Source organism: Actinomadura sp. NPDC048021, assembly GCF_040653135.1.
GTDB classification, from domain to species: Bacteria; Actinomycetota; Actinomycetes; order Streptosporangiales; family Streptosporangiaceae; genus Spirillospora; species Spirillospora verrucosospora.
Map to the genome: position 1 here is coordinate 1 of NZ_JBEZJQ010000031.1, position 55,601 is coordinate 55,601.

Here is a 55,601-nt window from a genome sequence, read left to right on the forward strand (position 1 = left end):
CTTGCTCTGCGTCGCGGGGACCGGGAGCTGGTACAGGTCCTCCTCGCGGACGGCTCCGGCAGTTCGGCGGCCTGGACGTCCAGCGGCAGCCCGAGCAGCACCGTGCGGCGCTCGGCGACCGCCGTCCGGCACGCGCGCGCCACGTCGGCCAGGGCGCTCTGCGGGGAGTGGACCCGCTCGGGGACGGCGCCCACCGCCGCGGCGATCGCCGCCTGGTCGACGCGGAAGTTGGAGCGGACCGCGGCGGCGGCGACCTCGCCCGCGACCACCAGCAGCGGCGTGCGGCTCTTGGCGGCCTCCGCCATGCCCGTGGCCGCGTTGGTGAGGCCGGGCCCCTGGTGGACGGTCGCGACGCCGAGGCCGCGGCTCACCCGCGCGTACGCGTCTGCCATCGTCACGGCGCCGCCCTCGTGGCGCGCGGCCACGAACCGGGCGCCGTTCGCCGCGAGCGCGTTCGTGACGTGGAAGTTGCCGCTGCCGACGACCCCGAACACGGTGCCCGCGCCGAACCGCGCGAGGGCCTCCCCCACGGCCTCGGCGACGATCATCGCTCGGTCAGCGCGAGCACGCGGGCGGGGCTGCCCGAGCCGCCGACGATCGGCAGCGGGGAGGCGAGCAGCACGGCGCCGCGGGCCGGGAGCCGGTCGAGGTTCCGCAGCTGGGTGAGGCCGTACTTGCCGGCGCCGAGGAAGTAGGAGTGGCACGGGAAGGGCGGGTCGAAGCCGTGGGCGGCGCCCGCGTCGGTGCCGACGGTCTCCACGCCGAGGCCGAGCAGCGGCGTCTCCTCGGCCAGCCACCGGGCGCACTCGGCGGAGATCCCCGGGGTGTGCGGGCCGGTCTCGTCGGCGTTGAGGAAGGCCTCCTGGTCGCCCGCGCGGGCGTCCCAGCCCGTCCGGTAGAGGAGCCAGCCGCCGTCCGGGAGCGGGCCGTGCGCCCGCTCCCAGTCGCGGACGTGGTCGATCTCCAGCAGGAAGTCGGGATCGGCGGCCGCGCGCCCCGAGGCGTCCAGCACCACGGCGGGGGCGACCAGGCGGGCGGGCGGGACCTGCGCGACGTCCTCGCCGTCGCGGCCGGTGGCCCAGTGCACCGGGGCGTCGAAATGGGTGCCGACGTGCTCGCCGGTCTCGATGTCGTTCCAGTACCAGGCGGGTCCGCGGTCGTCGTAGCGGCTGATCTCTTTCAGCCGGAACGGGACGGTGTTGGCGAACGGCTCCGGCAGCCGCAGGATCGGCGTCCGCTCCGACAGCGGGGCGGTCAGGTCGACGATCTCCACGGAGCCGTCGGCGACGGCGGCGAGCAGCTGGGCGAGCACGGACATCGTTCCTCCGGCGGCGCGGGCGGCTGAGCGGGACGCGGGCCCGTCGAACGTACCTCAGACGGTCCTGGCCGCAGGGCCGTCTGACGAGGTCCGCGGCGACTTTCGTGCCGCGACGCCACGTCCGCCGCCGGATTTCGTCGCCCCGCGCCATGGACGCGGCGCCGCCGGTCGATCACCATCGGTGAGAACCCCGGCCGATCCCGCCCCCCACGGAGGTCCGATGCGCCGCAGGCCCTGGACGCTCGCACTCGCCGCAGCCGCCGTCACCACCGCCCTCGCCGCTCCCCCCGCGGACGCCGCTCCCCCGGCGCCCTCGCCCCCGTCCCCGCCGTCCGTCCGCGTCACCGAGGCCGCGCGCGGCTTCGACCCCCTGCCGCCCTCGTCCGACCCCGTCGCCCTGCGCGAGGCGTATCGGCCGCTCGCGGTCACCTACACCTACGAAGGCCGGAAGCACACGCTCGACGACTACCTCGCTCGAACCGGGACGCAGGGGTTCGTGGTCCTGGACCGCGGCGACATCGTTTTCGAGCGGTACGTCGCCGCCGATCGCGACACCCTGTTCCAGTCGTGGTCGATGGCGAAGTCCTTCACCTCGGCGGCGATCGGCATCGCGCTCGGCGAGGGCCGCATCGACTCGATCGACGACCCGGTCACCCGGTACGTCCCGGAGCTGAAGGGCTCGGGATACGACGGCGTCTCGCTGCGGGACCTGCTGCGGATGTCCTCGGGCGTCCAGTGGACGGAGACCTACGACGTGCCGTTCGCGCACGTCGCCGCGAGCCTCGGGTATCCGCTGACCGAACTGGCCAGGCAGCGCAAGCGCGGGTGGGAGCCGGGGACGAGGTTCGAGTACACGAGCATGAACTCGTTCGTCCTCTCCTGGGTCGTGGCCAAGGCGACCGGGGTCCCGTACCACGCCTACGTCCAGAAGAAGATCTGGGAGCCGGCCGGGATGGCCTCCAAGGCGTACCTCGGCAACGACTCCAACGGCAACAGCATGGGGTACTGCTGCTACTACGCGACCGACCGCGACTTCGCACGGTTCGGCCTGCTGTACCTGAACGGCGGCAGGGCGAACGGGCGCCAGGTCGTCCCCGCCTCCTGGGTGACGGAGTCGACGCGGCCGTCCGCCGCGTTCAACCGGGGGTACGGCCTGCACTGGTGGCTGGGCGAGAACGGCGACTTCTCGGCCAACGGCCTCGGCGGCCAGCTCATCTGGGTCTCGCCCCGGCACGGCGTCGTCATCGTGAAGTCGACGCTGGCGACCGTCCTCGCCGAGGAGGAGACCGACGCCGCCTTCGAGGCGATCGCCGCCGAGGTCGCGCGGACCCGCACGGCCCGCCCGGCCTCGGCTCGCTGAACGCCGCGCCCCGCCGGGGAACATTCCGGATCCGGTTGAGGTTAGGGTTCCCTAAGCACTGTGATCTGGATCATCGGAGGGGACCGTATGGCGACGGAACCGGCACGCAAGGGACGCAGGCTCCACCGGGGAACGGTGCTGCGCACCGAGCGCGTCACACCGCACATGGTCCGTGTGGTCCTCGGCGGTGACGGGCTCTCGGACTTCGGCGCGGGCGAGTTCACCGACCACTACGTGAAGCTGCTGTTCCCGCGGCCGGGCGTCTCCTACCCCGAGCCGTTCGACATGGAGCGGGTGCGCGCCGAACTGCCGCGCGAGCAGTGGCCGAGCACCCGCACCTACACCGTCCGCGCGTGGGACGCCGGGACGGGCGAGCTGACGATCGACTTCGTCCACCACGGCGACAAGGGCCTGGCCGGCCCGTGGGCGGCGGGCGTCCGGCCGGGCGAGGAGATCTACTTCAACGGCCCGGGCGGCGGCTACGCGCCGCGCGCCGGCGCCGGCTGGCACCTGCTCGCCGGGGACGAGAGCGCCCTGCCCGCGATCGCCGCCTCCCTGGAGCGCCTCCCGGACGGCGCCCCCGCCCGCGTGTTCGTCGAGGTCGAAGGGCCCGAGGAGGAGCAGGAGCTGCGCACTCCCGGCGACGCGGAGATCGTGTGGCTGCACCGGGGCGGCGGCCAGGTCGGCGACCTGCTGGTCGAGGCCGTCCAGAAGCTCGACTTCCCCGACGGGGAGGTGCACGCCTTCGTGCACGGCGAGGCCAACTTCGTCAGGGCGCTCCGCCGCCACCTGCGCGTCGAGCGCGGCCTTCCCCTGGAGCAGCTGTCGATCTCCGGCTACTGGCGGCGCGGCCGCGACGAGGACGGCTGGCAGTCCGGAAAGCGCGAATGGAACCAGCAGGTGGAGCAGGAGGAGGCGCGGGCCCTGGCCTGACCGCCGGGCAGGCTCAGGCGGTGACCTGGGCCTGGTCGTCGAGGTCGGGGTCGGTGCCGGTGGAGAAGCCGGGGAGCCAGCGCTCGGCTTCGGCGCGGTACTCGCCCTCGGCCTCCAGCTGGCACAGGACGCCGCCGCAGCCGGAGAGGGCGCGGCTGACGGCGAGGTACTGCGGCGGCAGGCGGAACGCGCGGGCGAGCGCGCCCGGACGCAGGTCGGAGGCGAGGCCGAGCCCGCGTGCCGTCTGCTCGCGCAGCCATTCGCGGGAGTAGCGGAAGCGCTCCACGGCGAACGGGGCCGCGTGCGGGGCGACGAGCGCGGCGACCTCGTCGGGGTCCACCTCCGCGTCCCCGAGCAGGAAGCCCTCCTCGAACAGCGCGTCCACGATGTCGTCGGGGTCGCCCAGGGTGCCGATGCGCAGCAGCCGCCCGATCGACCACTGGAGCTCGGCGGGGACGCGGGCGGCGCCGCCGAAGTCCATGACGCCGAGGCGGCCGTCGTCCAGCAGCCGGAAGTTGCCCGGGTGCGGGTCGATGTGGATCATCTCGCAGCGGGCCAGGCCGGACAGCAGGAACCGGAACAGCAGCAGCCCGGCCCGGTCGCGGGCCTCCTGGTCGCCCTCGGCGATGACCCTGGCGAGCGGGGTGCCCTCCAGCCACTCGGTGACGAGCACGTTGCCCGACTGGGCGACGACGGCGGGGACGGCGAAGTCGGGGTCGCCGTCGTAGGCGTCGTGGAAGGCGGTCTGGGCGCGGGCCTCGTCGACGTAGTCGAGCTCCTTCTCCAGGCGCCGCTTGAGGTCGGCGATGACCGGCTTGACCTCCACGCCGGGGAACAGGGGCGTCACGAGGCGGCTGAGGCGGGAGATCTGGTTGAAGTCGCTCATGAGGGCCCGGGCGGCGCCGGGGTACTGGACCTTGACCGCGACCGTGCGGCCGTCGTGCCAGACGGCCTTGTGGACCTGGCCGATGGACGCGGCGGCGGCCGGGCGGTCGTCGAACTCGGCGAACATCGCGGGCCAGTCCTCGCCGAGGCCCTCGGCGAGGACGCGGTGCGTCGTCGCGGCGGGCATGGGCGGGGCCGCCTCCTGCAGGCGGGTCAGGCTGGCGCGGAACGGGCCGGCGACCTCCTCGGGCAGCCCGGCCTCGAAGATCGACAGCAGCTGGCCGACCTTCATGGCGCCGCCCTTCAGCTCGCCGAGCACGGCGAACAGCTGCTCGGCGGTGCGGCGCTGGACCTCCAGCGCGACGGCCTCGGCGGGACGGCCGATGGACCTCTTGCCGAGACCGAGCGCGGTGCGACCGGCGAACCCGAGCGGGAGGCTCGCCAGCTTGGCGGTTCGCGTCACCGCGCGGCGGGGGATGTCGCTCACGGCCCCTCTTTCGACGATGCGTCCAATGACTTCAGCCTCTCACGGGGAGCAAAGCCGCGAAACGGTCACGCCCCGGTAAGGTTCAGCGTCCGGCCGCGCCCGGTGATTCCCCGCCGCCCGGGCAGGGGCGCAGCAGCAGCTCGACGACCTCCAGCGCCTGGTCGATCTCCGGCCGCTTCCCGCCCAGGTAATGGGCGTACATGAAGGAGTCGGCGACCCGGACGATGGCCTGCGCGAGCGTCCGGGTGGGCAGCCGGGTGCGCAGCGCGCCGCGGTCGATCTCCGCCTGGAGCTCGCGGGCGAGCAGCTCGGTGGCGCGGTCCTCGATGGTGCCGGGCATGGTGGCCAGCCTGATGAACAGCCGGGGCTCGCGCTCGGTGAACGCCTTCAGCGGCTCGGCGCCCACCACCGCGCGCATGAACCGTTCCAGGAGGGCGAGGATCCGCTCAGCGCCGGCGCCGCCGACTCCTCGCGCCGCGACGCGGTAGGTGCGCTCGGTCATCTCCCCGAGCAGAGCGGCCAGGAGCTGCTCGCGGCTGCCGACCCACCGGTAGAGGGTGGCGCGCCCGACGCCGAGCTCGGCGGCGAGCGCGGACATGTCGATCGGCTCGCCCCGCAGGTAGTGGGCGGACGCGGCGGCCAGGGCGGCGGCGGGCCCGCCGTGCCGCGGGGACGGGAGCGGGGACGAGCGGGCCGCGCCGGACGGCGGCCGGACGGCGTCGTCGGCGGGAACGGGGCCGCTCATCAGCACAGCATGGCACAGCCCGGCACACGCCCATCCCATGACTTGTCGCGTTCGCGCGACTACAGGCGGTTATCGGGGGTAGCTAGCACATGTGAACCACAAACATGGGGGCGCCGGACGCAAGGGCCGGCTGCTGATCATCGGTGGCGCGGAGAACCGCACCTGCGGCTCCGGCCCGCTGGAGACGTTCGTCGAGCTCGCGGGCGACGAGGACGCGCGGATCGTCGTCATCACCACGGCGACGGAGGTGCCCGAGGAGGTCGCCGACGAGTACACCGCCGTGTTCGGACGGCTCGGCGTCTCCTCGGTGCGCGAACTGCGGCTGCTCGGCCGGGCGGCGGCCGACGACCCGGCGACGCTGCGGGCGCTGGAGACCGCGACGGGGGTGCTGTTCAGCGGCGGCGACCAGTCGCGGATCCGCACCCTGGTCGGTTCGAGGACCAACGAGCTGCTCAAGCGCCGGCTCGACCAGGACGGCCTGGTGATCGCCGGGACGAGCGCGGGCGCCACCGCCATGGGCCACTGGATGATCCTCGGCGGCCGCGGCCACGAGGTCGCCGCCTCCACCGTGAAGGTCGGCCCCGGCCTCGCCCTGCTCGACAACGTGCTGATCGACATGCACTTCAACGAGCGGGGGCGGCTGCCGAGGCTGATGAGCGGGATAGCGCTCGACACCCGGCTGCTCGGCGTCGGGATCGACGAGGACACGGCGATCGTGGTCGGCGACGGGCGCTTCGAGGTCGTCGGGACGGGCGTGGTCACGGTGGTGGACGCCGGGCAGGCGACGGTCGCCTACGCCGCGTCCGACGACGAGCCGATGGCCATGCTCGACGTGTCGCTGCACCTGCTGCCGGCCGGCTGCGCGTTCCAGATGAACGACCGGCTCCCGGCGATCGGCAACATGCGCGGCCCGGAGGAGGGATAGCGGTGCGACTCGACCATGTGCGCCGTCTCGGCGGCCCGAACGTCTACCTGACCCGGCCGGTCGCGATCGCGCGGCTGGACCTGCAGGGCCTGACCGGCCACGAGACCACCGACCACCCCGGCTTCGCCGAGCGGCTCGTCGACGCGCTGCCCGGACTGGCCGACCACCACTGCTCGGCGGGCCGCCCGGGCGGTCTGCTGGAGGCGATGGCGCGCGGCACCTACTTCGGCCACGTCACCGAGCACGTCACGCTGGAGCTGTCCGGGCTGATCGGCCGCGAGGTGTTCTTCGGCCGCACGGTGCGCGCGGGCGGGCCCGCCGAGTACGACGTGATCCTGGAGTGCCCGCCCGACGAGCCGTCCGCGAGCCCGGTGGTGGAGCGGCTGATCACCCTGGCGGTGCGGATCGTGAACGGGGCGCTCGCCGGGCTCGTCCCCGACACCTCGGCCGACCTGGCCCGCGTCGCCGCCGTCCACGAGCAGGAGCGGCTCGGGGTGAGCACGGCGGCGCTGGCGCGGGCGGCCCGCGAGCGGGGCGTGCCGGTCCGCCGGGTCGGCGGGCTCAACCTGCTGCGCCTCGGGTACGGGCGGTACCGCCGGACGGTGTGGGCGGCGATGACCGACGCCACCTCGGCGATCGGGATGGAGGTCGCGGGCGACAAGCGGCTCGCGCACCGCCTGCTCGCCGACGCCGGCCTGCCCGTGCCGGAGGGGCGGGTCGCGGCGTCCCCGGGCGAGGCGCTGGAGGCGCTGCGCGCCATCGGCGGCCCGGTGGTCGTCAAACCGCTCGCCGGGCACCAGGGCGAGGGCGTGCACATCGAGCTGACCACTCCGCCGGAGGTGGTGGCCGCGTTCGCGTCGGCGGCCGGCGACGGCGGCGAGGTCCTCGTCGAGAGCTACATCCCGGGCAAGGACTACCGGGTGCTGGTGGTCGGCGGCCGGGTCGCGGCGGCGGCCGAGCTGACCGCCGCGTGCGTGACCGGCGACGGGACGGCCGCGGTCGCGGCGCTGGTGGAGCGGGTCAACGCCGACCCGGCGCGCGGCGAGGGCCACGACCGGCCGCTGACCCGGCTCGTCCTCGGCCCCACCGAGCTGGCGCTGCTGGAGCGGCAGGGGCACGGCCCGGGGTCGGTGCCCGCCGACGGGGAGCGGGTGTGGCTGCGCCGCAACGCGAACCTGTCCACCGGCGGCACCAGCCGGGACGTGACCGCGGACGTCCACCCGGAGGTCGCCGCGATGTGCGTGCGGGCCGCCGCGGCCGTCGGCATGGACGTGTGCGGCATCGACCTGCGGCTGCCCGACGCCGCCTCACCGCCGCCCGCCGAGCGCGGCGCCGCCGGGATCCTGGAGGTCAACGCCGCGCCTGGCCTGCGGATGCACCTGGCGCCGCACCAGGGCGCGGGGCGCGACGTCGCCGGCGACATCATCGGGCTGATGTACCCGGAGGGGACGCCGTCGCGGGTGCCGGTCGTGTCGGTCACCGGCACCAACGGCAAGACCACGACCGTCCGGATGATCGCGCACATGCTGGAGCTGGACGGGCGCCGCACCGGCATGACCAGCACCGAGGGCGTGTACGTCGGCGGGCGCCTGGTCCACCGGTCCGACGCGTCCGGGCCGCGCTCGGCGGAGATGGTGCTCGGCGACCGGTCGGTGGAGGCGGCCGTGCTGGAGACCGCGCGGGGCGGCATCGTGCGGCGCGGCCTCGGCTACGACCGCGCCGACGTCGCGGTCGTCACCAACATCACCCGCGACCACCTCGGCGTCGACGACACCGAGTCCGTCGACGACCTGGTCGACATCAAGTCCCTGGTCGCCGAGGAGATCCGCCGCGGCGGCCACGTGGTCCTCAACGCCGAGGACGAGGCGTCGGCGGGCATCGCCGGGCGGCCGGGGGTCCGCGAGCGCGACCCGGTGCTGCGCTACTTCGCCCTGTCCCCCGACGCGCCCGTCCTCGCCCGCCACCTGGGCGGCGGCGGCGCCGGGTACAGCGTCAGGGACGGGTGGCTGACCGAGGCGCGCGGCGACCGCCGGACCCCGATCCTGCCGGCCGCCGAGGTGGCGGGCTCGTTCGGCGGGCACGCCCGCCACGTGATCGCCAACGCGCTCGCCGCGGCGGCCGCCGCCCGCGCCCTCGGGGTGCCGGTGGAGGTGGTGGCGCGGGCGCTGCGCTCGTTCGACCCGCACACGCGCAACCCCGGACGGGGCTGCGTGTACCAGGTCGGCGCCAACCCCGTCCTCGTCGACTACGCCCACAACCCGGCGGCGGTCGGGGCGATGGGCGCGTTCGTCGCGCGGCGCTGGGGCGGCGCCGGGGTCGCGGCGGTGACGCTGCCGGGCGACCGCTCCGACGAGCTGGTGAGCGAGACCGCCCGGGCGCTGGCGGCCTCGTTCGGCCGCGTCGTCGTCTACGAGGACGAGGACCTGCGGGGGCGCCGCTCGGGCGAGATGACCCGGCTGATCGTCCAGGGGCTCCGGGACGCCCGGCCCGACGTGCGCCACCATCCGGCCGGCGACCTGAAGGGCGCGCTGACCTCGGCGCTGGACATGGCGGAGCCGGGCGAGCCCGTCCTGCTGCTGTACGAGAAGCTGCAGCCGGTGACCGAGCTGCTGGAGACGCTGGGCGCGGAGCCCGCCGGCTAGCCGGCGGGCCCGTCCGCCGGCGGCGGGCGCAGCAGCAGGACGGTGACCGACAGCAGCGCCAGCACCACGATCCCGTCCAGCCAGTAGTGGTTGGCGGTGCCGACGACGACCGCGATCGTCGCGATCGGGTGCAGGAGCCACATCCACCGCCACCGCGTCCGGGAGGTGACGACCAGCCCGAGCGCGATGACCGCCGCCCAGCCGATGTGCAGGGACGGCATGGCCGCGTACTGGTTGGCGATCGTGTCGGTCTGCGGCGCCCCGTACACGGAGGGCCCGTACCGGGCGGCGGTGTCGACGAGCCCCGCCGCGGGCAGCATGCGGGGCGGCGCCAGCGGCACGAGCAGGTGCAGGACGAGCGCGGCCGCGGTCAGCGCCACGAGCACCCGGCGCACCCACCGGTAGTGGGCGGGCCGCCGCAGGTAGATCCAGAGCAGGAACAGCACCGCCGCCGGGAAGTGCACGTAGGCGTAGTAGGAGTTGGCCGCGTGCACGAGGAGCTCGCTGTGCAGCAGGCCGTGCTGGACGCCCGCCTCGCCCGGCAGCCCGAGGAGGCGCTCCAGGCGCAGGACGCGGTGGGCGTTGTCGAACGCCTCGCTCACCCGCCCGTCCGCCAGCAGCCGCCCGAGCTTGTAGGCGGCGAACAGCACGATGATCAGCAGGAGCTCGCGGACGGGCCGCGGCCGGCCGCCGGGGCGGGCCGCGGCCACACCGGCGCGGCCCGGCCTGCGCAGTCGTGATAATGCGGCGGCCTGGCGGGGCGGCCGGTCGAGGAGGCTCACTGCGCTGTCCTTCGCATCGGGTTCTGCGCCGGTCAGGGCCGGGCGGGGGCGGCTCGCGGCCGCCGCCGGGCCGGGCGGCGACGTCGAGCAGATGCCGAAGCCTTTCACCTTCCGCGTCCGCGTGGGGCGCGGCGCGCGCCGGAGGCCGGGGGGCCGCGGCGGTGCCACGGGTCTCACCGTAGACCGAACTTGCCTAGGTGGCAAAATTTCAGGGTCTGCCAATTTTGGTGACGTGCATCTCACCCGGCCGCCGCGGAGCCCCGGCCCCGGCTAGACGAGCGGAAGGCCGGTGTAGTTCTCGGCCAGGGACGTCTGGGCCGCCTCCGAGGAGGCCACGTAGTCGAGATGTGAGCGCTGGAGCCGCCGCTCGAAGCCGGTCGCGGACGGGTCGGTGTGCAGCAGCGTGGTCATCCAGTACGAGAAGTGCTCGGCCCGCCACACCCGCCGCAGGCACGCGTCGGAGTAGCCGTCCAGCAGCGCGTGCGACCCGGAGGCGTACCGCTCGGCGAACGCCCGCGCCAGGACCGTCACGTCGGACACCGCCAGGTTGAGGCCCTTCGCCCCGGTCGGCGGGACGATGTGCCCCGCGTCCCCGGCGAGGAACAGCCGGTCGTGCCGGAGCGGCTCGGCCACGAAGCTGCGCATCGGCGTGATCGACCTGTCGGTGATCGGCCCCTCGCGCAGCTCCCACCCGTCGTCGGTCGCGAACCGCGCCGCGAGCTCGTCCCAGATCCGGGCGTCGGGCCACGCGGCGAGGTCCTCGTCCGGCGGCACCTGGAGGTAGAGGCGGCTCACCCGCGGGGAGCGCAGGCTGTGCAGCGCGAACCCGCGGTCGTGGTGGGCGTAGATCAGCTCGTCGGTGGAGGGCGGGACGTCGGCGAGGATCCCGAGCCAGGCGAACGGGTACTCGCGCTCGAACGTCCGCAGCCCCGGCACCGCCGGGCGGCTGACGCCGTGGAACCCGTCGCAGCCGGCGACGTAGTCGCAGTCCAGGGTGCGGGTCCGGCCGCCCTCGACGAAGGTCACGCTCGGCGCGGAGGCGTCCAGCGCGACGACCTCCGCCTCGAACCGCACGTCGCCGCCGTCGGCCAGCCGCCGGGCGACGAGGTCCTTGACGATCTCGGTCTGCGCGTAGACGGTCACGGTCCGGCCGGTGAGGCCGGTCAGCGAGACCCGGTGCCCGGCGCCGCCGAACCGCAGTTCGAGACCCCGGTGGACCAGGCCCTCCCGGTCCAGCCGCCCGCCCGCGCCGCTCTCGCGCAGGACGTCGGTCGTGCCCTGCTCCAGCATCCCCGCCCGCTGCCGGTGCTCCACGTAGTCGCGGTCGCGGCTCTCCAGGACCACCGAGTCGATCCCCTGGAGATGGAGCAGATGCGACAGCAGCAGGCCCGCCGGCCCGCCGCCGATGATCGCGACCTGGGTGCGCATCGTTCCTCCTCGTTCGGCCCCGCCGCCGATGTTCGCGCGCGTCGCCGCAGGTTCAGGCGCCGGTGTTCCGCTCAGCGGAAAACATCTCGGGGCCTCCCCGCCAGTGCGCCGCCACGTCCCGGGACAGGGCGCGCACCGCGGTCGTCAGCGGCGGCAGCAGCCGCCGCAGGTCGGCGCCGCGGGTGCTCGACACCAGCGACATCGCCGCGACCACGTCGCCCGCGCCGTCGCGCACGGGGGCGCCGACGGACGACGCGCCGAGCGTCATCTCGTCGCGGGTCACCGCGTAGCCGGAGCGGACGACCTGCTCGACGCAGCGCCGCAGCTCGCCGGGGTCGGTGATGGAGCGCGCCGCGTGCCGGGGCAGCTCGCCGGCCAGGACCTCCTCCCGCACCCGCGGCGGCGCGAACGCCAGCAGCACCTTCCCGACGCCGGTGGTGTGCAGCGGCAGCGTCGCGCCGACCTGGGTCACCACCGGCACCGACCGCGTCCCGCGCAGCCGCTCCACGATCAGCACCCGGTCGTCGCGGAGCACGCCGAGCTGGACGTTGTCGTGGGTGGCCTCGTACAGGTCCTCCATGTGCGGGAGGGCCAGCTCCCGCAGCCCGGTGACCGCCGGGGCCTGGCTGCCGATGCGCCACAGCCGGGTGCCGATGCGGTACGTCCCGTCCGGCACCCGCTCCAGGAACCCGCCGCCGACCAGCTCTCCGACGAGCCGGTGGCCGGTCGCGAGCGGCAGGCCGGCGCGGCGGCAGATCTCGCTCAGGTTGAGGCGGACATCGCCCTGCGCGAAGGCGTTCAGGATGGCCATGACCTTGCCCGCCACGCTGACCGGCCGCGCGCGCTCCGTCCCGTCCCCTCCCACGTGGCTCCTCCACCCGGGCCCGCGCCCGTCACTCCCGTTCGTTCAGTACCCGCTGGGCGACGGCGAACGCCGAGTTCGCGGCGGGCACTCCACAATAGATCGCCGTCTGCAGGAGCACCTCCCCGATCTCGTCGGGGGTCAGCCCGTTGCGGAGCGCCGCGCGGACGTGCATGGCGAGCTCGTCCAGGTGGCCGCCCGCGACCATCGCGGTCAGCGTGACGCAGCTGCGGGTCCTGCGGTCCAAGCCCGGGCGGCTCCAGACGTCGCCCCACGCGTAGCGGGTGATGAGGTCCTGGAAGTCGGCGGTGAAGCCGTCCTTGCGGGCCTCGGCGCGGTCGACGTGGGCGTCGCCGAGCACCTCCCGCCGCGTCCTCATGCCCTGCGCGTGCCGTTCCCCGTCGGACATGCGCTCGCTCATCGGCGGGCTCCCTTCCAGGTGCGGTCCAGGTGCGCGGTGATCGCCTCGGTGACCTCGGCGGGGCGTTCGGCGTTCGCCAGGTGCCCGGCGCCCTCGACCACCGTGAGGCGGGCGCCCGGGATGCCGGCGGCGAGCCGGTCGGCGTGGCCGCGCGGCGGGGTCGGGCCGTCCTGCGCCCCGGCGACCACCAGGGCCGGCGCGCGGACCTCGGCCAGGCGCGCGGTCGCGTCGAACGCGGCCAGGGCCTCGCAGCAACGGGCGTAGCCCTCGGCGTCGGTGGCCCGGAGCATCGCCACGTAGGGCTCCGCGCCGGTGAAGGACGGCGTGAACCAGCGTTCCGCGGCGCCGTCGGCGACGGGGCCGACCCCCTCGCGGCGGACCAGCGCGGCGCGTTCGCGCCAGGCCCTCGGGTCGCCGAAGCGCGGGGACGTGCAGCACAGGACCAGGCTGGCGACGCGCTCCGGGGCGCGCAGCGCGAGGGCCGTCCCGACCGCGCCTCCGAGCGACACCCCGGCGTAGGCGGCCCGCTCGACGCCGAGGCCGTCCAGCAGGGCGACGACCCCGCCGGCGAGGTCGTCGACGGTGAACGGGCCGGCGGGCGCCGGCGCGCCGCCGTGGCCGGGCAGGTCGTAGCGCAGCACGCGCCAGGCGCGCGTGAGCGCGGGAAGCTGCGGGAGCCACAGGTCCATGGAGGTGCCGAGGGACGGGCCGAGGACGACGACGGGCGCGCCGTCCGGCCCGTCCAGGCGGTGCCGCGGCGCGGCGATCACGCGCGGCTCCCGCGGTAGGCGTCGAGGGCCCGGCCCACGAGGTCGGCGGCGGCCCCGGTCCCGGGGTCGTCGCCGAGGACGTCCAGGAGGTCGTCGAGGTCGGCGCGCATCAGCTCGGTGGACACCTCCAGGCCGTCCAGCAGCTCGGCGGCCGTCTCGGCGGCGCCGCCGGTCAGCCGCAGGCACTCGCGCAGCGGCTGCCACTCGGCGTGCCACTCCCCCGCCGGCCGCTCGTGCGGCGCGGCCTGCGCGGCGAGGACCACCTGGACCTGCGCCGGGACCTGCAGGGCGGCGGACCGGACCAGCGCGGACAGCGCCGGGTTGCGCTTGTGCGGCATCGACGACGAGCCGCCCCGGCCCGCGCCCGCGGCCTCCGCGACCTCGCCGACCTCGCTCTGCGCCAGCAGCCACACGTCAGTGGCGATCTTGCCGAGGGCGCCCGCGGCCACCGCCAGCGCCGCCGCGAGCCGGGCGACGGGCGTGCGGCGGGTGTGCCACGGCAGGACGGGCCGCGCCAGCCCGGTCTCCTCCGCGTAGGCCTCGACGAGGTCGAAGGCCCGGTCGCCGAAGGCGTCCAGCGTCCCGGCGGGGCCGCCGAGCTGGACGGGCAGCGACACGGCGGCGAGGCCCTCGCGCGCCTCCAGGCAGCCCATGAGCCAGCCCGCGGCCTTGGCGCCGAACGTCGTCGGCAGCGCCTGCCGGCCGAGGGTGCGGGCCGGCATCGGAGTGTCGCGGTACCGCGCCGCGAGCCCGGCCAGCGCGTCCAGTGCCCGGTCGAGGTGGGCGAGGACGACGCGCCTGGCGCGGGCCGCGACGAGCATGGCGCCGGTGTCGGCGATGTCCTGGCTGGTGGCGCCCTTGTGGACGTGCTCGCCCGCGGCGCCGGCGAGCGCGCGCAGATCGGCGACCAGCGGCACGACGGGGTTGCCGGAGCCGCGCGCCCGGCGGGCGATGCCGGGCAGGTCGAACCGGTCCGCGTCCGCGGCGGCGGTGATCGCCTCGGCGGCGGCGGCGGGGACGAGGCCGAGCCGGGCCTGCGCGCGGGCGAGCGCCGCCTCCGCGTCGAGCATGGCGGTCAGGTAGGCCCGGTCGCTGGTGGCGGCCTCGGCCTCCGTCCCCGCCCGGACGGGCGACAGCAGTCCCGCGTCCGGCGCCGGGCCGGGCTCCTGCGCGGGCCCGGGCCCGCCGGCCGGCGGCGGGCGCTCGTCAGAAGGCAAGGAACACCGTCTCCCCGTCCCCCTGGAGGCGGACGTCGAACCGGTACTCCCGCTCCCCTTCGCGTTCGGCGACCAGGGTCGCGCGCCGCTCCGGCGGGACGGCCCCGAGCAGCGGATCCGACGCGTGGGCGGCCGCGTCCTCGGGGAAGTAGAGCCGGGTGAACACCGGCTTGAGCAGGCCGCGGGCGAACACCAGCACGGCGATGTAGGGAGCGCTCTCCCCGATCGCGCCGGGCTTGAGGGTGCTGAACCAGAAGCCGCCGTCGGCGTCGGTGCCGCACCGGCCGAAGCCGGAGAAGCCGTGCCCGGCGCGCACGATGCCGCCGGGGCGCCGCGGGACCTCGCCGTCGGCGTCGGCCTGCCAGATCTCCAGGAGCGCGTCCGGCACCGGCTCCCCCGCGCCGTCCAGGACGCGCCCGCGCACCCGGATCGCGTCGGGCCGCCACGGCGGGACCACCTGCGGACCGGCCTCGTACGGCAGCGCGTGGCCGAAGAAGGGGCCGACCGTCTGCGACGGCGTCATGGCCGAGGGCGTGGGAGAGGGCGTGCTCATCAGGCCTCCGCCGGGGTGTCGCCGAGGACGATGTCCCACTGGTAGCCGAGCGCCCACTCCGGTGTGGTGGCGTCCAGGTCGAAGCGGGAGACCAGCTTCTCCCGGTCCCGCTCGTCGGGGATCGACTGGAAGATCGGGTCGTAGGCGAACAGCGGGTCGCCGGGGAAGTACATCTGGGTGACGAGCCGCTGGGTGAAGGCGGTGCCGAACACCGAGAAGTGGATGTGGGCGGGCCGCCAGGCGTTGTGGTGGTTGCCCCACGGATAGGCGCCCGGCTTGATCGTGACGAACCGGTAGCGGCCGTCGCCGTCGGTCAGGCAGCGCCCGGCGCCGGTGAAGTTCGGGTCGAGCGGCGCAGGGTGGACGTCGCCGAGGTGGTGGTACCGGCCGGCGGCGTTGGCCTGCCAGACCTCCACGAGCGCCCCGCGCACCGGGCGGCCCGCGCCGTCGAGCACGCGGCCGGTCACGACGATCCGCTCGCCGAGCGGCTCGCCGGCGTGCTGGACGGTGAGGTCGTGGTCCCTCCGCCCCAGCTCCTGGTGCCCGAAGACCGGGGAGGTCAGCTCGACGCTGTCGGGGCCCGTCTTCGGCATGACCAGGTCGTGGGACGGGGCGCGGAGCACGGTGCTCCTGTAGCCCGGGTACAGGTACGGCGGGTGCGTCATGGCCTCGTCCCCTCCTGCTCGCCTTCCACCGGGACGCGTTCGTTCGGCCGCGGCCCGGCCACCAGCCTCGCAGCCGGCGCGGCGGGCGCCGGAGCCCGGCTTCCGCCCAGCGGAAGACGAGGGGCGCGATCAGAGCCTCTCGGCCAGTCCGAACACCGGGAACAGGCTCGTGTCGAAGAAGACCGAGACGTGCGCGACGCCGTCGCCGGTGACGCTCAGCACCTGGATCTGGTACGCGCGGTGCACCCCCTCGTCGTCGCGCATGTAGAGCCCGAAGGCCGGCTGCCCGTTCGCGGCGGCCGGGACCATCCGGATGTCGCCGGGGGTGGGGCCGCACTGGGCCTTGATGAGCCGGACGACGTGGTCGGCGCCGACGAACCACTGCGGGAAGGGCGGCATCTCCCAGACGACGTCCTGCTTGAACAGCTCGATCAGGCTCGCGATGTCGGCGGTCTCGAACGCCTTCGCGTAGCGCTCAAGGAGGTCGCGCTGGCCGGGGTCGGTCGGCTCGACCAGCTCGTCGCGGAGGGGCGCGTTCTCGTCGAGCTGCGCGCGGGCCCGCTGCAGCGCGCTGTTGACCGCGGCGGTGGAGGTGTCGAGGAGCTCGGCCACCTCGGCGGCCCGCCACTTCAGCACGTCCCGCAGGATCAGCACGACGCGCTGCTTGGCGGGCAGGTGCTGCAGGGCCGCCACGAACGCCAGCCGGGTGCTCTCGCGCGCAGTGACGATGGTCGCCGGGTCGGCGGCGTCGGCGCCGAGCACGGCGTCGGGGGCGGGCTCCAGCCACGGCACCTCGTCCGAGGCCACCACGGGCCGCTCGGGCTCGTCGCTCGGCGCCCCGAGGCCGGACGGCATGGGCCGGTTGCCGCGCTGGTCGATGGCGGTCAGGCACACGTTCGTCGCGATGCGGTACAGCCAGGTGCGCAGCGAGGAGCGGCCCTCGAAGCCGCCGTAGGAGCGCCACGCCCGCAGGTAGGTCTCCTGCACCAGGTCTTCGGCGTCGTGGATGGAGCCGAGCATCCGGTAGCAGTGCGCCAGCAGCTCCCGCCGGTACGGGTCGGCCAGCGACTGGAAGTCACGGTCTGTCTCGACGGTGTTCGGCATGGTGTCGGGCATGGTGGTCGTCACCTCTGCTGGGCGGCATCGCCAGGGCGGCGAGGGCGGCGGGCGCCGTCGCCTCCGACCGTAGACGAGCCCACTGACAGAACACGGGCATCACCTCGGATCCTACGCCCGCGCCCCGGGGTCGCGCCCGGCGCCGTCGCCGGGCGGCCGCCGGCGCTGAGGTTCGATCACCGTGATCCCGGCGCCCGACATCGCGGCGAGGGCGGCCGGGGCGTCGTCCAGGGCCAGGACGCGGCCGACCAGCAGGTCGGGGCGCAGCGCCCCGGCGCGGACCAGCTCCATCATCGGGCCGTAGGCGTGGGCGGCCATCCCGTGGCTGCCGACGATCTCCAGCTCCCATCCGATCACCCGCTCCATCGGCAGGTCGGCGCCCGCGCCGGGCGGCAGCAGCCCGACCTGGACGTGCCGGCCGCGGCGGCGCAGCGACTCGACCGAAGCGCGGGCGGTGGCCGGGCTGCCGAGCGCGTCCAGCGAGACGTGGGCGCCGCCGTGGGCCGCATCGCGCACGGCCTCGGCCACGTCGTCGTGGGCCGCGGCGTCGACGACGGCGGACGCGCCGCAGCGGCGCGCCAGCTCCAGCGCCTGCGGCGACACGTCGACCGCCACGACCCGCGCGCCGGCCGCCGCGGCGATCATCACGGCGGACAGCCCCACGCCGCCGCAGCCGTGCACCGCCGTCCACTCGCCGGCCCGCACCCGCCCCTGCGCGAGGACGGCGCGGAACGCGGTGGCGAACCGGCAGCCGAGCGCGGCCGCGGTCGTGGAGGCCATCTCGTCGGGCAGGCGGACCAGGTTCACCTCGGCGGCGTCGATCGCGACGTAGTGGGCGAACGAGCCCCAGTGCGTGAAGCCGGGCTGGGTCTGGGCCTCGCAGACCTGCTGGTCGCCCGCCCGGCAGGACGGGCAGCGGCCGCAGGCGCACACGAACGGGACGGTCACGCGGTCGCCGGGGCGCAGTCCGGTGACGCCGGCGCCGGTCTCCTCGACCGTGCCCGCCAGCTCGTGCCCCGGGACGTGCGGAAAGGCGCGGATGTCGGGATCGTGGCCCTGCCAGCCGTGCCAGTCGCTGCGGCACACGCCCGTGGCCTCGACCCGGATCACCGCGCCGCCGGGCGGCGCCGCCGGGTCGGGCAGCTCCCGGATCTCCAGCGGCCCGGCGAAGGCGTCGTAGGCGACCGCCAGCACTAGAACTCGAAGCCGCCGGGGCGGCCGTTGCGGTCGGCGATCAGGCCGGCGAGGGTCGCGACGGCGATCTCGGCGGGGGTCCGGGAGCCGATGTTGAGGCCGATCGGGCGGTGCACGCGGGCGATGTCGGCCGCGGGGACGCCGAGTTCGGTGAGGGCCGGGATGTGCGGCGCGGGGTGCCGCGGGTTGCCCATGACGCCGACCCACCGGACCGGCTGCGTCAGCACGTCGCGCAGGACCGGCCCGAGCTCGGGCCGGTGGTGGTCGGTGACGACGACGTCGGCGGTGGCGTCCAGGGGCGGCAGGTCGGCCGTGCCGCCGCGGTCCTTGTCGGGGTCGACGAGGAACGTGCGGTAGCCGAGGTCGGCGCCGTAGCGCAGCAGGTGGTCGGCGACGGGGCCGGCGAACACCGCGACCAGCGTCCGCTCCCCCGTCTCGTGCGGAGCGTCGCCGTGCGCGACGGCGCAGGAGGAGTCGTGCTCGTGCGGTGCGGCCATACCGGAAGTCTGCCCCGCTCGGCGCCTGATGGTCCAGCTGCCACGCCCTCCCCCTGACGCGCCGCGGACCCGGTGTCCCGCGAACCCGTGCCGCCGGAACCTGGAACTCTCGCGTGGGAACGGGTATGCCTTCTGTCTAGACTGCTGTCACCCGGCGGCCACAGGAGGGACCGTGATCGCGAGACCGGAGGGCGGGCCCCGCGTCGTGGTGGGGGTGGACGACTCCGCGGGTGCGCGCTGCGCGCTCTCCTGGGCGATCGGCGAGGCGCGGCTGCGCCGGCTGCCGCTGCTGGTCGCGCACGCCGCGCCGCTGCCCCCGCACGTGTCGGCGGCGGGCCAGCTCGGCTGCGGGATCACCGAGGCGCTGCGCGGCTCCGGCGCCGAGCTCATCGCCCGGCTCCTGGCGGAGGTGTGCGGCGGCCCGCCCGAGGGCGTGGAGATGACCGCGCTGGCGCTCGTCGGGGAGCCGGGCGCGACGCTGGTGCGCCTGGCGGGGGACGACGACATCCTGGTCGTCGGGCACGGCGCCCGGGGCCCGTTCTCGCGGCTGCTGCGCCCGTCGGTGCGGCTGCACTGCGCCCGCAGGGCCCGCGCGACGCTGGTGTGCGTCCGCCCGCCCGCGTTCGACACGCTGCTGGAGAGCCTGACGGTGCGGGACGAGTCACCCGAGAGCGCGCCCGACTCCCGCTTCCGGAGGCTGGGCCGCCGCCTGCGCCTCCCGCTCTGACCGGGGCGGCGCGCATAGGCTCTCCCCCATGCGCAAGTACGTCATCATCGGCGCTGTCGGCAGCGGCAAGGGCACGCAGGCCGGGCTCCTCGCGCGCGATCTGGACATCGTGCACATCAGCGTCGGAGACATCTTCCGCTGGCACGTCAAGAACCACACCAAGCTCGGGGCCCAGGTGCGGCGCGTCATGGCGTCCGGCGAGCTGGTCGGGGACGATCTCGCCGAGAGCGTCGTGCGGGACCGGCTCGCCCAGCACGACTGGAACTACGGGTTCGTCGTCGACGGGTTCCCGCGCAGCCGGAGGCAGACGGAGTTCTTCCTGGAGAGCTACGACATCGACGGCGTGATCCATCTGGACCTGCCGGACGAGGAGGTCCGCCGCCGGGTGCTGGCCCGCCGGCTGTGCAACAGGTGCGGGATGGACTACAACCTGATCGAGGACCGTCCGACGCAGGAGGGGCGCTGCGACGTGTGCGGGGGCGAGCTGGTGTCCCGCGAGGACGACACGGAGGAGGCGCTCGCCGAGCGGCTGCGCGACTACCACGAGAGGACCGAACCGATCCTGGAGCTGTTCGGCCGCAAGGAGTACGTGGTCACCGTCGACGCGCGGCCGGGCATCGACGAGGTGCAGCGGACGCTGCGCGAGAAGCTCGGCCTGCCGCTGCCATGACTCCTTCCTCCGGGACGGCCTCGCCGGTGGTGGAGCTGGCGGACGAGCGGGCGGCGCGCCGGGGGCTGCGGCTCTTCCTGAAGCGCGACGACCTGGTCCACCCGGAGCTGCCGGGCAACAAGTGGCGCAAGCTCCGCCACAACATCGGGCCGGCGCGCGAGCACGGGACGCTCCTGACCTTCGGCGGCGCCTACTCCAACCACATCCGGGCCGTCGCGGCGGCGGGCGCGATGTACGGCTTCGCGACCATCGGCGTGATCCGCGGCGAGGAGCACCTGCCGCTGAACGCCACGCTCGCGCACGCCCGGCGCATGGGCATGCGCCTCGCCTACATGGACCGCGCCACCTACCGGCGCAAGCACGAACCCGACGTCGTCGCGGCCCTGCGCGAGCGGTGGGGCGACTTCTACCTCCTGCCGGAAGGGGGGAGCAACGCGCCGGCCGTCCGGGGCTGCGCCGAGCTGGGCGCGGAGGTGCCGGGCTTCGACGTGGTGTGCTGCCCCTGCGGGACGGGCGGGACGCTGGCCGGGCTCGCCGCCGGGCTGGCCCCGCGGCAGCGCGCCGTCGGGTTCTCCGTGCTGAAGGGCGGCTTCATGGCGGGCGAGGTGGAGCGCCTCCAGCGCGAGACCTACGGCGGGCGGCGCGGCGACTGGAGCGTCCAGGACGACTTCCACTTCGGTGGCTACGCGAGGACCACCCCCGAGCTGGAGGCGTTCGCCGCCGACTTCGCCGGCCGGCACGGGATCGTCCTCGACCGGATCTACACCGCGAAGATGATGTTCGGCGTCCTCGCGCTGGCCGGGCGCGGCGCCTTCCCTGAGGGCGCCCGGGTTCTGGCGGTCATCACCGGCTAGCCGGACGGCCCCGCACCTTCCGGGCGGGGCCGCCCGTGCGCCGTCAGGCGCCGCCGGTGGCGCGCCGCCGTCAGGCCGGGGGCAGGTCCACCAGCGCGGCGAGGGCCGCGCGGTGCCGGTCGGGCGTGCCCAGGGCGATGGAGTCGGCCTTGGCGCGCTTCAGGAAGAGGTGCGCCGGGTGTTCCCAGGTGAAGCCGATGCCGCCGTGCATCTGCACGCACTCCTCGGCCGCCTTCAGGGCGACCGCCGAGCAGTGCGCCTGCGCGACGGCGACCGCGATCGGCGTGTCCTCGTCGCCCGCGGCCGCGCAGGACGCGGCGTGCCGGGCGACGGCGCGGGCCTGGGTGACCGAGGTCCACAGGTCGGCGAGCCGGTGCTTGAGGCCCTGGTAGGAGCCGATCGGACGGCCGAACTGGTAGCGCGTCTTCACGTAGGCGACGGTGTCGTCCAGGCAGCGCTCGGCGAGCCCGAGCTGCTCGGAGGCCAGCATCGCGGCGCCGGTGCGCAGCGCGGCCCGCACGGCGCCGTCGCCCTCGGCGACGCGCCGGGCCGGGGCGGCGGAGAAGGCGAGGTCGGCGAGCCGGCGGGTCATGTCGAGCGAGGTCACGGCGGTGCGGCGGGCGTCGGCGGCGTCCACCGCGTACAGGCCGTCCCCCGCCGGGACGAGGAGCACGTCGGCGGCCATGCCGTCGGCGACGCCGGTGACCTCGCCGGTCAGCGCGCCGCCGGCCGCCTCGACCGTCACCGGGACGGCGTCCGGGGCGGTGCTGAACGGGACCGCGAGGACCGCGATGCGCTCACCCGCGGCGAGCCGCGGGAGGAGCTCCCGCTCACCGGCGGCCAGCAGCGCCGCCGTGGCGATCACGGCGCTGCCGAGGAACGGGACGGGCGCCGCGGACCGGCCCAGCTCCTCCATCACCACGGCGGTCTCGCGCCAGGTGGCGCCGGCGCCGCCGAGCTCCTCGGGGACGGGCAGGCCGGCGCAGCCGAGCTGGACGGCGATCGCCCGCCACAGCGCCGCGTCGTAGGGCTCGTCCTTCTCGGTGCCCGCGAGGACCGAGGCCCAGGGCGCCAGGTCGCCCAGCACCTCGCGGACGCTCGCCCGGAGGTCGTTCTCGATCTCGCCGTACAGCAGGTCGCTCATCGGGGCAGGTCCTTCCACGCCACGTCCTTGTCGACGCGGATCTCGCCGGGCAGGCCGAGGACGCGCTCGGCGATGATGTTGCGCAGGATCTCCGAGGTGCCGCCCTCGATGGAGTTGCCCTTGGCGCGCAGGTAGCGGTAGCCGGGCGAGCGGCGGGTGAAGTCGACCTCGGTGGGGCGGCGCATCGTCCAGTCGTCGTAGCGCAGGCCCTCCTCGCCGAGCAGTTCCAGCTCCAGGCCGGACACCTCCTGGTTGAGCCTGGCGAAGGCCAGCTTGGCGCCCGACCCCTCGGGGCCGGGCTGCCCGGCGGTGAGCTGCTGGCGCAGCCGCGCCCCGGTGAGCCGGGCCGCCTCGGTCTCCACCCACGCGCGCAGCAGGGCGTCGTGCAGGCCGGGGGTGCGCAGCTCGGGGCGGTTCCGCCAGAGCGCGGCGACGACGCCGATCATGCCGCTCTCGCGCGGCGCGGCGCCGCCGCCGATGGCGACCCGCTCGTTCATCAGCGTCGTGGTGGAGACCCGCCAGCCCTGCCCGACCTCGCCGAGCCGGTGCTCGTCGGGGATCCGGACGTCGGTGAGGAACACCTCGTTGAACTCGGCCTCGCCGGTGATCTGCCGCAGCGGGCGGACCTCGACGCCCGGCGCGGTCATGTCGCAGACGAAGTAGGTCATGCCGCGGTGCTTGGGGACGTCCGGGTCGGTGCGGGTGACGAGGATCGCCCAGCGCGCCTCGTGCGCCATGGACGTCCACACCTTCTGCCCGTTGACCGTCCAGGCGTCGCCGTCGCGGACGGCGCGGGTGGCGAGCGCGGCCAGGTCGGAGCCGGCGCCGGGCTCGCTGAACAGCTGGCACCACAGCTCCTCGCCGGTCCACAGCGGGCGCAGGAAGCGGCGCTTCTGCTCCTCGGTGCCGAAGGCGAGGATCGTCGGGGCCGCCATGCCGAGCCCGATGCCGTTGCGCTCGGGATGGTTGGTCGGGGCGCCCGCCTCGGCGAACCGGCGGTCGACGGCGGGCTGCAGGTGCCGCGGGGCGCCGAGCCCGCCGAGTCCCTCGGGGTAGTGCACCCAGGCGAGCCCGGCGTCGAACCGGGCCCGCAGGAACTCCGGGGGCGCGGTCGCCGCGGGGTCGTGGGCGGCGAGGAACTCGCCGACCCGCCTGCTCAGCTCGTCGGCGTCGGGCGGTGCTGTGCTCACGGGGCCTCCGCGCGGGGCGTGGGTGGCGGCGGCCACCCGGAACGGGGCATACCAACCGGTCGGTATGCCGACGCGTCCACCCTAGGAACGGCCGGGACGGCCAGTCAACCGCCGCGCCGCGCGAGCACCCCGCCCGGGGACGCGGCGCCCGGGGGCGTCACGCCATCGCCTCGTCGAACGCGCGGTGGTGGGCGTAGTCGCGGGACTCCACGATGTGCCCGTCGCGCACCCGCAGGACGAAGATGTTGGGCACGACGAACTCCCGCCCGTTCTCGGTGTGGCGGCCCGCGTACTCGAACTCCGTGATGATCACCTCGGGATCGGCGGTCTCGTGCACGACGACGTTGCGCGCCTTCAGCTCCACGGGCAGCGTCTCCAGCTGCTCGAAGTGCCGGCGCAGCGCCTCCCGGCCCTCCAGCCGCGACGCCGGCTGGGCGAACGGGTGCACGACCACGGCGTCCTCCGCGTACAGCTGCGGCAGGCCCTCCGGCCGCAGCCCGGTGATCCCGTCGATCAGCCGCTGGAAGACGGCCCGGGGGCTGGCGAACTCTGACATGCGGTCTCCCCTAGAATCGGAGTACGGGCTCCGCATGAGAAAATACGGAGCCAAGACTCCACTTGTCAACGGAAGGCAGCGATGACGTCACCCGCCCCCGGCAGGCCGCTGCGCGCCGACGCCCTGCGCAACCGCGCCAAGGTCCTCGCCGCGGCCGAGGAGGTCTTCGCCGTCCAGGGGACCTCCGCCTCCACCGAGGAGGTCGCGCGCAAGGCGGGGGTGGGCATCGGGACGGTGTTCCGGCACTTCCCCACCAAGGAGTCGCTGCTGGAGGCCGTGCTCGTCGCCCTGCTGGAGCGGCTGGCGGCCGAGGCGCGGGACCTGCGGGCCTCGGCCGACCCGGGCGCGGCGTTCTTCGGCTTCTTCACCCGGGTGGTCTCGCAGGCGGCCGCCAAGCAGGCCGTCACCGAGGCGCTGGCCGAGGCCGGCGTCGACGCCCGGGAGGCCACCGGGCGCGCCGGACCCGATCTGAAGGCCGCCCTCGGGGTCCTCCTCGGCCGGGCGCAGGAGACCGGCGCCGTCCGCGCCGACGTCGGCCCGGGCGAGGTCATGGCGCTGCTGGCCGGCATGTCCTACGCGGCGGGACGCGCCGGAGCCCGCGAGGACGTCCTGCGGATCGTCTTCGAGGGGCTGCGCCCGCGGGAGCGCCCGGGCCGGCCGGGCGGGTAGGGCGCCCGGCTACGGCGCCGCCAGCTCGGCGGGCAGGTCGTCCTCGTGCAGCACGGTCAGCGTGGTGACGGCGCGGGTCAGCACGACGTACAGGCGGGCGAGGCCGCGGACCTCGGCGGCGGCGATGGCGGCGGGCTCGGCGACGATCACGTGGTCGTACTCCAGGCCCTTGGCGAGGGACGCCGGGATGACGAGCAGCCGTCCGGCGCCGGCCGACTCCGGCCCGAGGACCTCGTGCTCCAGCCCGGCGGCCTCCAGCGCCGCCGCGTGCGCGCCCGCCCGCGCGTCCGGGACGATCAGGCCGACCGAACCGGAGCGGGCGAGGGCGTCGCGGGCGGCCTCGACCGTCGCGGCGGCCAGGTCGGCGACGCGCCGCACGGTGAGCGCCCCGGCGCCGGCGCGCAGCGAGCGCGGCCGCTCCAGCCCGGGCGCGACGTGCGGGAGCAGGCGGGCGGCGAAGTCGAGGACGGTGCCCGGAACGCGGAACCCGAGGGTCAGCTCGGTGACCTCCCCGTCCTGCCCGAGATGGGTGAGGACCTCTTTCCACGTGCGGGCCGACCACGCGGTCGTGCCCTGCGCGAGGTCGCCGAGGACGGTCGCCGAGCCCGTCGCGCAGCGGCGCCCCAGCGCCCGCAGCTGCATCGCGGACAGGTCCTGCGCCTCGTCCACCACCAGGTGGCCGAGCGAGGTCGTGCGCTCGATGAGGTCGTTCAGCTCGTCGAGCAGGGCCCGGTCGGCGGCGGTCCACTTGGCGGAGCGGTGCGAGCGGGCGGGCCTCGCCGTCAGCAGGACGGCCTGCTCGTCCTCGTCGAGCACGCCCTTCGCGGCCGCGCGCAGCAGGTCCGCGTCCGACAGCAGCCGGTGCAGGACCTGCTCGGCGTTCACCTTCGGCCACACCGCGTCGAGGACCTGCCTGACCGGCCGGCTCCGCGCGACCTGGTCCTGGACGCGGTCGTCGGGGGCCTCGCCGCGCCGTTCCATCCGCACGAGGATCTGGTGCGCGAGCCGCTGCGCGAACGCGGCGCGCCCGCTGCCGTACCGGGTGGTGCCGCGCAGCGCGGCGGCGATCTCGCGGATCTCGTGGTCGGCGAGCCGGTAGCGCGCCGCGCCCCGCGTGACGACGAGCCCCTCCTCCGGCTTGCGGACGTGCAGCCACAGCGCCCGGCGCAGCACGTCGGCCATCCGGGCGTCGCCCTTGAGGGCGGCCGCGGCCGCGGGCTCGTCGCCGAGCGGCGGGCCGAGCAGGTCGTCGATCGTGGCCTGCTCCACCCGGACCTCGCCGAGCGCGGGCAGCACCGCCGAGATGTAGGCGAGGAAGGCGCGGTTCGGCCCGACGATCAGCACGCCGGACCGCGACAGCCGCTCCCGGTGCGTGAACAGCAGGTAGGCGGCGCGGTGCAGGCCGACGGCCGTCTTGCCGGTGCCGGGCGCGCCCTGGACGCAGACGCTCAGCGGCAGGTCGGCGCGGACGATCTCGTCCTGCTCGGGCTGGATCGTGGCGACGATGTCGCGCATCGGGCCGGTCCGGGGGCGCTCGATCTCCTCGGTCAGGATCCTGGACGGGCCCGCCCCCGGCCGCGGGTCGCCGCCGTCGAGGGGCTCGTCCTCGAACGCGGTCAGCTCGCCGGCCCGGAACCCGAAGCGCCGCCGCAGCCGCCAGCCCATCGGGTCCGCGGGCCCGGCCTGGTAGAAGGCCCGGGAGACGGGGGCGCGCCAGTCCAGCACGAGGGGGCGTCCCTCCTCGCCGTCGTGGACGTGCCGCCGTCCCACGTACATGACGGCGGGCAGGTCGGGGCCGGCCGCGCCGTCGCGGTCCATGCGGCCGAAGAACAGCGGGGTGTCGGGGTGGTCGGCGAGCGCCTCGACCCGCTGGTCGAGCAGCGACTCCAGGAACTGCCTGGAGACCCAGTCGGCGGCGACGTCGGCGGAGAGGCTCGCGGCGTGCTCGCGCATCCGGCGCAGGGCGGCGCGGGACTCGGCGAGGTGGGCGCGTTCGGCCGCCAGGACCGCGGGTTCGGATGGGTCGGCGGACTCGGCGGGCATGCGGACAGACCTCCGGCTGCGAGAGTGGCGAGGGGGGCGAAACCCACTACCTTACCGACACGGCACGGGCGCCGCCGGACATTCCGGCGCACCGCCCTCGGGGGGCGTCGGCGCTGCGCCTTGCCGGTGGGGGCGGGCTGTGTGACGTTGGTCCGCATGGCGACTCTCACCGGACGGTCCGCTTTGGTCACGGGAGCCTCGTCGGGCATCGGCGCCGTGGTGGCGGAGGCGCTCGCCGCCGCCGGCGCGCGCGTCGGCCTGGTGGCGCGGCGCAAGGACAGGCTCTCGGAGGTGCTCTCCCGGTGCCGCGAGCACGCCCCTGACTCGGCGATGTGGGCGGCCGACCTCGCCGACCCCGACGCGGTCGCCGACCTCGCCGCCGAGGCCGAGCGCGAGCTCGGCGGCGTCGACGTGCTGGTCAACAACGCGGGGATGCCGAAGCGGCGCCGCGTCCAGGACCTGTCCCCCGCCGAGGCCGACGAGGTGATGCGCCTCAACTACCTGTCCCCCGTGCGGCTCACGCTGGCGCTGCTGCCCGGCATGGTCGCGCGCGGGCGCGGGCACCTGGTGGCGGTGGGCTCGGTCGCGGCGCGGCTCGGCCCGCCGCACGAGGCCGCCTACTCCGCGTCCAAGGCGGCGCTCACGGCGTTCTGGGAGAGCATGGCGGTCGACCTGGACGGCACGGGCGTGCTGGCCCACGTGATCCAGCCCGCGCTCATCGCCGGGACCGAGCTGTTCGCCCTTCCCGGCAACGAGCCGCCGCTCAGCGACCTGTCGGAGGCGCTGCCCCCGCAGGAGGTGGCCGCGGCCGTCCTGGAGGTCCTGGAGAGCGGGCGGTTCGAGCGGTACGTGCCGGACTGGTTCGGCGAGATGGCCTCCGGCAAGGCCGCCGACGTCGAGGCGTTCGTCGCCGGGGTGAAGGAGTGGACGCGCGACCGGCTCGGTCCCCCGGCGACCTGACCGCCGCCGGCCTCCCACCGGTCCGTTGCCGCCGCCCGCGCTCCTCAGTAGGGTGTGGATCCGCCAGTGATCCACATCACACGAGGCGCGGAGGGCGGAGGCCATGGCCGCTGCGGAGGGCCTGCGGGTGCGGGACGTGACGGTCCGTTTCGGCGCGCTGACGGCGGTCGACGGGGCGGGACTGACCGCTCCGCCCGGAACGGTCACCGGCCTGGTCGGCCCGAGCGGCGCCGGGAAGACGACGCTGTGCGACGTGATCACGGGGCTGCGGCGCCCGGCGGCGGGCGCGGTCCTGCTGGACGACGCCGACCTGACGCGCAGCGCGGCCCGTGAGCGGGCCCGGCGCGGCATCGCCCGCACGTTCCAGCGGGCGGGCGCGGCGGGGCCGGCGACCGTCCGGGAGGCCGTCCGGGCCGCCGCGGCCCGGCACGCGATGACCCGCGAGCAGCCGGGCCGCACGGCGCGGGAGCGGTGGCGGCGCCGTCTCGAGGCGCGCCGCGACGCGGGCGCCGTCGCCGACGCCCTGCTCGCCCGGGTCGGCATCCAGGCCCACGCCGGGAGGGCGGTCCGGGACGCGCCGCCCGGCGTCGCAGGGTTGACGGACCTGGCGCGAGCCCTGGCCGCCGAACCCGCCGTGCTCGTGCTGGACGAGCCGTGGGCGGGCCTTCCGGTGCGGCACGCGCGGGCGCTGGAGGTCCTGCTGCGCGACCTGGCCGGAGAGGGGCTGGCGGTGCTGGTCGTCGAGGACGAGATCGAGCCCGTGCTCGGCGTCTGCGACGTCCTGCACGTCCTGGACGACGGCAAGGTGATCGCCGCCGGGCCCCCGGCGGAGGTGCGGGCCGATCCCCGCGTGCGGGACGCCTACCGCGCCGGGCCGCGCCTCACCACGTGTCGATCCAGGGGCGGGGACGGTCGCCGGGCGGCGGGGCGGCGGCCAGCGTCGCGGTGATCCAGCGCCGCGTGTCGGCCGGGTCGATCACGTCGTCCAGCTCGAACACGGTGGCCGCGTGGAGCGCCCTGCCGTGCTCGTAGGCCGCGGCGACCATCTCCTCGAACATCGCGCGCGGGTCCTCGGCGGCCTCCAGCTCCTTGCGGAACCCGAGCCGGACGGCGCCCTCCAGCCCCATGCCGCCGATCTCGCCGGTGGGCCAGGCGAGGGTCGCGAGCGGCGCCCTGAACCCGCCGCCCGCCATGGCCTGCGCCCCGAGCCCGTACCCCTTGCGCAGCACGATCGTGACGATCGGGACGCGCAGGTTGGCGCCGATGACGAACAGGCGGCTGAAGTGCCGGACGGTGGCGGTCCGCTCGGCGTCCGGGCCGACCATGAAGCCGGGGGTGTCGCACAGCGACACCACCGGCAGGCCGTGCGCGTCGCACAGCTGCAGGAACCGGGCGGCCTTGTCCGCGGCGTCGCGGTCGATGGCGCCGCCGAGGTGCGCGGGGTTGCTGGCGATCAGGCCCGTCGGGCGGCCCTCGATCCGGACCAGCGCGGTGATGATCCCGACCCCGAACGCGCGGCGCAGCTCCAGCACCGACCCGGTGTCGGCGAGGTGCGCGACGACCCGGCGGACGTCGTAGGCGCGCAGCCGGTTCTCCGGGACGAGGTGCCGCAGGACGCGCTGGTCGTCGCAGGCCCAGCCGTCCGACGGGCCCCGGAAGTAGGACAGGTAGCGGCGGGCCGCCCGGACCGCCTCGGCCTCGTCGTCCACCACGAGGTCGATGACGCCGTTCGGTTCCTGGTCGCCGACCGGGCCGATCTCCTCGGGCGTGAAGACGCCGAGGCCGCCGCCCTCGATCATGGCGGGGCCGCCCATGCCGATGTTGGCGTCCCGGGTGGCGATGATGACGTCGCAGCAGCCGAGCAGGGCCGCGTTCCCGGCGAAGCAGCGCCCGCTCGCGACGCCGACGGACGGGACGGCGCCGCTGAGCCGCCCCATGGCGTGGAACGTTGTGACGTCGAGGCCGGAGACGGTCGTGGTGTCGGTGTCGCCGGGGCGTCCCCCGCCGCCCTCGGCGAACAGCACCAGCGGCAGGCGGCGGCGGTGGGCGATGTCGAGCATGCGGTCGGTCTTGCGGTGGTTCAGGTGGCCCTGCGTCCCGGCGAGGACCGTGTAGTCGTAGGACAGGACGACGGCCTGCGCGCCGTCGACGTCCCCGATGCCGCAGACCATGCCGTCGGCGGGGGTGCGCTCGATGAGGTCGTCGAGGGAGCGGCGCCGCCGCTGCGCGGCGATGACGAGGGCGCCGTACTCGATGAACGTCCCGGCGTCGCACAGGTCGTCGATGTTCTCCCGCGCGGTGCGGCGGCCGCGCGCGTGCCGCCGGGCCACCGCCTCGGGGCGGGCCGCGTCGAGCCCGCTCTCGTGCCGGCGCAGCGTCTCGGCGAGGTCGGCGCGGATCAGGTCGAGATCGGCCGCCTCGTCCTCGGCGGCGTGCTCGCCGCCCCCCTCGGCGGGCTCGGTGAACAGCAGCGGCGCGCCCTCGGCGACGGTGTCGCCGGGCGCGGCGGCCAGGGCCCGCACGACGCCCGCCTCTCCGGCGCGGACGACGTGCTCCATCTTCATCGCTTCGAGGACCAGCAGCGGAGCCCCGGCCCCGACGAGGTCGCCCTCGGCCACCTCGACGCTCACGACCGTCCCCTGCGTGGGCGCGGGGACGGCGACCGTGCCGGGCGGCGCGTCCGGGCCGGCCGCGGGCCCCGGCCCGGCGGTGCGCGGGGCCGTCTCGACGTAGTACCGGCGGTGCTCGCTCGCCAGCAGCTCGGGCAGGTGGTCGTCGATGAAGGACGTGCGCGCGCCGCCGGCCGTGAAGCCGGGATGGCGCAGCACGCCCTGCAGCAGCGGGATGCTCGTCGCCACTCCCGCGATCTCGAACTCGCCGAGGGCGCCGTGCGCGCGGGCGGCGGCGGACGGCAGGTCCTCCGCGCGGGCGACGACCTTGGCCAGCAGCGGGTCGTAGCGCGGGCTCGCGCGGTGGCCGGCGTACCCGTGGGTGTCGACGCGGACCCCGGGACCGGACGGCGGCGCGAACGCGGTGAGCGTCCCGGCGCTCGGGCGCGGCACGCCGTCCGCGCCGATCGTCTCGGCGTTGACCCGCACCTGGACGGCGCAGCCGGACGCCCGCGGCGGCGCGGCCAGGCCGACTCCGGCGAGGTCCTCCCCCAGCGCCAGCCTGATCTGCGCCTTCACCAGGTCGACGCCGGTGATCTCCTCGGTCACGGTGTGCTCGACCTGGAGCCGGGGGTTGGCCTCCAGGAACCAGAACTCCTCGCCGTCGACGAGGAACTCGAAGGTGCCGAGGCTCTCGTAGCGGACCGAGGCGGCCATGCGGAGGGCGGCGTCCAGCAGCGCGTCCCTGACGCCCGCGGGCAGCGCGGGCGCGGGGGCGATCTCGATCAGCTTCTGGTGGCGGCGCTGGACGCTGCAGTCGCGCTCCCACAGGTGGGTCACGGCGCCGGAGCCGTCGCCCGCGACCTGGACCTCGATGTGGCGGGCCCGCGGGACGTACTTCTCGGCGTACAGCTCGCCGCCGCCGAAGGAGGCGAGCGCCTCCGACCGGCACCGCTCGTAGGCGTCCGCGACGGCGGCGGGCCCGGTGACGACGCGCATGCCGCGCCCGCCGCCGCCCGGGAGGGCCTTGATCACGACGGTGCCGTGCTCGCGGGCGAACGCCTCGGCGCCGGCGAGGCTCGTCGCGCCGGGCGTGCCGGGCGTCACGGGCACGCCCGCCTCACGCGCCAGGGCGCGCGACCTGGCCTTGTCGCCGAACAGCTCCAGCAGCTCCGGGCGCGGGCCGACGAAGGCCAGCCCGGCGGCGGCGCAGCCGGCGGCGAAGCCCGCGTTCTCGCTCAGGAAGCCGTAGCCGGGGTGGACGGCCGCGGCGCCGGCGTCCTTCGCGGCGGCGACCAGCGCGCCGGCGTCGAGGTAGCCGGCGGCGCCGTCGCCGGGCAGGGCGCGCGTCTCGTCGGCGCGCCGCGTGTGCGGCGAGGCGGCGTCGTCGCGGGTGTGCACGGCGACCGTCCGCAGGCCCAGCTCTGACGCGGCCCGGACGATCCGCAGCGCGATCTCTCCCCGGTTGGCCACAAGGATCCCGCCCACCCGGCCTCCTCACCTCGCCTGAGCCGGTCGGCCCTCACTCTAGAGAGCGGGACGCCAGGGGCCGCGCCCGGAGGTCCCGGTGCGCGCGGATGATCTCGGCGTAGCGGCGCCCGCTGTCCTTGACGCGGCGTTCCTGGGTCGCGAAGTCGACGTGCACGAGCCCGAACCGCTGCGCGTACCCGTAGGCCCACTCGAAGTTGTCCAGCAGCGACCACGCGAAGTAGCCGTCCAGGGGGACCCCCGCGCGGATCGCCGCCGCGCACGCCGACAGGTGGGCCTCCAGGTAGGCGGTGCGCTCGGCGTCGTGGACGGCTCCGCCGGGCGTCACGGTGTCGGCGTAGGCGGCGCCGTTCTCGGTGACCATGACGCTGCGCGGCGCGTAGTCCTCGGTGACGCGGACGAGGACCTTCGCCAGCCGGTCCGGGTGGATCTCCCAGTCCATGCCGGTGCGCGGCGTCCCCGGCGGGGTGATCTGCCGGGTGCGCGGCGGCGGGCCGCCGGGGTCGTCGACGGTGACGGACCGGCGGTAGTAGTTGACGCCGAGCCAGTCGAGCGGGGCGGCGATCGCCTCCAGGTCGCCGGACCGCACCGGCGGCTCCACCCCGTACTCCTCGATCATGTCGGCGGGCAGCCCGCGGCCGTGGATCGGGTCGAGCCACCAGCGGTTGTGGTGGCCGTCCTCGCGCCGCGCCGCCGCCGCGTCCCGCTCGCCTTCGCCGCCCGGCTCGCAGTCGGTGAGCAGGTTGACGACGCCGACGCGGGCGCCGGGGGCGGCGGCGCGCACGGCCTGCACGCCGAGGCCGTGCGCCAGCAGCAGGTGGTAGGCCGCGGGCACGGCCGCGCGGATGTCGGCGACGCCGGGCGCCATCGCCCCCTCCAGGTGCCCGATCCAGGCCGCGCACACCGGCTCGTTCAGCGTCGCCCACGAGGTGACGCGGTCCCCCAGCGCCGCGGCGACGACGGAGGCGTACTCGGCGAAACGCCCGGCGGTGTCGCGGGACGGCCAGCCGCCGCGGTCCTGGAGCTCCTGCGGCAGGTCCCAGTGGTACAGGGTCGGGTGGGGCTCGATCCCGGCCGCGAGCAGGGCGTCCACGAGCCGGTCGTAGAACGCGAGCCCGGCCGCGTTGACCGGGCCGCCACCGGCGGGCAGCACGCGCGGCCAGGCGATCGAGAACCGGTAGGCGCGCAGGCCCAGCTCCGCCATGAGCGCGAGGTCCGCGGGCCAGCGGTGGTAGTGGTCGCAGGCGACGTCGCCGGTGTCGCCCCCGGCGATCGCGCCCGGGACGCGGCAGAAGGCGTCCCAGATGGAGGGGGCGCGGCCGTCCTCCGCGACGGCCCCCTCGACCTGGTAGGCGGAGGTGGCCGCCCCCCAGGCGAAGTCGGGGCCGAACGCGGTCAGGTCGTCGATGGGCACGGGTCTCCCTCGGGGTCGTCGAGACGGGTCACTTGACGGAGCCGGCGGTCAGCCCGGCCACCAGGAAGCGCTGGAGCAGCAGGAACCCGGCGACGACGGGGACGCTCACCACGAGGGAGGCGGCCATCACCTGGTTCCAGTAGACCTCGTGCTGCGTGGAGTAACCCTGCAGTCCGATCGCGAGCGTGCGGGTCCGGTCGCTGGTCATGACCGAGGCGAACAGGACCTCGCCCCAGGCGGTCATGAACGCGTACACGGTCACCGCGACGACGCCGGGCAGCGACGCCGGGAGGATCACCCGCAGCAGCGCGCCGACCGGCCCGCAGCCGTCGACCCGGGCCGCCTCGTCCAGCTCTCGAGGGATCGACTCGAAGTACCCGGCGAGCATCCAGATCGAGAACGGAAGCGAGAACGTCAGGTAGGTCAGGACGAGCGCGCCGCGGCTGCCGTAGAGGGCGACGCCGGTCGCGTTCCCCGCGTTCACGAAGATCAGGAACAGCGGGAGCAGGAACAGGATCCCCGGGAACATCTGCGTCGACAGCACCGTCACCGTGAACGCCCGGCGGCCGGTGAACCGGTACCGGCTGACGGCGTACGCCGCGCCGATCGCGATCGCCACGGACGCCAGCGTCGCGCCGCCCGCCACGATCACGCTGTTGGCGAAGTAGCGGGCCAGCGGGACGGTCGACCACATGTCGACGTAGGGGCGGACCGTCGGCCGCGACGGGATCCAGCGGAACCGGCGCTGCACGTCCTCCAGCGGCTTCAGCGACGAGCTGGCCATCGCGTAGACCGGCAGGAGGGTGAACGCGGTCAGCAGGGTCAGCACGATCCGCCGCGTCCAGACGAAGGAGGCGGGCGGGCCGGTCGGCGCGCGGCCTTTGCGGGCGGGACGCGTGTCAGCCATGCGCGGGCCTCCTCCTCGACGTGGCGAGCAGGTACGCCGCCGTGGCCACCAGCAGGAACAGCAGGAGCAGCACCGACATCGCCGAGCCCGTCCCGAAGTTCCAGGTGACGAACGAGGCGTGGTAGATGTGCACCGAGACGAGGTCGCCGCCGTCCGGGGCGGCCTTGCCGAACAGGACGAACGGCGTGTTGAAGTCGTTGAACGTCCACAGGAACAGCACCAGGACGAGCACCTGGTTGACGGGCCGCAGCGCCGGGAGCGTGATGTGCCGGATCCGCCGCCACATGCCCGCGCCGTCCAGCGCCGCGGCCTCGTACAGGTCGCGGGAGACGCTCTGCATCCCGGCGGTCAGGACCAGGAAGGCGAACGGCCACGACCGCCACACCACGACGGTGACGAGCGCCCAGAAGCTGTTGCCGCCGATCAGCCAGAACGGCCGGCCGCCGCCGGTCAGGTGCAGCTGGTCGGCCAGCACGTGGTTCACCAGCCCGTTGTCGCGCTGGAACATGAACGCCCAGGTCATCACGGCGGCGTAGACGGGCAGCGCGTACGGGACGAGGAAGAGCGCGCGCAGCGGCCCGCGCCCCCGGAAGCGGTCCTGCGTGAGGATCGCCGCGGCGGCGCCGAACAGCCACGACAGGGCGACCGCCAGGAGCGTGACGGCGAGCGTGACCAGGAACGAGCGCAGCAGGTCCGCGCCGATCGCGCCGTCGAGGTCCACCGCGACGCGGTAGTTGCCGAGGCCCCTGCCGGGCGCCCTCGACCAGTCGCGGATGTAGAAGAGGGTGAGCTCCTTGAAGCTCATCCAGATCCCGACGGCGATCGGCACGACGTGGACGATCAGTTCGGCGACGGCGGCGGGCGCGAGCAGCGCGTACGGCAGCGCGCCCGGAGGCAGCCGCGGCCGCCGCCTCCCCCGCCGCGGCCCGGCGGGCCCGGTCTCCCCCGGCCGCGCCGCCCCCTCCCCGTCGGGGAGGGCGGCGGCCGGCACGTCGGCGGCGGTCACGCGCTACCCGCCCATCTGCTGCTGGGCGGCGGCGAGCCGCTCCCGCACCTCGGCCTCGGTGGTCGGGCGGCCCGCGGCGGCGTCGGCGAACAGCTCCTTCATCGCGGTGCCGACGGCGGTCTCGAACTGGCTCTCCTGCGGCACCTGCGGCAGCGGCGCCGCGCTCGTGGCGAGGACGCTCTTGAAGACCCTGAGGTCCGCGGTGTCGAAGGCCGGGTCGCTCTGGGCCGAGACGACCGGGGGCAGCGATCCGTACGCCCTGTTGAGGATCTTCTGTTCCTCGTCCCCGGTCATGAACTTCACGAACTTCAGCGCGCCGCCGCGGTTGCCGGTGTTCCTGAAGACCGCGATGTTGATGCCGGCGACCATGGAGGTGATGTTCCGGCCGCCCGGCGGCGCCGGGGACGGCCGGGGGGTCGGCACGACGCCCCATTCGCCGGGCTTCATGCCGAGGTTGGTGAGCCCGCTGGTGGTGGCCTGCCAGAGCAGCATCGCGGCCTTGCCCGTGGCGAAGTCGTTCAGCGACTGGTTGGCCGAGTACTCGGCGTTGCCCGGCGCGGCGATCTTCTCCTTGCCGAGCAGGTCGACGTAGGACTTGACGGCCGCGACGGCCTGCGGGGTGGCGAACTGCGGCCTGCCGTCCGGGGTGAAGAAGTCGGCGCCGTACATCTGGCCGAGCGTGAACGCCTGGTGGACGTTCTCGGGGATGCTGGCGCCCTCGATCGCGATTCCGTACCTGCCGTCCTTGGTGAGGGCGCGGCCGGCGTCGACCAGTTCCCGCCACGTCCTGGGCGGTTCCAGGTCCGCGTCCGCGAACATCTTCCTGTTGTAGTAGAGGCCGTAGGCGAGGGAGTAGAGCGGGACGGCGGCCGGGGCCTTGCCCTTGGCGCCCGCGGCGGCGAGCGCGGCGGGGACGAACCGCCCCGCGCCGCCGACCTCGGCCATCGCGGCGGAGTCGAAGGGCAGCAGGCCGCCGGTCGCCTGCAGCGACGCCGACCAGGTGTTGCCGATGTTGAGCACGTCCGGCCCCTGGCCGGAGGTCGTGGCGGCGAGGATGCGGTTGAGCAGGTCGGTCCAGGGGACGACCTCCAGCTTCACCCGGATGCCGGTCTGCTTCTCGAACTTGGCCAGCTCCGGTTCCAGCACCTTCCGGTCGGCCGCGAGGTCGGTGCCCTGGTTGCTGGCCCAGTAGGTCAGCGTCCTCGGGTCGCCGTCGCCGGACGTGGTGCCGCCGCCGCAGCCCGCCGCGGCGGTGAGCAGGAGCCCGGCCGCGAGGACGGCGAGGGCCCGCGAGGGGTGTGGACGCATCGGCTCGGCCTTCCGATCAGGTGACGGGGGTCACTCCGAGAGTTAGATCACACCTTATTTCACGCCGTGATCTAAGCAGTGACATAATGGGCGGGTCAAGACCTGAGAAGCTGCGGGGGACGCGGCCCGGCCCGGGCCGCGGGATGAGGGGGGCCGATGCCGGAACGGCGCCGGAGGACCGTGCGCGACCTGCGCCGCGCCAACCGGTCGGTACTGCTGAGGCGGCTGTACTTCGACGGCCCGCTGAGCCGCCAGGACCTGGCCCGCGAGACCGGCCTCAGCCCCGCCTCGGTCAGCAACGTGGTGAGCGAGCTGATCGAGGCCGGGCTCGTCGTGGAGGCGGGCAGCGTCGAGTCCGACGGCGGGCGGCCGCGCGTGCTGCTGAAGACCGCGGCCGGTTACGGCCACCTCGTCGGCGTGGACGTCGGCGAGACGCGGGTGATGGTCGAGCTGTTCGACCTGGAGCTGACCCAGCTCGCCAAGGCCGACCTGCCCCTCGGCGACGGCGGCCACGACGAGCGCGCCGTCGTCCGGCACATCCTGGAGGGCCTCCCGGCGGTCATCGAGGGCGCGTCGGTCGACCCGGCGTCCATCATCGGCGTCGGCGTCGGCGTCCCCGGGGTGATCGAGCGCGGCCCGGAGGCGGTCGTGCACTGCCAGACCATCGGCTGGGACGGCGTGCCGCTGGAGCGGATGCTGCGCGAGGGCACCCGTCTCCCGCTGTTCGTGGACAACGGCGCGACGTCGCTCGGCCAGGCGGAGATGTGGTTCGGCGCCGGGCGCGGGCATCGCGACGCCGTCGTCGCCCTGGTCGGATCCGGCGTCGGCGCGGCCGTGATGATCGACGGCTCGCCGTACCGGGGCGCGGCCGGCAGCGCGGGCGAGTGGGGCCACACGACGTCCCGGGTCGGCGGCGCGCCGTGCCGGTGCGGGTCCCGCGGCTGCCTGGAGGCCTACGTCGGCGCGACCGCCCTGCTGGAACGCTACAGGGCCGCGGGCGGCCCGGCCGGGACGGACGAGGAGGCGGCCCTCGCCGGGCTGCTGGCCGACCCGTCCGGGGCGGCGGCCGCCCTGCGCGACGACGTCGCCGAGCACCTCGGCGCGGGCATCGCCGACCTGGTCAACCTGTTCAGCCCGGAGAAGATCATCATCGGCGGCTGGGCGGGGCTGCTGATCGGCGGCCGGATGCTGGACCGGATCGTCGCGGCCACCGCCGCCTACGCGCTGCGGCAGCCGTTCGCGCAGACCTCGATCGAGCTGTGCCACCTCGGGCCGGAGGCGGTCGCCGTGGGCGCGGCCACCCTCCCGCTGGCGCACCTGCTCGACGGCGGCGGCGACCCGGCGGGCGCGCGATGGCCCGGCGGCGGCCCGCGGGGGATAATGGCGTACTGACCAGCACCCTGGAGGGCGACGACACATGGGCACCGCCGGCCGTTCCGTGCGCGAATCCCTGCTGGACGCCGCCGCGGACCTCCTGGTGGAGCGCGGCTACCGGGCCGTCCGGATGCGGGACGTCGCCTCCGCCGCCGGGGTGAGCCGGCAGACCGTCTACAACGAGTTCGGCGACAAGTGGGGGCTCGCGCAGGCGGTGGTGATCCGCGACAACGAGCGCTACCTCGACGGCATCGACGCCGTGCTGTCGGAGCACGCCGACGTCTACTCGGCGGTGGTCGCCGCGGTGACGTTCACGATGGAGACCTCCGCCGACGACCAGCTGAAGAAGGCGGTACTGACGGGCGCGGGCGGCGACGAGATGCTGCCGCTGCTCACCACGCAGGCCGAGCCGGTGCTGTTCGCGGCCAGCGCCCGCATCGCCGAGCACGCCCTGCGCCAGTGGCCGGATCTGGACCGCGCCGCGCTCACCGAGATCGCCGACGCGGCCGTGCGCCTGACGATGAGCCACATCATGCTCCCGTCCGGGCCCCCGGAGGCCTTCGCCCACTTCGTCGCCCGCATGGTGACCCGCTACCTGGCCGCCGCCGCGGGGCCGCGCGGAGCGGACGCCGGGTGAGGGTCAGGGGGCGGCGGCCTGGACGTGGACGACCTTGACGGCCGTCATCTCGTCCAGGAGCTCGGGGCCGTAGCCGAACCCGCGGCCGCTGGCGCGGCGCGGGGCGGCCGCGCCGCCCGGGGCGCCGCCGAACACCGCGTTGATCTTCACGGTGCCGGCCTCCAGCGTGCGCCAGGCGGCCTGGGCGTGCGCCATGTCGCGGGTGAGGACGGTGGCGGCGAGGCCGTAGCGGGAGCGGTTCGCGGCCTCCAGCGCCTGCTCGAACCCGGCCACGGTGCGGACGGGAGCGACGGGGCCGAAGGTCTCCTCCGCCATGACCGCCATGTGGTCGGCGCAGCCGGCCAGGACGGTCGCCGGGTAGAAGCAGCCGGGGCCCTCGGGCAGGCGGGCGCCGGCCAGCGCCCGGGCCCCGTCCGCGAGGGCCTTCTCCACCTGCTGGTGGACCTGGGTGCGGTGGCGCTCGTCGACGAGGGGCCCGAGCTCGGTGGACGGGTCGGCGCCCGGCCCCGTGCGCAGGGCCCGGGCGCGGGCGGCGAGCGCGTCCAGGAACGGCTCGGCGACGGCCTCGTGCACGTAGACGCGCTCGACCGAGGTGCAGATCTGCCCGGCGTTGGCGAAGCACCCGAGCGCGGCCTGCCCGGCGGCCCAGGACGGGTCGACGCCCGCGTCCACGATCAGCGGGTCGGCGCCGCCGTTCTCCAGGACGGTCCTCGCCCCGGTCCGCGCGGCCAGCTCGGCGATGCGGCGGCCGGCGCGGGTGGAGCCGACGTGCGCGACGACGTCCGCCCCCGCGTGCCCGGCGAGGGCCTCGCCGACCGCGCCGCCGCCCGCGACCACGTTCAGGACCCCGTCCGGCAGGGACCCGGCGATCAGCTCGGCGAGCATCGCGCCGGTGTGGGGCGTGCGCTCGGAGGGCTTGTGGACCACCGTGTTGCCCGTCGCCACGGCCGCGCCGACCAGGCCGCACGCGATCGCGACCGGATCGTTCCACGGCGTGATGGCGGCGACGACGCCCCACGGCTCGCGGACCATGAAGTCGGCGGCGTCCCGTCCGCCCTGGAGGCTGCGCCCGCCGTGCAGCGGACCCAGCTCGGCGTACTGGCGCAAGGTGCCGATCCCGGCCTCCACGCCGCCGAGCGCGTCACCGGTCGGCTTGCCCATCTCCGCGGTCACCAGGGCGGCCAGCTCGTCCATGCGCTCCTCGACCGCGCGCGCCGCCGCGTGCAGCGCCGCGCCCCGATCGGCCGCCGGCGTCGCCGCCCAGCCGGGCGCGGCGGCGCGGGCCGCCGCCACGGCCGCGTCCACGTCCGCCGCCGAGGAGGCGGCCACCACCCCGAGCGGCTCACCGGTCGCCGGATCGGTCACCGTGAACGTCTCGTCCCCGGTCCCCTGGCTCCACCGTCCGCCGGCCAGCATCCACCTGTCGCGCGGCCGCATGGTCTCCCCTTCCGTGTCGGCTCCCGGTGTCGCCTACCCGGCACGGGGCGCTTCAGACCCACCCCGCGTCAGTGAACACTTACTCGCGTCGGCTACCGTGGGCCCAGGCGAGAACGTGCGAGGAGGCGCGATGGACTTCGACCTGCCGGAGGGCGCGGCCGCGGTGCGCGAGGGCGTGCTGGCGGTCGCCGGGAAGTACGACCAGGACTACTGGGGCCGGTGCGACGCGGACAAGCGCTGGCCGGAGGAGGTCTGGCGGGAGCTGGTCGACGGCGGCTGGCACAGCCTGGCGATCCCCGAGGAGTACGGCGGCGGGGGCCAGGGCCTGCTGGAGCTGGCGGTGGCCCTGGAGGCCCTCGCCGAGGGCGGCGCGGGCGGCGCCGCGTCCTTCATGTACCTGCTGACGCCCGCGTTCGGCGGCCTGACCATCGCCCGGCACGGCACCGCCGAGCAGAAGCGCGAACTCCTGCCGAGGATCGCCTCCGGCGAGATCGAGACGTGCTTCGCGATCACCGAGCCGGACGCGGGCAGCAACGCCATCGCCATCTCCACCCAGGCGCGCCGCGACGGCGACTCCTTCGTCGTCAGCGGCCAGAAGATCTGGATCTCCGGCGTCGAGCGCGCCGACCTCCTCGTGCTGGTCACCCGGACGATCCCGGCCGCGCAGGCACGCCCCCGCACCGCGGGTTTCACCGTCCTGCTGGTGGACGTCAAGGAGGCCGTGGCCGAGGGCACGCTGACCTACCGGCCGATCCCGAAGCTCGGCACCAACACCGTCGCCTCCAGCATGGTCTTCCTGGACGGAGTGCGCGTGCCCGCCGACCGGGTCCTCGGCGAGCCCGACGAGGGCTTCGCCGTGCTGTGGGACATCCTCAACCCCGAGCGGATCCTGGCCGCCGCGGGCGGCGTCGGGTCCGGCGGCCTGGTGCTGCGGATCGCCTGCGAGTACGCCGGCGAGCGCGCCCCCTTCGGCACGCCGATCGGGGCGAACCAGGCCGTCGCGTTCCCGCTCGCGCGGATCAAGGCGCAGCTGGAGCTGGCCCGGCTGATGACCTACAAGGCCGCCTGGCTGTGGGACCGCGGCCGGCCCTGCGGCTCGGAGGCCAACATCGCCAAGCTCACCGCGGCGGACGCGGCCTGGCAGGCGGCCGACCGGGCGTTCCAGACCTACGGCGGCATGGCGTACTCCCTGGAGTACCCGGTCGCCCGGATGTTCCGGGACGCTCGCATCGCGAAGAACATCCCGGTCGCCGAGGAACTCGTCCTCGCCCACATCGCCCAGCACGAGCTGGGACTCCCCAAGTCGTACTGACCCGTCCTCATGCCCCGAGCCGCGCGGGCGCGGCCCGGGCCACGGGACGCACGGAGGCGGGGGACGCGCCTCAGCCGAAGCGGGGCGGGCGCTTCTCCCGGATCGCCGCGACGCCCTCGCGCACGTCCGGGCCGGTGAACCCGAAGAACTCCATCGCCAGGGAGGCGTCGAACGTCGGCCCCGCGAGGCGCAGCCAGTTGTTCAGCGCGTGCTTGGTGAACGACAGCGCCTCGGCGGGCCCGGCGGCGAGGCGTCCGGCGATCTCCAGCGCGCGCTCGTGCACGTGCGCGTCGTCCACGCACAGCGAGACCAGGCCGATCCGCTCGGCCTCCTCGCCGGTGAGGACGTCGTTGAGCAGCAGGTAGTACTTGGCCTTCGCGAGCCCGCACAGCAGCGGCCACACGATCGCCGCGTGGTCGCCTGCCGCGACGCCCAGCCGCGTGTGCCCGTCGATGATCTTCGCGGTGCGGCCCGCGACGGACACGTCGGCCAGCAGCGCGACGGCGAGACCGGCGCCCACCGCCGGGCCCTGCACGGCGCTGACCACCGGCTTGGAGCAGTTCAGGACGTTCATCACGATGTCGCGGGCCTCGCGCATGATCCGGCGGCGAGCGGCGTGGTCGGTCATCATCTCCTCGATCATGGCGAGGTCGCCGCCGGCGGAGAACGCCGTGCCCTCCCCCCGCACGAGCACCGCGCGGACGTCGTCGTCGGCGTCGGTGTCCCGCCAGATCTCCGCCAGCTCGCGGTGCCCGGTGGTGTCGACCGCGTTCAGCTTGCCCGGTGTGCTGATCGTGACCCGCAGCACCCCGTCCGCCGCCCAGTCGATCTTCAGCCGCTCGTACGCGTCGTACCGCGTCATGCCGCACTCCCCTGCCGCGAGTGGTCGTCGAATGCCGCGCGCAATCGTCGCACAGCGAACTCCACCGCCTCGGCGCCGGCGTCGAAGATCTCGGGCAGCAGGAAGAAGGAGTGCACGACGCCGTCGTAGCGGCGCAGCTCCACCGGCACGCCGGCCTCGGCGAGCCGCCGCGCGTAGGCCTCCGCCTCGTCGCGCAGGATGTCGCACTCGGCGGTGATCACGGTGGCGGGCGCGGCGCCGGCCAGGTCCGCGGCGCGCAGCGGGGCCAGCCGGGGATCGGCCGGGTCGGCTCCGTCCCGGTAGAGCTCCATGAACCGGGCGAGCGACCCGGCGTCCAGCCCGTAGCCCGTCCCGTACTCCCGCCAGCTCGGGGTGTCCCTCGCCGTGTCGGTCACCGGGTAGACGAGCAGCTGGTGGGCGAGGGCGACCCCGGCGTCCCTGGCCAGCAGCGCGGCGGCCGCGGCGAGGTTGCCGCCCGCGCTGTCGCCGGCGACCGCCACGGCCCCCTCCAGCACGCCGTACCGGCCGGGCTCGCGCGCCACCGAGGACACCACGGCCCAGGCGTCGTCCACCGCCGCGGGGAACGGGTGCTCGGGGGCCAGCCGGTAGCCGACGTTCAGCACGACGCACCCCGCCGCGGCCGCCAGGTCGCGGCAGAAGGCGTCCACGTTGTCGACGCCGCCGAGCACCCATCCCCCGCCGTGCAGGTACACGACGGCCGGCAGCGGCCCTCGCTCGGGCGGCGCGGGGCGGTACAGGCGCACCGGCACGGAGCCACCGGGGCCGGGCACCTCGACGTCGCGGACCCGCGGAAGCTCGCGCCGCACGACCGGGAAGGCCGCGCCGATCCGCTCCCGCATCTGCTCGATCGTGGGCTCGGCGGGCCCGTCCCGCCCCGGGGGCACGGCGGTCCACGAGGCGAGCTGCTCCAGGAAGCTCACGGTCTGCGGGTGCAGGGGCATGCGGCGGCCTCCGGTGGGGGGACATCGGCGGAAATCCACCCCTCGGCCTGCCCGGTGGCCGGGCCCCCAATCCCCGCGTCAGCGTCCGGCGGCTTCGGCGACGAGGGCCTCGAAGAGCCGCCTGTCGTCGCTCTCCTCGGGGTGCCACTGGACCGCGACGCCGAAACGGTGGCCCTGGAGTTCCACGGCCTCCACCACCTGGTCCTCGGCCCACGCGACGGCGGTCAGGCCCTTGCCGAGCCGGCTCACCGCCTGATGGTGGTAGGTGGGGACGTCGGAGGAGGCCCCGAGGATCCTGCCGATCCGGCTCCCCTCGCCGGTCCGCACCCGGTGCGAGCCGAGCACCCCGGCGGCGGGGGCGTGCCCCCGGTGGCCCACCGCCTCCGGCAGGTGCTGGACGAGGGCGCCGCCGCGCGCGACGTTCAGCACCTGCATTCCCCGGCAGATCGCCAGGAACGGCAGGTCGGCGTCGACGACGGCACGGACGAGGGCCAGCTCGAACCGGTCGCGCTGCGGCTGCGGCGGCCCGGTCTCGGGATGCCGGGCGGCGCCGTACAGCTCCGGGTCGACGTCGCCGCCCCCCGCAAGGACGACGCCGTCCAGCCGCGAGACCAGGGTGTCCAGTCCGCGCAGGGTCGCGGCCGGGGGCAGCAGGACCGGGACCCCGCCGGCCCGCTCGACCGAGCGCGCGTACGGCACGGGAAGCAGCGCGGCCTCGCGCACCCAGAACCCCCAGCGGGCCGGCTCCTGGTAGGTGGTGATGCCGATGAGCGGCGGCCCGCCCTCACCGGCCCGCGGGTGCGGCGCTCCGCGCACGGCTCCTGACATGCGTGTCTCCCCCCTGTGCTGGACCCCGGCCCCGGGGCGGCCGCCGACACGGGCGATCGGCCGGCCGCACGTCACCGTGCGCCGCCCGCACCCCTCGCGCCGTCCGCCCCCCGGCCCTCCTCGGGTCAGCTTGCCGCACGGCACGCGGCTCCGCCGTCGGAAGTGGCGAGATCGGCGCATCGCGATGCCGGGGCGGTGGCCTGCCGCGGGGCGCCTCGCGGCGGAAACACCGAAGAATTCGGAAATCTTCTTCCCTGATGCAGGTTCTTCCTCCCCTTCCGGACGGTTCTTCCGAAACGTTCGCGCCCCGATCGGATACCGATCAGTATGCGTTGACCGATTCACTTACCGTCGGTCACGGGGAATTGACGAACAATTACAATGAGTAGCGAAGGCGACCCTCTGTGGCGGCAATCGATTGAACACCTGCGGGGATGGGTGAGAGAATCTCAGCAACTCGGGCAGCAAGGACGGCCGGATCCTCCGTCGGCCCTGCCGCCCGACCGCCGAAAACAGCCCGCTGGGGAGGCGAGCCGACCGAATGGCACCGGAAACTCGCGTTATCAAAGAATGCTTCGCACGGCTTGAGGCCGACCCGGCGGGCGCCATGAGCTATTTCTACGGCCGCCTTTTCGCGGCGCGGCCGCGGCTGCGGACCCTGTTCCCGCCCGCGATGGGCGCCCAGCACGACCGGTTCTTCCAGGCGCTCGGCCGGATCGTGTGGAGCCAGGACAACCCCGAGGAGCTCGCCCGCCACCTTGAGGGCCTCGGCCGCGGCCACCGCAAGTACGGGGTCCTGCGCGAGCACTATCCGGCCGTCGAGGAGGCCCTGACCGCGACGCTGCGCGCCTTCGCCGCCGACGTCTGGACGGCCGAGACCGAGGCGGCCTGGCGCGCCGCCTACCGCGCCGCGGCCGACGCCATGGCCGCCGCGGCGGAGCGGGACGCCGCGAGCGCCCCGCCGTGGTGGGTCGCCGAGGTCGTGCGGCACGAGCGCCGCGCCTTCGACCTCGCCGTCCTCACGCTGCGCCCCGAGCGCCCCCTGCCGTTCGCGCCCGGGCAGCACGTGAGCGTCCAGACCGCCCGCTGGCCGCGGATCTGGCGGCCGTACTCGATCGCGAACGCGCCCCGCCGGGACGGGACGATCTGCCTGCACGTCCGGGCCCGTCCCGCCGGGTGGGTGAGCGGCGCGCTGGTCCGGCACACCGGTCCGGGCGACAGCGTGCTGCTGGGCCCGCCGGACGGCGCGATGACCCTCGACCCGGACTCGGGCCGCCCGCTCCTGCTGATCGGCGGCGGCACCGGCCTGGCCCCCGTGAAGGCGCTGGCCGAGCAGGCCCTCGCCTCCGACCCGGGCCGCGACGTCCTGCTCGTCGCCGCGGCCCGCACGGAGAGCGCCCTGTACGACCTCCCCGAGCTGCGGCACCTGGAGTCGGCCCACGCCCGGCTCCAGGTCGTCCCCGTCGTGTCACGCGAACCCGCCGCCGGTGTCCTCGCCGGCCGCGTGCCGGACGTCCTTCCCCAGCTCGTGGACGGCGCCGCCGGCCACGACGCCTACGTGGCCGGACCCGCCCCGCTCGTCCGCGCGACGGTCGCCGCCCTGCAGCGGCTCGGCGCTCCGCTGACGCGCGTCCACCACGACCTGCTCACGGCCGGGGACTGAGGCGCGTCACCAGCCGGCGCGCTCCCGCAGGAACTCGGTCGTCTTCGCGTCCGCCGGGTAGAACGACTCGATCGCCAGTTCCGCCACCGTGATGTCGACCGGCGTCCCGAAGGTCGCGATCGTGCTGAAGAACGACAGTTCCCGGCCCTCCACCCGCATCCGCAGCGGAACGAAGACCTCGTGGCTCGCGGGCGGGGCGATCGCCTCCCCCACGTCGCCGGGGAAGCTCCGCAGCTCCTTGTGCAGCTGGGCGAGCGCCGCGTCCGCGGTCAGCGCCACATGCCGCCGGACGCGGTCGATCATGTGGGCGCGCCACTCCGCCAGGTTCAGGATGTTCCTGGCCATCCCGTCCGGATGCATGCTGAGCCGCAGCACGTTCAGCGGCGGCTCCAGCAGTTCCGGCGGCGCGCCCTCCATGAAGAACGCGGCCGCGCCGTTGGCGTCGATCAGGTTCCAGAACCGGTCCACGACCACCGCCGGATAGGGCTCGTGGCCCTCCAGCACCTGCCGGAGCGCCGCCCGGACCGTGTCCATCTTCGGCTCTTCGATCGGCGTCTCGTCGAACACCGGCGCGTACCCGGCCGACACCAGCAGCAGGTTGCGGTCGCGCAGCGGCACGTCCAGGTGCTCGGCGAGCCGCAGCACCATCTCGCGGCTCGGCGCCGAGCGCCCCGTCTCCACGAAGCTGAGGTGCCGCGTCGACACGTCCGCCTCCGACGCCAGCTCCAGCTGGCTCAGCCTGCGCCGCTGCCGCCACGCCCGGAGCTGGTCCCCGATCGGCCGCACGTCGCTCAGTCCCGTCGTCATCGTCGTCACGCCACGACGGTAGCGGCACCCGGGTCAGGCTCACGATTACGTGCGGGGTAATGGACGCCCTGACGCCCGGACGGCGAGGGTGGGGCCTTCGACACCCGCCGCAGGAGGCCTCATGACGACCGGGCTCACCCCCGACCAGCTGACCGACGCCATGCCGTTCGCCCGCGCGCTCGGCATGGAGATCGACACCGCCGGGCCGGAGGAGGTCGCCGGCCACCTGGACTGGGCCCCCGACCGGTGCACCGCCGGCGGACTCATGCACGGCGGCGCCCTCATGGCCCTGGCCGACACGCTCGGCGCGGCGTGCGCGTTCCTCAACCTCCCGCCGGACACCTCCACCTCGACGCTGGAGTCCAAGACCAACTTCTTCCGCGGGGTCAGGGAGGGGCGCGTCCGGGGCGTCTCCCGCCCGCTGCACACCGGCCGGACCTCGATCGTCGTCCAGACCGACCTGTACGACGAGTCCGGGCGCCGTGTCGCCCAGGTGACCCAGACCCAGGCCGTGCTCCGCTTCTGAGCTGCCGGCCGAGCACCTTTACATTGTAGATTTTTTAGAGAGGTGCTCGGCGAAGAAGGCGAGGATGCGGTCCCAGCCGTCCGGGGCGTTCTCGCGGCCCTTCCCGAAGCCCATGACGATCTTCGCGATCGGGCCCAACGGGGGCGGCGGCGTGAGGCCGGTGAGGAACCCGTGCCCGGTGCCCGGGTACTCCTTCACGTCGTGCGGCACACCTGCGGCCGTAAGGGCGCGCTCCAGCCTGCCGGCAGCCCCCCGCAGCGACGGGTCGGCGGCGCCGTAGCTGCCGACGATCGGGCACGCGCCCCGCAGGGACTCCTCCGGCCGGCGCGGCAGGATCCCGTAGTTGGCCGCGGCGGCCTGGAAGTCGTACTTCGCCGCCGCGACCAGCGCGAACCCGCCGCCCATGCAGAACCCGCAGACCCCGACGCCGCCGGTGCAGTCGTCCCGGCCGGCAAGCCATGCGCGGGCCGCCTCGATATGGTCGTAGGTCGGCCCGCGCTGGGCCCGCATGTCGCGCATCGCCTTGGCGACGCAGCGCACCCAGGGCGCCCCGTTGTAGAGGTCGGGCAGGACGGCGAGGTACCCGTGGGCGGCGAACCGGTCTGCCTGGGCGCGCATGTCGTCGTTCGCGCCCATCGCCTCGAACACGATCACGACGCCCGGCCAGGGCCCCTCCCCCTCGGGGACGGCGAGGTAGCCCGGAAGCGCGCGGTCGCCTACCGGAATGGAGATGTCAGACATAGCGTCCAATAATTCCCCAGGCGAGCCCGCGCGCCTAGACCCCGCGGAGGATCAGACCTTGCGCCACTGCGGCACCCACGCGCCGTCCTCGACGACGTAGTCGCCGAACAGGTCCGGAGCCTCGGTGCGCATCACCTCGCCGATCTTGCCGAAGAGCAGCCGGATCTCCTCCTCGGCGCCGGGCGCGGTGCGGTTCTCCAAGGTGTGGCGCAGGGTGCGGACGTTGGCCGTCCAGACCAGGCCGGTGCCGACGCCCTCGGGCGCGAACCGGCGCATGAACGAGGTCTTGTGCTTCTTCTCCTTGAACGGCACGCCCTCGTCGTCCAGGCCGAAGTGCGCGGCCATCCAGCCCTGGAACTCCTCCATCTGCTCCAGCATGGCGGTGGCGCGCTTCATCAGCTCGGTGTCCTCGCGGGCCCACTCCGGGAACCAGAAGGGGATGTCCTGCAGCCGGACGAACCGCAGCGACTCCTGCGAGATGGCCACGCCCGGGCGGTGCCTGACGAGCTCGTGGGTCAGCACCCGGCTCACGTTGTGCAGGACGAAGCTGAAGCTGACGTGCTCCAGCACCGAGCCGTGCAGGCTGCGCAGGATGTTCTCCAGGTACTGGCCGGAGTCGGTGCGGATCTTGGTGACGTTGGGGTTGAGGCCCGGCTCCCAGGAGCGGTAGCAGAGCCGCCCCGCGAACTCGGCGAGGTTCTGCGGGTCGTTGAGCTCGTCGTCGAGCTCCCCGCGGTCGAGCCGCTCCAGCCAGCCCTCCCCGCCCACCTCCCGCAGGTACCGGGCGACCTCGTCGTAGTCCAGTTCGGGCCGCGCAACGAGGAACACCTCGGGCTCGACGCTCTTCACTCTCGTTCCCCCTACGGGTCGTTTCCGTCGCCCCTTAGGAAACCACCCCGCCACCCCGGCCGCGACCTGGGGCACGGCCTTCGGGGGCCATGAGCGTCCTGGATCACGCTCATGGGGTCGTGGCGCACACTGGAGAGGTTCGTCCAGCTAGGAGGGTTCTATGCCATCGGAACTGACAGTGCTGGGAGCCTGCCCGCTGGACTGCCCCGACGGCTGCTCCTGGGTCGTCACCGTGCGGGACGGGGCGGCGGTCCGGCTGCGCGGCAACCCCGACCACCCGTACACGCGCGGGGCGCTGTGCGCGAAGGTGAACCGGTGGCTGGAGCGCGCCGCCCAGCCGGACCGCATCCTGCACCCGATGCGCCGCGCGGGCGCCAAGGGCGAGGGGCGGTTCGAGCGCATCGGGTGGGACGAGGCGCTCGACGAGATCGCCGCGCGGCTGCAGGACGTCGCCCGGGAGCACGGCGGCGAGGCGATCTGGCCCTACTGGGGAACGGGCACGCTCGGCTACCTGCAGGGCCTCGAAGGGTATTCCGGCCGGCGGTTCTTCAACGTGCTCGGCGCCTCGGCCCACAGCGCCGACATCTGCTCGGCGGCGGGCAGCGCCGGGATGGCCGAGGCGGTCGGTTCGCCGGGCGGCATGGACCCCGAGGACCTGGCGCACGCCCGGCTCGTCCTGCTGTGGGGCACCAACCCGCTGACCAGCGGGCACCATGTGTGGAAGTTCGCCCAGGACGCGCGGAAGGCGGGCGCGCACCTGGTCGCGATCGACCCGGTGCGGACGCGGACGGCGCGGCAGGCGGACGAGCACCTGGCGCCGCTGCCCGGAACGGACGGGGCGCTCGCGCTCGGCCTGCTCCACGTCATCGTGGGGCTCGGCGCGCAGGACGCGGACTTCCTGGCCCGGGGCACGCTCGGATGGCGGGAGTTCCGCGACCGGATCGCCGAGTACCCCCCGGACCGGGCCGCGCGGATCACCGGCGTCCCGGCGGACCGCATCGTGGCGCTCGGCGAGCGGATCGCCCGCACCCGCCCCACCGCGATCCGCGCGACGCAGGGTCTCCAGCGGCACTCCGGCGGCGGGGCCGCGCTGCGGCTGATCGCCGCCATCCCCGCCGTGACCGGCGACTGGGCGAGGCGCGGCGGCGGGCTCGCGTTCTCCACGTCCGGCCACGTGAAGCTGGACAAGGCCGCGCTGTGGCGCGACGACCTGCGTCCCCGCCCGGTGCGGACGCTGTCGATGAGCCGCCTCGGCGAGGGGCTGCTGGACGTCCAGGACCCGCCCGTCAAGGCCCTGTTCGTCATCGCGGCCAATCCCGCGGGCAGCACCCCGCACCAGAACAAGGTGCGCCGGGGCCTGGCCCGCGACGACCTGTTCACCGTGGTCCTGGAGCAGTTCCCGACCGACACCGTGGACTACGCCGACATCGTCCTGCCCGCGACGGCGCAGCACGAGCACACCGACCTGCACGAGGGCTACGGTCACCTGTACCTCACCTGGAACGAGCCCGCGGTGGCGCCGCCCGGCGAGTGCCTGCCGACGACCGAGACCTTCCGCCGCCTGGCGCACCGGATGGGCCTGCGGGAACCGGCCCTCTACGACTCCGACGAGAGCCTCGCCGAACAACTGCTGGCGTCGGACCACCCGTGGATGGCGGGCGTCACGCTGGACCGGCTCCGCAAGGAGGGGTTCGTGCGCATGTCGGTCCCGGACCCGTTCCTGCCGTACGCCGACGGCTTCCCCACCCCGTCCGGGCGGTTCGAGTTCCGCTCGTCCGCCGCGGGGCTCGCCGGCTACGTCCCGCCCGCGGAGGTCGCCGACGAGGAGCGGGCCGGGAAGTACCCCCTCGCCCTGGTCTCGGCCGCGTCCCACGAGTTCCTCAACACCCAGTTCGCCAACAACCCGGAGTTGAGGCGCCGCTCGGGCGGTCTCGCCGTCCGCCTCCACGAGGACGACGCGCGGGCGCGGGGCCTGGTCGACGGGCAGCGCGTCGTGGTCGGCAACGAGCGGGGATCCTTCGAGGCCGTCCTGAAGATCACCGACGAGGTCCGCCCCGGCGTCGCGGCGACGGGCAAGGGCCACTGGGCCAAGCTCTCCGGCGGCTCCAACGCCAACGCCGTGGTCGACGAGCGCGCCACCGACCTCGGCGGCGGCCCCGTCTTCCACGACACCCGCGTGGAGGTCACCGCCCTGCCGGCGCCGCCGCCGCCGGCCGGGTGAGCGGGAGGCGGTACTCCGTGGACGACCGCCGCGAGACGGCGGCGTCAGCGGAGGCGGCCGGCGGTGTGGAGGTGGTCGAAGATGATCTGGTCGACCGGGGCCACGCGGGGCCGGTCGGCGGGCCCCATCCTGCCGGGCCGCGGCTTTCCGCGAGGGCGGGAAACGTGATCTTTGTGAGCGGTACGGTGTGGCCTGGAGGGATCGATGACGTTTCAGGCCGATACCGGCGCCGTGCTCGACCGCGCCAGGAGGTACGAGCGGCAGGGCCGGGCCGAGGAGGCCGCGGCCGCCTACGCGAACGCCGCCGACGCCATGGAGGCGCGCGGCGACCTGGCGTCCGCCGCCGCGGCGCGGGCGCGGTACGCGCGGGCGCTCGCCGCCGCGGGGAGGACCGGCGAGGCGCAGCGCGTCCTCGACGTCCTGGACCGGGCGGCCGGCGCGATGCCGGCCGAGGTCCGGGCCGGGCTGGACGCCCAGGCGGCGCACGTCCTGGCCGCCGCGGGCCGGACGGGCGAGGCCGCGCGCCGCGCCTGGGCCGCGATGTCGGGGTTCGGGTCGCTGCGCGACCCCAAGCGCGCCGGAGCCGCGGGCGCGCACGCCGCGCGGCTGATCCTGAAGGACGCGGGCCCGCGCGGCGCGCTGCGGCCGCTGCGCGAGCTGCTGGCGCAGATGCCGCCCGGCGGCGAGGCGTACCGGCAGGTCGCCCAGCTGCTCGCGGACGCCGAGCGGCGCCCCGACCGCGACCACGACGTCCTCGTCACCGACCCCGGCAGCGCCGCCTGGGGGCGGCTCGCCGCGGCCCTCGCCGTCGGCGCCCATCTGGCCGTCGGCAACGGTGTCGCCTGGAACAGCCTGGCCGACGACGAGAGCGCCCGCGACGACCGGGTGCTGCTGGAGCGCGACTGGGGCATCACCGGCACCGAGAGCTGGCGCGAGCAGATGGACGCGCTGCTCGACGCCCGCAACAGCGACCCGGCGATCCAGATGGTGCTCGACCGGCGCGGCCGGGGCACCGGCAAGCGGGCCTGGCAGGACGCGATCGTCGCCTGGTGCGGCGAGCGCGACATCTCCGAGCAGACCGTCCGGGAGGTCCTGGACCTCTCCGAGGCGGTCCTGCGCTACGAGGCGCGGTTCCGGGCGGACGGCCTGCTCCCGCCCGACGGCCGCGTCGAGAGCGTCTTCGGCTACGACCTCGGGCGCGCGGTGAACATGGCCCGCTGGGGCCTGAACGCCGGGTACTGCGACGCCGAGGAGGCCGAGAAGTGCGTCCTCACGGCGGGGCACCGCGCCCACCAGACGTACGCGTCGTGGCAGGAGTTCTCGGCCGGGTACGTCCTCGGCCGGATGCTGCGGTTCGACGAGGGCGAGTTCGGCGAATGGTACGAACGCTCCCTCACCGGCCACCGCATCCTCGCCGAGGACCCCGGCAGCCCGTGGCGGCGCATGGCCTGGGGCTGACCGTACGGCTCAGACCAGCGCGTCGATCTCGGCGGTGATCGCCTTGCGCCCCTCCTCGTCCAGCGAGGAGGCCGTCACGGCGTTGCGGGCCAGGGAGGCCAGCTCGGCGCGGCCGAGCCCGAACGCCTCGGCCGCGACGCGGTACTCGCCGGTGAGGGTCGTGTTGAACATCGGCGGGTCGTCGCTGTTCAGGGTGACGAACAGCCCCTCCTCCAGCATCCGCGGCAGGGGGTGGGCGCCGAGGTCCGCGACCTGGCCGGTGCAGACGTTTGAGGTCGGGCACACCTCCAGCGGCAGCTGGGTCTCGCGCAGGTGGGCGACGAGGCGGGGGTCGTCCAGGCAGTTGGTGCCGTGGCCGATGCGCTCGGCGCCGAGCCCCTCGACGGCCTCCCAGATCGTCTCCGGGCCGCTCATCTCCCCCGCGTGCGGGACGCTGCGCAGGCCGGCGGCGCGGGCGGCGGCGAACGCGTCGCGGAACGCGTCCCGGAACGGCGCGCGGGCCTGCTCGATGCCGCCGATCCCGAACCCGACGAGCGTCTCCGGCGGGTGGTGCAGCGCGTGGTCGAGGGTGCCGCGGGCGCCCTCGGCGCCGAACTCGCCGGGGATGTCGAAGATGTAGGCCAGGCCGAGGCCGAACCGGTCGCGGGCCTCGCGGGCGGCGAGGTCGAGCGCCTCGGTCACCGCGGGCATCGGCATCCCGGCCCGCTGGTGGGTGTAGGGCGTGACGGTCAGCTCGACGTACCGGACGTTCTGCGCGGCGAGGTCGCGGGCGATGCCGGAGACGAGCGTGCCGACGTCCTCCGGGGTGCGGACGAGGCTCGACACCGACTCGTACACCTCGGCGAAGTGCGGAAAGTCGCGGAACTCGTAGAAGGCGCGCAGCTCGCGCTCGTCGGCGGGGACGGGCCCGTCCGGGTGGCGGCGGGCGAGTTCGAGGACGGTCGGGACGGAGGCGGAGCCCACGAGGTGGACGTGGAGCTCGACCTTCGGGAGGGCGTCGATGAACGCCGCGATGCTCGTGTTGTCGGTAGGCACGCCGCGAAATTAACAGCGATCCGGCGTGCCGGGACAGGCGAACGCGGCGAACCTCCCACGAAATTGTCAGGAACCCTCCCCGTTCGGCAGGATGGGCACCGTGCGCGCCGCCCGACTGATCTCCGCCGTGCTCCTTCTGCAGTCCCGGGAGACGATGACCGCCGCCGAGCTGGCGCGCGAGCTGGAGGTGTCCGAGCGCACCGTCTACCGCGACATGGAGGCGCTGTCGGCGGCCGGGGTGCCGGTCTACGCCGACCAGGGGCGGGGCGGCGGGTACCGGCTGGTCGGCGGCTACCGGACGCGGCTCACCGGGCTCACCCGCGAGGAGGCCGAGGCGCTGTTCCTGTCCGGCCTGCCCGGCCCCGCCGGCGACATGGGGCGCGCGGACGCGCTCGCGGCCGCCGAGCTGAAGGTCCTCGCCGCGCTGCCGAAGGCCCTGCGCGACGCGCCCGCCCGCGCGAACCAGCGCTTCCACCTCGACGCGCCCGGCTGGTTCGGCGAGAGCGGGCCGCCGCCGCTACTGCGCGACCTCGCCCGCGCGGTGTGGGACGACGAGACCGTGGAGCTGCGCTACCGCCGCAAGGACTCCGAGGTCACCCGGACGGCCGAGCCGTACGGGCTCGTCCTGAAGAACGGCGTCTGGTACCTGGTCGCGCGGGCCGGGGGCGGGCACCGCACGTACCGGGTGGACCGCGTCGCCGCCGTGCGCCCCACCGGGGAGTTCTTCGAGCGCGACGAGGACTTCGACCTCGCCGGGCACTGGCGCGTGCAGGCGGCCGCCTTCGTGCGGTCGGTGCTGCGCGAGGAGGCCGTGGTGCGCCTGTCCCCGGCCGGCATGCGGATCCTGCGCTACGCCGTCGAGCCGTACGCCGCCCGCCAGGCGGCGGCCGCCGCGGGCGGGCCCGACGAGCGCGGATGGGTGGTGACCACGCTGCCCGTCGAGTCGGCGGCCGTCGCGGCGTCCGAGCTGATGCGGCTCGGAGCCGAGGTCGAGGTCCTCGCCCCGCCGGAGCTGCGGGAGCGGATGGCGGACGCGGCCGCCCGCCTGGCGGAGCTGTACCGGACGGCGGACCGGCCGCCCGGCTAGTCCTGCTTGCGCGCGATCGCCTCGGCGAGCTCCTCCTTGGTCATCTTCGAGCGGCCCTGGACGTCGAGGGCGGCGGCGCGGTCGTACAGCTCGCGCTTGCTGCTGCCCTCGACGTCCACCCCGCCGAAGCTCCTGCCCTTGCCGTGGCGCGCGTCGGGGTTCTTCGCCCGCGGGTCGGACGGCCCCTTGTGCCCCTTGGGGACCCACCGGTCCCCGCGCTTCTCGAACCTGTGCTTGAGCGCCGAGTACGCGGTGCGGTGCGCCCGCTCGCCCTCGCCGTAGGTCTCGACGGCGGAGTCGTGGGCCTTGGCGAAGGTCTCCTGGGCCTCCTTCGGGGAGCGCTGGAGCGTGCCGGGAAGCTCCTCCTTCCGCGGCTCGCCGCTCTTGTCCGTCATCGGCATGGCTCCTCCTTTCACGAGTCTCCACGCCGGATAACCGGTCAGCGCGCCCTCAAACCGGTACGGCGGGGCCCGCCGGCTACCGGTAGCCGGCGACGTCGGCGGGAAGGCCCCTGTCGATCACCTCGACGACGTAGCGCCAGGCGTCGGGGCGGCTGCCGTCGGCGTCGGTGAACCCGTAGACCTGGGCGAGCCCGCCGCTGGACAGCGACGCCCCGTTCCAGCGCGCCCGCTCGGGGTCGGCGGCCAGGGCCGCCACGGCGCGGCCCACGAAGGCCGGCGACTCGGAGATCGCGAAGTGCGGCGTCTTCCGGGTGGCGTCGCGCCAGGTCTCCTCGGTGACGCCGTAGTTGTCGAGCATCGCCTCCGAGCGCAGCCATCCCGGCGTCAGCGAGAGGGCCGTGGCGCCGTAGGGCGCGATCTCCTCGGACTGGGCGAGGGCCATCCGGAGGACGACGCACTTGGCGAGGTCGTAGAAGTAGCCGCACTCCTTGCGGTACGCCGCGTTGTACTCGGCGGTCCCGTCCGTGACCTCCACGACGAGGCCGCCCGGCCGGCGGATCAGCAGCGGCAGGGCGCAGTGGCTGGTGATGGCGTGGGTGTCGATGGCCAGCCTGAGCATGCGCAGGCCGTCGTCCAGGGACTGCTCCCACAGCGGTCTGCCGAACTCGAAGAGCCGGTCCCCGCCCCAGATGTCGTTGACGAGGACGTCCAGCCGCCCGTGCTCCTCGTCGATGCGGCGCACGAGGGCGGCGACCCGTGCCGGGTCGAGGTGGTCGACCTGGACGGCGACGCCCTCGCCGCCCGCGGCCGTGACCAGCTCGGCGGTCTCCTCGATGGTCTCGGGACGGTCCATCTCCGACCGGTGGGTCCGGGTGGACCGTCCCGTCACGTAGACGGTCGCGCCCGCGGCGCCGAGCTCGACGGCGATTCCCCGTCCCGCTCCGCGCGTGGCGCCCGCGACCAGTGCGATCTTTCCAGTCAGTGCACGACTCATGGGGACGATGCTGGCACCGAAACCTGACAGGTCACGTCAGGGTTTCGCCCCGGTCGGCCGGG

52 protein-coding genes are annotated in these 55,601 nt (G+C 75.1%); 18 read left to right on the forward strand and 34 right to left on the reverse strand.

Translation table 11 applies throughout. The features are described from left to right. Both AB0C87_RS36225 and AB0C87_RS36230 read right to left on the reverse strand, forming a co-directional pair. Positions 1-548 (reverse strand): thiamine pyrophosphate-binding protein (locus AB0C87_RS36225; RefSeq protein ID WP_360581476.1); only part of this gene is annotated, 548 nt, incomplete at its 3' end. Then, positions 545-1,318, reverse strand: coding sequence for a cyclase family protein (locus AB0C87_RS36230; protein WP_360581477.1), 774 nt, complete (start codon positions 1,316-1,318; stop codon positions 545-547). The genes AB0C87_RS36225 and AB0C87_RS36230, both read right to left, overlap by 4 nt. A gap of 220 nt (positions 1,319-1,538) precedes the next feature. Between AB0C87_RS36230 and AB0C87_RS36235 the strand changes: the two genes are divergently transcribed. Further along, positions 1,539-2,678, forward strand: a complete 1,140-nt coding sequence (locus tag AB0C87_RS36235) for a serine hydrolase (RefSeq protein WP_360581478.1) — start codon at positions 1,539-1,541, stop codon at positions 2,676-2,678. 87 nt (positions 2,679-2,765) lie between these two features. Beyond that, positions 2,766-3,611, forward strand: coding sequence for a siderophore-interacting protein (locus AB0C87_RS36240; RefSeq protein WP_360581479.1), 846 nt, complete (start codon positions 2,766-2,768; stop codon positions 3,609-3,611). 13 nt (positions 3,612-3,624) lie between these two features. On the opposite strand, the gene AB0C87_RS36245 is transcribed toward AB0C87_RS36240, so the two are convergent. Next, positions 3,625-4,983, reverse strand: a complete 1,359-nt coding sequence (locus AB0C87_RS36245) for an AarF/ABC1/UbiB kinase family protein (protein WP_360581480.1) — start codon at positions 4,981-4,983, stop codon at positions 3,625-3,627. A gap of 82 nt (positions 4,984-5,065) precedes the next feature. Next, the gene (locus AB0C87_RS36250; RefSeq protein WP_345186201.1) at positions 5,066-5,728 is read right to left on the reverse strand and encodes a QsdR family transcriptional regulator; all 663 of its coding nucleotides are present in this window, start codon (positions 5,726-5,728) and stop codon (positions 5,066-5,068) included. A 91-nt stretch (positions 5,729-5,819) separates the two neighbouring features. Here AB0C87_RS36250 and AB0C87_RS36255 point away from each other — a divergent pair, with 91 nt between their 5' ends. Both AB0C87_RS36255 and cphA read left to right on the forward strand, forming a co-directional pair. Beyond that, the gene (locus tag AB0C87_RS36255) at positions 5,820-6,653 is read left to right on the forward strand and encodes a cyanophycinase (protein ID WP_345186203.1); all 834 of its coding nucleotides are present in this window, start codon (positions 5,820-5,822) and stop codon (positions 6,651-6,653) included. Between the two features lie 2 nt (positions 6,654-6,655). After that, on the forward strand, positions 6,656-9,295 hold the full coding sequence (gene cphA, locus AB0C87_RS36260; protein WP_345186207.1) for a cyanophycin synthetase: 2,640 nt from the start codon (positions 6,656-6,658) through the stop codon (positions 9,293-9,295). Here the strand turns inward: cphA and AB0C87_RS36265 are convergent. The 11 genes from AB0C87_RS36265 to AB0C87_RS36315 form a co-directional block, all read right to left on the reverse strand. Next, entirely contained in the window at positions 9,292-10,077 is a 786-nt protein-coding gene (locus AB0C87_RS36265) for a phosphatase PAP2 family protein (protein WP_360581481.1), read from the reverse strand. The two genes, cphA and AB0C87_RS36265, sit on opposite strands and share 4 nt — an antisense overlap. A gap of 270 nt (positions 10,078-10,347) precedes the next feature. Further along, positions 10,348-11,505, reverse strand: coding sequence for a 4-hydroxybenzoate 3-monooxygenase (locus tag AB0C87_RS36270; RefSeq protein WP_360581482.1), 1,158 nt, complete (start codon positions 11,503-11,505; stop codon positions 10,348-10,350). Between the two features lie 52 nt (positions 11,506-11,557). Then, positions 11,558-12,370 carry an IclR family transcriptional regulator gene (locus tag AB0C87_RS36275; protein WP_345186217.1) on the reverse strand — a complete coding sequence of 271 codons (813 nt, stop codon included), beginning with the start codon at positions 12,368-12,370 and terminating at the stop codon, positions 11,558-11,560. Between the two features lie 28 nt (positions 12,371-12,398). Beyond that, the gene (gene pcaC, locus AB0C87_RS36280) at positions 12,399-12,788 is read right to left on the reverse strand and encodes a 4-carboxymuconolactone decarboxylase (protein WP_345186220.1); all 390 of its coding nucleotides are present in this window, start codon (positions 12,786-12,788) and stop codon (positions 12,399-12,401) included. Then, positions 12,785-13,558: a 3-oxoadipate enol-lactonase gene (pcaD, locus tag AB0C87_RS36285; RefSeq protein ID WP_353834857.1), complete on the reverse strand. Its 774-nt coding sequence runs from the start codon at positions 13,556-13,558 to the stop codon at positions 12,785-12,787. Before pcaD ends, pcaC begins: the two co-directional genes overlap by 4 nt. Beyond that, complete coding sequence (pcaB, locus tag AB0C87_RS36290) at positions 13,555-14,775, reverse strand: 3-carboxy-cis,cis-muconate cycloisomerase (protein ID WP_360581483.1); 1,221 nt, start codon at positions 14,773-14,775, stop codon at positions 13,555-13,557. The genes pcaD and pcaB overlap by 4 nt, the downstream gene beginning before the upstream one ends. After that, positions 14,765-15,328, reverse strand: a complete 564-nt coding sequence (pcaG, locus tag AB0C87_RS36295; RefSeq protein ID WP_360581484.1) for a protocatechuate 3,4-dioxygenase subunit alpha — start codon at positions 15,326-15,328, stop codon at positions 14,765-14,767. Before pcaG ends, pcaB begins: the two co-directional genes overlap by 11 nt. Continuing rightward, on the reverse strand, positions 15,328-15,993 hold the full coding sequence (gene pcaH / locus AB0C87_RS36300) for a protocatechuate 3,4-dioxygenase subunit beta (RefSeq protein WP_360581485.1): 666 nt from the start codon (positions 15,991-15,993) through the stop codon (positions 15,328-15,330). Before pcaH ends, pcaG begins: the two co-directional genes overlap by 1 nt. A gap of 129 nt (positions 15,994-16,122) precedes the next feature. Next, positions 16,123-17,109, reverse strand: a complete 987-nt coding sequence (locus AB0C87_RS36305) for a sigma-70 family RNA polymerase sigma factor (protein WP_345186235.1) — start codon at positions 17,107-17,109, stop codon at positions 16,123-16,125. Between the two features lie 111 nt (positions 17,110-17,220). Then, positions 17,221-18,303, reverse strand: coding sequence for a zinc-dependent alcohol dehydrogenase family protein (locus tag AB0C87_RS36310; RefSeq protein WP_345186239.1), 1,083 nt, complete (start codon positions 18,301-18,303; stop codon positions 17,221-17,223). Further along, positions 18,303-18,800, reverse strand: a complete 498-nt coding sequence (locus AB0C87_RS36315; RefSeq protein WP_345186241.1) for an XdhC family protein — start codon at positions 18,798-18,800, stop codon at positions 18,303-18,305. The genes AB0C87_RS36310 and AB0C87_RS36315 overlap by 1 nt, the downstream gene beginning before the upstream one ends. A 172-nt stretch (positions 18,801-18,972) precedes the next feature. Here AB0C87_RS36315 and AB0C87_RS36320 point away from each other — a divergent pair, with 172 nt between their 5' ends. The 3 genes from AB0C87_RS36320 to AB0C87_RS36330 are packed head-to-tail and all read left to right on the forward strand — an operon-like array spanning position 18,973 to position 21,051. Next, positions 18,973-19,527 (forward strand): universal stress protein, encoded by a 555-nt coding sequence (locus AB0C87_RS36320; protein ID WP_353834854.1) that lies wholly within the window; start codon positions 18,973-18,975, stop codon positions 19,525-19,527. Between the two features lie 28 nt (positions 19,528-19,555). Continuing rightward, positions 19,556-20,197 carry a nucleoside monophosphate kinase gene (locus AB0C87_RS36325; RefSeq protein WP_345186247.1) on the forward strand — a complete coding sequence of 214 codons (642 nt, stop codon included), beginning with the start codon at positions 19,556-19,558 and terminating at the stop codon, positions 20,195-20,197. Continuing rightward, positions 20,194-21,051 carry a pyridoxal-phosphate dependent enzyme gene (locus tag AB0C87_RS36330; RefSeq protein WP_360581486.1) on the forward strand — a complete coding sequence of 286 codons (858 nt, stop codon included), beginning with the start codon at positions 20,194-20,196 and terminating at the stop codon, positions 21,049-21,051. Before AB0C87_RS36325 ends, AB0C87_RS36330 begins: the two co-directional genes overlap by 4 nt. Positions 21,052-21,121: 70 nt before the next feature. On the opposite strand, the gene AB0C87_RS36335 is transcribed toward AB0C87_RS36330, so the two are convergent. The 3 genes from AB0C87_RS36335 to AB0C87_RS36345 form a co-directional block, all read right to left on the reverse strand. Further along, positions 21,122-22,195: an acyl-CoA dehydrogenase family protein gene (locus AB0C87_RS36335; protein WP_360581487.1), complete on the reverse strand. Its 1,074-nt coding sequence runs from the start codon at positions 22,193-22,195 to the stop codon at positions 21,122-21,124. Next, on the reverse strand, positions 22,192-23,385 hold the full coding sequence (locus tag AB0C87_RS36340; RefSeq protein ID WP_345186256.1) for an acyl-CoA dehydrogenase family protein: 1,194 nt from the start codon (positions 23,383-23,385) through the stop codon (positions 22,192-22,194). The genes AB0C87_RS36335 and AB0C87_RS36340 overlap by 4 nt, the downstream gene beginning before the upstream one ends. A gap of 157 nt (positions 23,386-23,542) precedes the next feature. Then, positions 23,543-23,941, reverse strand: coding sequence for a nuclear transport factor 2 family protein (locus AB0C87_RS36345; protein ID WP_360581488.1), 399 nt, complete (start codon positions 23,939-23,941; stop codon positions 23,543-23,545). A gap of 81 nt (positions 23,942-24,022) precedes the next feature. Here AB0C87_RS36345 and AB0C87_RS36350 point away from each other — a divergent pair, with 81 nt between their 5' ends. Then, positions 24,023-24,610: a helix-turn-helix domain-containing protein gene (locus AB0C87_RS36350; RefSeq protein WP_360581489.1), complete on the forward strand. Its 588-nt coding sequence runs from the start codon at positions 24,023-24,025 to the stop codon at positions 24,608-24,610. Positions 24,611-24,619: 9 nt separating this feature from the next. On the opposite strand, the gene AB0C87_RS36355 is transcribed toward AB0C87_RS36350, so the two are convergent. Next, the gene (locus AB0C87_RS36355; protein WP_360581490.1) at positions 24,620-26,653 is read right to left on the reverse strand and encodes an AAA family ATPase; all 2,034 of its coding nucleotides are present in this window, start codon (positions 26,651-26,653) and stop codon (positions 24,620-24,622) included. A gap of 156 nt (positions 26,654-26,809) precedes the next feature. Here AB0C87_RS36355 and AB0C87_RS36360 point away from each other — a divergent pair, with 156 nt between their 5' ends. Further along, complete coding sequence (locus AB0C87_RS36360; RefSeq protein ID WP_360360286.1) at positions 26,810-27,613, forward strand: SDR family NAD(P)-dependent oxidoreductase; 804 nt, start codon at positions 26,810-26,812, stop codon at positions 27,611-27,613. A 103-nt stretch (positions 27,614-27,716) separates the two neighbouring features. Further along, positions 27,717-28,562: an ATP-binding cassette domain-containing protein gene (locus AB0C87_RS36365; protein WP_360581491.1), complete on the forward strand. Its 846-nt coding sequence runs from the start codon at positions 27,717-27,719 to the stop codon at positions 28,560-28,562. On the opposite strand, the gene AB0C87_RS36370 is transcribed toward AB0C87_RS36365, so the two are convergent. From AB0C87_RS36370 to AB0C87_RS36390, 5 genes are read right to left on the reverse strand one after another with little or no spacing between them, the layout of a single operon-like run. After that, complete coding sequence (locus AB0C87_RS36370) at positions 28,495-31,710, reverse strand: carboxyl transferase domain-containing protein (RefSeq protein WP_360581492.1); 3,216 nt, start codon at positions 31,708-31,710, stop codon at positions 28,495-28,497. The two genes, AB0C87_RS36365 and AB0C87_RS36370, sit on opposite strands and share 68 nt — an antisense overlap. Positions 31,711-31,744: 34 nt before the next feature. Then, positions 31,745-33,124, reverse strand: a complete 1,380-nt coding sequence (locus AB0C87_RS36375; RefSeq protein WP_345186277.1) for a GH1 family beta-glucosidase — start codon at positions 33,122-33,124, stop codon at positions 31,745-31,747. A gap of 28 nt (positions 33,125-33,152) precedes the next feature. Continuing rightward, complete coding sequence (locus AB0C87_RS36380; RefSeq protein ID WP_360581493.1) at positions 33,153-34,031, reverse strand: carbohydrate ABC transporter permease; 879 nt, start codon at positions 34,029-34,031, stop codon at positions 33,153-33,155. Continuing rightward, on the reverse strand, positions 34,024-35,037 hold the full coding sequence (locus AB0C87_RS36385; RefSeq protein ID WP_345186283.1) for a sugar ABC transporter permease: 1,014 nt from the start codon (positions 35,035-35,037) through the stop codon (positions 34,024-34,026). The genes AB0C87_RS36380 and AB0C87_RS36385 overlap by 8 nt, the downstream gene beginning before the upstream one ends. 3 nt (positions 35,038-35,040) lie before the next feature. After that, the gene (locus tag AB0C87_RS36390; RefSeq protein ID WP_345186286.1) at positions 35,041-36,345 is read right to left on the reverse strand and encodes a sugar ABC transporter substrate-binding protein; all 1,305 of its coding nucleotides are present in this window, start codon (positions 36,343-36,345) and stop codon (positions 35,041-35,043) included. 156 nt (positions 36,346-36,501) lie between these two features. Here AB0C87_RS36390 and AB0C87_RS36395 point away from each other — a divergent pair, with 156 nt between their 5' ends. Further along, a complete protein-coding gene (locus tag AB0C87_RS36395; RefSeq protein WP_345186288.1) occupies positions 36,502-37,737 on the forward strand; it encodes an ROK family transcriptional regulator in 1,236 nt (411 codons plus the stop codon). A 25-nt stretch (positions 37,738-37,762) separates the two neighbouring features. Continuing rightward, positions 37,763-38,356, forward strand: coding sequence for a TetR family transcriptional regulator (locus AB0C87_RS36400; RefSeq protein ID WP_345186291.1), 594 nt, complete (start codon positions 37,763-37,765; stop codon positions 38,354-38,356). 3 nt (positions 38,357-38,359) lie between these two features. Here AB0C87_RS36400 and AB0C87_RS36405 read toward each other — a convergent pair whose 3' ends face one another. Continuing rightward, on the reverse strand, positions 38,360-39,793 hold the full coding sequence (locus tag AB0C87_RS36405) for an aldehyde dehydrogenase family protein (RefSeq protein WP_360581494.1): 1,434 nt from the start codon (positions 39,791-39,793) through the stop codon (positions 38,360-38,362). 130 nt (positions 39,794-39,923) lie between these two features. Between AB0C87_RS36405 and AB0C87_RS36410 the strand changes: the two genes are divergently transcribed. Beyond that, complete coding sequence (locus AB0C87_RS36410; protein ID WP_345182188.1) at positions 39,924-41,105, forward strand: acyl-CoA dehydrogenase family protein; 1,182 nt, start codon at positions 39,924-39,926, stop codon at positions 41,103-41,105. Positions 41,106-41,175: 70 nt separating this feature from the next. On the opposite strand, the gene AB0C87_RS36415 is transcribed toward AB0C87_RS36410, so the two are convergent. The 3 genes from AB0C87_RS36415 to AB0C87_RS36425 form a co-directional block, all read right to left on the reverse strand. Then, positions 41,176-41,967: an enoyl-CoA hydratase/isomerase family protein gene (locus AB0C87_RS36415; RefSeq protein WP_360581495.1), complete on the reverse strand. Its 792-nt coding sequence runs from the start codon at positions 41,965-41,967 to the stop codon at positions 41,176-41,178. Then, positions 41,964-42,929 carry an alpha/beta hydrolase gene (locus AB0C87_RS36420; protein ID WP_345182184.1) on the reverse strand — a complete coding sequence of 322 codons (966 nt, stop codon included), beginning with the start codon at positions 42,927-42,929 and terminating at the stop codon, positions 41,964-41,966. The genes AB0C87_RS36415 and AB0C87_RS36420 overlap by 4 nt, the downstream gene beginning before the upstream one ends. Before the next feature lie 78 nt (positions 42,930-43,007). Further along, positions 43,008-43,757: a gamma-glutamyl-gamma-aminobutyrate hydrolase family protein gene (locus AB0C87_RS36425; RefSeq protein WP_345182182.1), complete on the reverse strand. Its 750-nt coding sequence runs from the start codon at positions 43,755-43,757 to the stop codon at positions 43,008-43,010. A 607-nt stretch (positions 43,758-44,364) separates the two neighbouring features. On the opposite strand from AB0C87_RS36425, the gene AB0C87_RS36430 reads away from it, so the two are divergent. Further along, on the forward strand, positions 44,365-45,420 hold the full coding sequence (locus AB0C87_RS36430) for a globin domain-containing protein (RefSeq protein ID WP_345182179.1): 1,056 nt from the start codon (positions 44,365-44,367) through the stop codon (positions 45,418-45,420). A 6-nt stretch (positions 45,421-45,426) separates the two neighbouring features. On the opposite strand, the gene AB0C87_RS36435 is transcribed toward AB0C87_RS36430, so the two are convergent. Then, positions 45,427-46,227: a helix-turn-helix transcriptional regulator gene (locus AB0C87_RS36435; protein ID WP_345182190.1), complete on the reverse strand. Its 801-nt coding sequence runs from the start codon at positions 46,225-46,227 to the stop codon at positions 45,427-45,429. Between the two features lie 121 nt (positions 46,228-46,348). On the opposite strand from AB0C87_RS36435, the gene AB0C87_RS36440 reads away from it, so the two are divergent. After that, positions 46,349-46,753: a PaaI family thioesterase gene (locus tag AB0C87_RS36440; protein ID WP_345182177.1), complete on the forward strand. Its 405-nt coding sequence runs from the start codon at positions 46,349-46,351 to the stop codon at positions 46,751-46,753. Between the two features lie 18 nt (positions 46,754-46,771). Here the strand turns inward: AB0C87_RS36440 and AB0C87_RS36445 are convergent, their stop codons facing one another. Both AB0C87_RS36445 and thyX read right to left on the reverse strand, forming a co-directional pair. Then, on the reverse strand, positions 46,772-47,494 hold the full coding sequence (locus AB0C87_RS36445; protein ID WP_345182175.1) for a dienelactone hydrolase family protein: 723 nt from the start codon (positions 47,492-47,494) through the stop codon (positions 46,772-46,774). A gap of 51 nt (positions 47,495-47,545) precedes the next feature. Further along, positions 47,546-48,343, reverse strand: coding sequence for an FAD-dependent thymidylate synthase (gene thyX / locus AB0C87_RS36450; RefSeq protein ID WP_345182173.1), 798 nt, complete (start codon positions 48,341-48,343; stop codon positions 47,546-47,548). A 160-nt stretch (positions 48,344-48,503) separates the two neighbouring features. Here thyX and AB0C87_RS36455 point away from each other — a divergent pair, with 160 nt between their 5' ends. Both AB0C87_RS36455 and AB0C87_RS36460 read left to right on the forward strand, forming a co-directional pair. After that, the gene (locus AB0C87_RS36455; protein WP_360581496.1) at positions 48,504-50,564 is read left to right on the forward strand and encodes a molybdopterin oxidoreductase family protein; all 2,061 of its coding nucleotides are present in this window, start codon (positions 48,504-48,506) and stop codon (positions 50,562-50,564) included. A gap of 204 nt (positions 50,565-50,768) precedes the next feature. After that, positions 50,769-52,022: a DUF1266 domain-containing protein gene (locus AB0C87_RS36460; protein WP_353832313.1), complete on the forward strand. Its 1,254-nt coding sequence runs from the start codon at positions 50,769-50,771 to the stop codon at positions 52,020-52,022. Between the two features lie 9 nt (positions 52,023-52,031). Here AB0C87_RS36460 and add read toward each other — a convergent pair whose 3' ends face one another. Next, positions 52,032-53,057: an adenosine deaminase gene (gene add, locus AB0C87_RS36465; RefSeq protein WP_345182167.1), complete on the reverse strand. Its 1,026-nt coding sequence runs from the start codon at positions 53,055-53,057 to the stop codon at positions 52,032-52,034. 100 nt (positions 53,058-53,157) lie between these two features. Between add and AB0C87_RS36470 the strand changes: the two genes are divergently transcribed. After that, positions 53,158-54,144, forward strand: a complete 987-nt coding sequence (locus AB0C87_RS36470) for a YafY family protein (protein ID WP_345182165.1) — start codon at positions 53,158-53,160, stop codon at positions 54,142-54,144. Here the strand turns inward: AB0C87_RS36470 and AB0C87_RS36475 are convergent. Beyond that, positions 54,141-54,545: a ChaB family protein gene (locus AB0C87_RS36475; RefSeq protein WP_353832315.1), complete on the reverse strand. Its 405-nt coding sequence runs from the start codon at positions 54,543-54,545 to the stop codon at positions 54,141-54,143. The genes AB0C87_RS36470 and AB0C87_RS36475 overlap by 4 nt on opposite strands. Before the next feature lie 76 nt (positions 54,546-54,621). Beyond that, the gene (locus AB0C87_RS36480) at positions 54,622-55,539 is read right to left on the reverse strand and encodes an SDR family oxidoreductase (protein WP_360581497.1); all 918 of its coding nucleotides are present in this window, start codon (positions 55,537-55,539) and stop codon (positions 54,622-54,624) included. Positions 55,540-55,601: the final 62 nt, after the last annotated feature.

Excerpts from the sequence above, each read along its gene's own strand:
- AB0C87_RS36230 (WP_360581477.1), bottom strand. The coding sequence starts at position 1,318 with ATGTCCGTGCTCGCCCAGCTGCTCGCCGCCGTCGCCGACGGCTCCGTG.
- AB0C87_RS36235 (WP_360581478.1), top strand. The coding sequence starts at position 1,539 with ATGCGCCGCAGGCCCTGGACGCTCGCACTCGCCGCAGCCGCCGTCACC.
- AB0C87_RS36240 (WP_360581479.1), top strand. The coding sequence starts at position 2,766 with ATGGCGACGGAACCGGCACGCAAGGGACGCAGGCTCCACCGGGGAACG.
- AB0C87_RS36250 (WP_345186201.1), bottom strand. The coding sequence starts at position 5,728 with ATGAGCGGCCCCGTTCCCGCCGACGACGCCGTCCGGCCGCCGTCCGGC.
- AB0C87_RS36270 (WP_360581482.1), bottom strand. The coding sequence starts at position 11,505 with ATGCGCACCCAGGTCGCGATCATCGGCGGCGGGCCGGCGGGCCTGCTG.
- pcaC (WP_345186220.1), bottom strand. The coding sequence starts at position 12,788 with ATGAGCGAGCGCATGTCCGACGGGGAACGGCACGCGCAGGGCATGAGG.
- pcaG (WP_360581484.1), bottom strand. The coding sequence starts at position 15,328 with ATGAGCACGCCCTCTCCCACGCCCTCGGCCATGACGCCGTCGCAGACG.
- pcaH (WP_360581485.1), bottom strand. The coding sequence starts at position 15,993 with ATGACGCACCCGCCGTACCTGTACCCGGGCTACAGGAGCACCGTGCTC.
- AB0C87_RS36305 (WP_345186235.1), bottom strand. The coding sequence starts at position 17,109 with ATGCCCGACACCATGCCGAACACCGTCGAGACAGACCGTGACTTCCAG.
- AB0C87_RS36315 (WP_345186241.1), bottom strand. The coding sequence starts at position 18,800 with ATGGCCGCACCGCACGAGCACGACTCCTCCTGCGCCGTCGCGCACGGC.
- AB0C87_RS36325 (WP_345186247.1), top strand. The coding sequence starts at position 19,556 with ATGCGCAAGTACGTCATCATCGGCGCTGTCGGCAGCGGCAAGGGCACG.
- AB0C87_RS36330 (WP_360581486.1), top strand. The coding sequence starts at position 20,194 with ATGACTCCTTCCTCCGGGACGGCCTCGCCGGTGGTGGAGCTGGCGGAC.
- AB0C87_RS36335 (WP_360581487.1), bottom strand. The coding sequence starts at position 22,195 with ATGAGCGACCTGCTGTACGGCGAGATCGAGAACGACCTCCGGGCGAGC.
- AB0C87_RS36345 (WP_360581488.1), bottom strand. The coding sequence starts at position 23,941 with ATGTCAGAGTTCGCCAGCCCCCGGGCCGTCTTCCAGCGGCTGATCGAC.
- AB0C87_RS36350 (WP_360581489.1), top strand. The coding sequence starts at position 24,023 with ATGACGTCACCCGCCCCCGGCAGGCCGCTGCGCGCCGACGCCCTGCGC.
- AB0C87_RS36355 (WP_360581490.1), bottom strand. The coding sequence starts at position 26,653 with ATGCCCGCCGAGTCCGCCGACCCATCCGAACCCGCGGTCCTGGCGGCC.
- AB0C87_RS36360 (WP_360360286.1), top strand. The coding sequence starts at position 26,810 with ATGGCGACTCTCACCGGACGGTCCGCTTTGGTCACGGGAGCCTCGTCG.
- AB0C87_RS36365 (WP_360581491.1), top strand. The coding sequence starts at position 27,717 with ATGGCCGCTGCGGAGGGCCTGCGGGTGCGGGACGTGACGGTCCGTTTC.
- AB0C87_RS36380 (WP_360581493.1), bottom strand. The coding sequence starts at position 34,031 with ATGGCTGACACGCGTCCCGCCCGCAAAGGCCGCGCGCCGACCGGCCCG.
- AB0C87_RS36390 (WP_345186286.1), bottom strand. The coding sequence starts at position 36,345 with ATGCGTCCACACCCCTCGCGGGCCCTCGCCGTCCTCGCGGCCGGGCTC.
- AB0C87_RS36395 (WP_345186288.1), top strand. The coding sequence starts at position 36,502 with ATGCCGGAACGGCGCCGGAGGACCGTGCGCGACCTGCGCCGCGCCAAC.
- AB0C87_RS36400 (WP_345186291.1), top strand. The coding sequence starts at position 37,763 with ATGGGCACCGCCGGCCGTTCCGTGCGCGAATCCCTGCTGGACGCCGCC.
- AB0C87_RS36405 (WP_360581494.1), bottom strand. The coding sequence starts at position 39,793 with ATGCGGCCGCGCGACAGGTGGATGCTGGCCGGCGGACGGTGGAGCCAG.
- AB0C87_RS36410 (WP_345182188.1), top strand. The coding sequence starts at position 39,924 with ATGGACTTCGACCTGCCGGAGGGCGCGGCCGCGGTGCGCGAGGGCGTG.
- AB0C87_RS36415 (WP_360581495.1), bottom strand. The coding sequence starts at position 41,967 with ATGACGCGGTACGACGCGTACGAGCGGCTGAAGATCGACTGGGCGGCG.
- AB0C87_RS36420 (WP_345182184.1), bottom strand. The coding sequence starts at position 42,929 with ATGCCCCTGCACCCGCAGACCGTGAGCTTCCTGGAGCAGCTCGCCTCG.
- AB0C87_RS36425 (WP_345182182.1), bottom strand. The coding sequence starts at position 43,757 with ATGTCAGGAGCCGTGCGCGGAGCGCCGCACCCGCGGGCCGGTGAGGGC.
- AB0C87_RS36430 (WP_345182179.1), top strand. The coding sequence starts at position 44,365 with ATGAGCTATTTCTACGGCCGCCTTTTCGCGGCGCGGCCGCGGCTGCGG.
- AB0C87_RS36435 (WP_345182190.1), bottom strand. The coding sequence starts at position 46,227 with ATGACGACGGGACTGAGCGACGTGCGGCCGATCGGGGACCAGCTCCGG.
- AB0C87_RS36440 (WP_345182177.1), top strand. The coding sequence starts at position 46,349 with ATGACGACCGGGCTCACCCCCGACCAGCTGACCGACGCCATGCCGTTC.
- AB0C87_RS36445 (WP_345182175.1), bottom strand. The coding sequence starts at position 47,494 with ATGTCTGACATCTCCATTCCGGTAGGCGACCGCGCGCTTCCGGGCTAC.
- AB0C87_RS36455 (WP_360581496.1), top strand. The coding sequence starts at position 48,504 with ATGCCATCGGAACTGACAGTGCTGGGAGCCTGCCCGCTGGACTGCCCC.
- AB0C87_RS36460 (WP_353832313.1), top strand. The coding sequence starts at position 50,769 with ATGACGTTTCAGGCCGATACCGGCGCCGTGCTCGACCGCGCCAGGAGG.
- AB0C87_RS36475 (WP_353832315.1), bottom strand. The coding sequence starts at position 54,545 with ATGCCGATGACGGACAAGAGCGGCGAGCCGCGGAAGGAGGAGCTTCCC.
- AB0C87_RS36480 (WP_360581497.1), bottom strand. The coding sequence starts at position 55,539 with ATGAGTCGTGCACTGACTGGAAAGATCGCACTGGTCGCGGGCGCCACG.